The following is a 57,671-nucleotide window of genomic DNA, read 5'->3' on the forward strand; positions in this document are numbered from 1 at the left end:
TGAACGCCTGCCACAGGCAACCTCGGTTGAAGATTACGAAGCCTTGCTGCCTTGGAACTGCTCGCTCGCCTCGCCTCGCTAAGCGCGCCGCCTATTTTTGAATAGGTGGGGTTCATGGAGCGCTTACCTTGGTCACCAGATGCATGCAGGCGATGACCATGGTCAGCTGACCATCAGCAGTGAGAATGCAGGGGACAACCTGAAAGTTACCCGAGTGATTCTTCTTGCTCTTGAGTTCAAACAGTTTTAGCGCGTTCTCATTTTTTTCCAGTGCTTTGAATGCACCGGTCACCATACTCAAGAGCTGGAGCTTATCTGGCCCGGCGATAGCTGCGATGATCTGCAGGGCAGCCTCATCCATCGTGAACTTTATTTCACGACTTTGAAATTCAGAAAAAGCGTGGCTGGTGGTACCCCAGCCGGCCATTTCCAGCGCCCTGGCATATTCTTTAAACCATTCAGCGAGGTGTGTTTCCGGGTCGAATTGTCTGCCCGCTACAAGTTGCGCGAACAGGATACTGTCATCGACATCTTCCCGATTCTGCGGGGTCATCTTACGATCGTAGGCGACAACACTCTTGCCAATGACCGAGGCGCTATCCTGAGGATCAGCCTGTACTGCCAAGGTCCTCATGACAGAGCTCAATACGGCATGACGCTTGGTTCTTTTAGGAGCAGGCTCCAGTATTTGCAGACGATCAAAGTATTCAATTCGGGCGGCGAGCTCGGGAGCGCTCAGCTCATGAAATTCGTTATTCATATTTTATTCTTCCTTGACGTTATATAGACCCACACCCTGCGGACACATAAAAACTAATAGCGCAACGTTATCGAGTCATTCCTGCGCTCGCAAGATGAGACGACTGTTTTATGAAGGGACCCTAAAAATCAACTCGCTCTTTTTATCGTGGAGGGCACTTAGAATTTTTCCACGTATATTTTCTTTTTGGTACGCCTTCGTATCCAGCTCACGCCGTGCAAAGTACACGCTGATGCTGCCCACTATGTTTTCCCCAGAAAAATGTTGGCTGAAAACGTCTACCCCAATAACCTCCGAGGTACTAAAGTTAATAAATATCGAGTAAAGAACAGGCCCCGGCTCGACCAGACCGACCTGCAGGGCTATCGTTGAAACTGCAGGCTTTACGCCCTCTCTCGGAACGTCCGTTTCAGCCGGCACTGTGTTTATCACCTGCCCTCGAAATAGCGCATGAACCGTTTCTTCCTCGGGAAAACGCCCCCTACGCACCATCATACTGTCCACCTGAACCCCTTGCTGTTGGTTCACGTGATTACGCAGGCTCTTTTTAATCAGTTCTTGAAGTGTAACTATCGAATCTTTGGCCGGCTCAAAGCACATGAAATTTTTATCGATGCCGAGCCACTTCACCTGCGTCATGGCTTTAGCATCAGCCTTATACCATTCTCCAGGCGAAGCAAACTTAACCGCCTTGTTATTTGCAAACAGCTGAGAAAACAGCAGGGAGTTCAGTACGTCACCTTCCATAAAATCAGGCAGCTCGTCCGAGATCGACAATAGATTCCCTGCCACCAACATCACATGATAATCAGTCGTCATCGAAGCGCACTCTCACGTCCATTTTTCTTCAATTAAAGGGCTACTCTGGCGAGCACCCAAGCGGCTTATCATTTATGAAATCAACTTTTTCGCACCTTCGAAGAAGGCTTCCGAGTCCTTATCCAGCACGTCGTATATAAGATCCTGATTCCTGAGGTGAACCCGCCTATTCAGTTCAACCATGGTGGCGACTTTATTCAACTTGACCTGGGACCATTTCCATTTCCAAAACCAGGCACCGCCCTCACTCGACTTGAGTTTGCAGTCCACCGCCAGAAACAAAGTGATCGCCGTACCGGCACGCGATTGTAAACAAGGAACAATCCTGAACTCTCCCGTTTCACCGCCTTTGCTGGTGTTCTCAAAGAGCTGTATAAGCTTGTCATCAGCCTTTATGGTACTAAATACACTCCGCACCAGGTTCAGCATGGCTGACGCATTAGCCCCAGCAACCGCGTTGACAATATCTAACACGATGGCCTCCATCGTGACGTTCGTCTGGGAGGTGGTATGGCTGCCGTATTTATAGGCGGTCATCGTCCAGCCGCAGTGCCTCATCGCCTCACGATAATGAGCATGCCATTCTATCGGCGCTCTCTTTATGTCAGCTTTTAGATCAGCATATCGCTCGGAAAAATGAATACTGTCCTTTGCCGCTTGTCTGTTGTCTTCCGAAACGTTATCAGAAAATCCGAGTACCGCTGGAGTGTCTTTGCCAACAAGTACATCTGAATCATCACTCGTCGGCGATGACAATTCAGATTTCGCCGAGAGCATATTCAGCGACATTGTCCTAGGGCGTAAAGACTGCGGCGATATTTTTGCACCACGAAAAAACGCCTTGCTTTCCTCAAGACTGGGAGCGGCCATATCCATATCAAATGTCATATTTAAATACTCTTATCAAGTTTTGGTTTCAGCCGTTTAGCTGGTCTCCTTAAGCTAGCCACAGAACTTGATAATCGCCACGAAGCACACATGACATTTTATTACTGACCAACCCACACTAACCGACATACACAAAACACATAAAACCACACAGCAATAGATATGCCCAACCCCACTTAATCACAAAACCGCCTACTTCGGACCTGTCCAGCACCCCAAGACAACCGGCTATTATTTTTCTTACTTAAAATACAGTCAAAACCTCAATAAAACGCCACACCCAACAGCAAGTCTCACACATGAAAGTACATAACTACTTATAACAACCAAAGATAACTCTTACAGTTTTAACTCACTTTTCCAGCCGCCGAGCCCTAAAAAACCAGAGTTCAATGACCTGTCAGTTCGCATCGGCTTTACCGTTTGCGCCTGACAGGCATTCAAGCCGACCGATCATTGCCGCAGGCAACTCATGCCGACTAAGGCTTCACCCCATACCAGCGCGGCGTATACACCCACTCACCTCCCTCCGCACGCGGGAACACGCAGGTGGTAGACGAACCGATCAGCACCATCGTGCGCATGTCCACTTGATCAGGTGTCAGCTCGCCAAGGGTGGTGACTCGCAATGTTTGACCGGGGCGACCGATGTCACGCCCTAGCACCACTGGCGTTGCGCCCGTGCGGTGCTGCGCGACGATTTCCAGCGCTCGGCCCAGTTGCCATGGACGGGAACGAGAGATCGGGTTGTAGAACGCCAGCGCCAGGTCGGCTTGCGCGGCCAGGTCCAGTCGCTTCTCGATGATGTCCCAGGGTTTGAGGTTGTCTGACAGCGACAGCACGCAGAAGTCGTGGCCCAGCGGTGCACCGGCCTGAGCAGCAGTGGCCAGGGAGGCAGAAACGCCGGGCAGGATTTCCAGATCGACGTTGTGCCAGCCCGGTTCATTTGACTCATGCAGCGCTTCAAGCACCGCTGCGGCCATGGCGAACACCCCCGGGTCACCCGAGGAAACCACCACCACCGAACGCCCTTGGGCGGCCAGCTCGAAGGCATGTCGGGCACGCTGCATTTCTTCGCGGTTGTCGGTGCAGTGCAGCACTTGATCGGCACGGAACGGCCCAGCCATACGCACGTAGGTTTCGTAACCGAGTACATCATTGGCCTTGGCCAGCTCGGTTTTCACCGCAGGGACCATCAACTCAGCAGCGCCAGGGCCCAGACCGATGACCGCCAAACGGCCACGTGCGCGACCAATCTGCAAAGGATCCAGCGGCTGACTGGCGACCGCAATGGCGATCCCGTTGCCGACACTGAGGGGCGGCAGCCATTGCGGTACGGCATTTTTCGCCAGCTCACTGACGCTGGCTGCAGCGGCGGCGAAACGCAGTGGCACACCCAGTTCGAGAGCCGCTTCACGCAACTGAGGACTGGCCATTTCCGTGTCGGCAGCCAACAGGCATGCAACCGATTGAACGGCGATCTTCGCCTCGTGCAAGGCCGCGCGAATCGCTGGTGCAAGCTGCGCCACACCCGCGCTCACCGCCACCAACACACTGCGCGGGTAGATCAGCAGTTCATTGGCCGCAGGTTCACGCTCGGCACAACCGACGTGGATCGCCAGGCGGGCTTGTTGACTCTCCGGCAACTGCGCCTGAGCCAGCCAGGGTGCAGCGCCCTCGATACGCACGCTTTCGCCTGCGAGCAAGTCCGAGACAAAGCGCTTGCCCAGCTCCAGATCGCCCAAGGCATAGCCACTGGGTGGGTTGAGCAGACAGGTGCCGAAGCGTAATTCACCGCTGGTGGTGATGGCTGGGGCGACGCCCAGTCCGGCGGCAATTTCTCGCGCAAGGACATTCACCCCGCTTAAGCCCCCGAGTAACGGCACCACCGCGCTACCGTCTTCAGCGACGGCCAATACCGCGGGCTCAGCGCCTTTCTCCAATAGCAACGGCGCCAGCGTGCGGATCACGATCCCGGCAGCGCACAGCGCGATGATCGGCGTGTCTTGCTGATAGAGCTGACGCAGGTTCGCGCCGAACTCGTGATAGGTCCGGTCGGCGCCATTAACCCGTTCGGCCAGGCCGTGGATCAAAGCGTCCGGGTACAGCTGCTGGATCTTGCGCGCGGTGGCGAGACTGCCATTGCCCAGAATGACAATGGCCGGAGCAGAACGAGTCATCAGCCTTGCCACCTTTCGCCGGGAACAATGATCAACGAGAAGTACGGCGAGGACATCGGCTCGACTTGATCCAGCGGCACGATCTTCTGGTTGGCCATGGTCGCACGCTCGACATACAGCGCCCGATCCGCCAGCCCGAGCTCTTCCAGTACCTGGCGAACCTTGGGGAAGTTACGTCCCAGCTTCATGATGACCGCGGCGTCAGCATCGGCCAAACGGCGTTTGAGGTCTTCGGCTGGCAGCACACCGGACAATACCGACAAGCTCTGATTGCGATACACCAGCGGCGCACCGAGCACCGAGGCGCCGCCGAGCATCGAGCACACACCCGGTATCACTTCGGCTTCATAGCGCTCAGCCAGGCGGTCATGCAGGTACATGTAGGAGCCGTAGAAGAACGGGTCGCCCTCGCAGATCACCGCCACATCGCGGCCAGCATTCAGATGCCCGGCGATGTCCTCGCTGGCAGCGTCGTAGAAATCGCTGATGACTTGCTCGTAAGACAACGGCGCCGGCAGTGCTTCGGTGGTCACCGGGTAGACCAGCGGCAGCAAGGTCTGCGCATCTTGCAGATGGGCCTCGATGATGCCGAAGGCGTTGCCCTTTTTGCCCTTGGCGACGAAGTACGCCACCACCGGCGATTCGCGCAGCAGGCGCAGGGCTTTGACAGTAATCAGCTCCGGGTCACCCGGGCCCACGCCCAGGCCAATCAAACGTCCAGGTTGCTGCATCATTCGATCTCCGTAGCGAGGGCATTGACGGCGGCAGCGGCCATGGCGCTACCGCCCAACCGACCTTGCATGATCACAAACGGCACGCCACGGCTGTCGGCGGCGAGCATGGCCTTGGATTCAGCCGCGCCAACGAAGCCCACCGGGAAGCCAAGAATCAGCGCCGGTTTCGGCGCGCCGGCGTCGAGCATTTCCAGCAGATAGAACAACGCGGTCGGCGCGTTGCCGATCACCACCACACTGCCTTCCAGATGCGGACGCCAGAGTTCCAGTGCGGCGGCCGAACGGGTGTTGCCAAGCTCGCGCGCAAGGTCCGGCACGCTCTCGTCGCGCAGGGTACAGATCACCTGATTGTTGGCTGGCAAACGCGCGCGGGTCACACCCTCGGAAACCATTCGCGCATCGCAAAGTATCGGCGCGCCGGCGGCCAGCGCATCACGCCCGGCCTTGCCCGCACCCGGGGAGAATTGCAGACCATCGATCGCGTCGACCATGCCGCAAGCGTGGATCACCCGTACCGCGAGTTTTTCCAGATCGGCCGGAATCCGGTCGAGGCGGGCCTCGGCGCGAATGATCGCGAACGAGTTGCGATAGATCTCCTGACCGTCGCGGATGTAATCAAGCATCAAGGTGGCTCCGTGGGCGGGCATCGAGCAATGCGCCTGCCGCTTCAATAGTGAGGTTGCGCGCGTGCAGGGCGCCGAAACCCGGTTGCCCTGCATCGCGAAAATAGAGGTCGTAGTGGCCGGGGGCGACGGCCAACAAGGTGGCTGGTGCGCTGTGCGCGGCGGCGCAAGATCGCTGGCAGCCAGACAGGTGCACACTCAGTGCATTGCCGTGACGCTGCAGCATTGCAGCCAGTTGCAGCGCATCGCCCTTGGTGTCGGCCAGGCCTTTGCCACAGCCGCTTGAGCCGGTGCAGGCGATCAACTGCGCCAGGGCCTGATCGGGCGAACACAGCAAACCGAGTTGTTGCAGGCGTTGCGTCACGTGCGGCGCATCTTGCGTGCGGACAGTGGGCAGCAACAGACTTTGCCAAGGGGTAAACCGCAGGCTGGCGTCGCCATACTCGCTGGCCACCTGCGCGGCACCGCGCAGCATCGCTGGATCGAGTCGCCCCAAAGGAGTGACCGCACCGACATAGACGCGGTCAGTTTCGCGCTGTGGATAAGTGCCTATATGCAGCAGCGTCTGCGCGCGCGGCCGCGGCCAGTCAGTGATCGTGATCAAAGGCACGTGTTTGGCCAACGCCTGTAAAAAGTTATCCACCGGCAGTTCTGCCAGCAAATGACGCATACGTGTTTGATCAGGTCGGGCCAGATCAAGAAACAGTTCCAGCACCGCGACCACCAGTTCATGACCCAGGGCCAGCGGCACCGCCGCCAATGGCGTGTCTATCGGACAACCTGCCAGACCGAAGGCCAGCAGTAATTCACCGTTCAACTCAACGGCCGACAACCACAGATCATGGGGATGTTCGAGCATCGCCAGCGCTTCACCGCCATCGAGCTGCATGGCGAATTTCGCCGACAGATCGTGAAAACGCTTGTGGTTTTGCAGGGTGGCAAGGATCTGTTCGGCGAGCGGCCGGGTGTCGATCAACATCTGTCGGTCGATTCCGGCGCTGGGGCTGAGCATCAGATTGCGCACGTCATCGCCGGCCGCCGTGGTCGGGCCGAGTCCTGCGGCGAGCAATGTGTCGATCAATGTCGCCTGCTCACTGCCAATCCCGCGAATCTGCAGGTTGGCGCGGTTGGTCGCCTCAATCACGCCACCGGCAAAACGCTCGGCCGCATCCGCCACCGCACAGGCTTGCGCCGCGCTGATCGAACCGCCAGTCAGTTTGATCCGGCAGATGCCACCGTCCAGTGCCGGGACGATACGCAGCAACCCCGGACAGGCCGAGGGGCGCAAAGCTGTGGACATCTGGCGTTTGTTCAAAGGGGCAACCGGCTGAGAGGTAGAAGCGCTTCGCGGGCGAAGGCGCGGTATTATGCCTGCTTTGTCCGAAGGCATGAAAAGCCTGCCCGTCGGAACCTTCAGGTTTGAGGAATATAGATGCTGCCCTGGCTGACAGTAGTGGGAATCGGTGAAGACGGCTTCAGCGGTCTGGGCAAGAGCGCCCGACGTGCTCTGCTGGGCGCTTCACGGATTTTTGGCGGCCAGCGGCAACTGGATCTGCTGCCGGTGTGCATCCGGGGTGAGCGTCAACTGTGGCCCAGCCCATTCTCTCTGGATCCGGTGCTGGCGCAACGCGGCGAGCCGGTCTGCGTGCTGGCCAGCGGGGATCCGATGCTGTTCGGGGTCGGTGCGAGCCTGGCACGGCAGGTGGCAAGCGATGAGATGCAGGTGTTGTCCGCGCCGTCCTCCTATTCACTGGCGGCGGCTCGATTGGGCTGGCCGCTGCAAGAGGTGGTAACGCTCTCGGTGGTTGCCCGCCCGGTCGCAGCCTTGAGCGCACAACTGTTTAGCGGGGTCCGTCTGCTGGTACTTAGCAACGACGGCCAGAGCCCAGCCGCCATCGCCGCGCTGTTGCGTGAGCGGGGGTTCGGGCCAAGTCGGATCACCGTGCTGGAACACTTGGGTGGCCCCGCTGAACGACGCGTCGACGGCATTGCCAACCACTGGAGCGAGCCGACCATCGCCGATCTGAATCTGGTTGCCATCGACTGTCTCGCCGAAACCGACACGCCGCGTTTATCGCGACTCGCCGGGTTGCCGGATTCGGCCTTCAAGCACGATGGGCAACTGACCAAGCGTGACGTTCGCGCCATCACCCTCGCCCGTCTGGCCCCGGTGCCCGGCGAGCTGTTGTGGGATGTCGGCGCCGGCAGCGGCTCGATCGGCATTGAATGGATGCGCGCTCACCCCAGCTGTCGCGCCCTGGCCATCGAGGCCGATGACGGTCGTCAGCAGCTGATCGAACACAATAGAGACGCCCTTGGCGTGCCTGGATTGCACTTGATTCGCGGCAGTGCCCCGCAAGCGCTGGCGGGCCTGGAGCGACCGGATGCGATTTTCATTGGCGGCGGCGTCACCCGCGAGGGCGTGCTCGAGACCTGCTGGGATCAACTCAAACCCGGCGGCCGGTTGATTGCCAATGCCGTCACCCTGCAAAGCGAAATGACCTTGATGGCTTGGCGCGAACAGCACGGCGGTGAACTGACCCGCATCCATATCGCACAGGCGCAGCCCTTGGGGGATTTCGATACCTGGCGCCAAGCGTTGCCGATTACGCTATTAGAAGTGACGAAACCCTTCGATGCGTGACGAGACCGCCGAGCAACCCGCCCCACTGCGCAGCGGCTTGACCACGGGCAGTTGCGCGACTGCCACCAGCCTCGCGGCTGCGCGCTTGTTGCTCAGCGGGGTGAGCCACGACGCGGTGGAAATCATTCTGCCCAAAGGCAAGTCGGTACAGATGCGCCTGGAGTTTTGTCGCTTGGCCGAAGACGGCGCCGAAGCTGGAACGATCAAGGATGCCGGCGATGACCCGGACGTCACCCACGGTGCGTTGCTGTATTCCCATGTGCGTCTGAATCCCGAGCCGGGCATATGTTTCAAGGCAGGCAAAGGTGTTGGCACAGTCACTCGGCCGGGATTGGTGCTGGGCGTCGGCGAGCCTGCGATCAACCCGGTGCCGCGCAAGATGATCACCGATCACCTGCTGCAACTGGCGCAGGAGTGCAATTACGACGGCGGCTTCGAGGTCACGGTCAATGTCGAAGACGGTGAAGCCCTGGCGCTGAAAACCATGAACCCACGATTGGGTATCCTCGGCGGGCTGTCGATTCTTGGCACCAGCGGTATTGTCCGACCGTTTTCCTGCGCGGCCTATATCGCCTCGATCCACCAGGGCATCGACGTCGCCAAGACCAATGGTTTTCTGCACATCGCCGCCTGCACCGGCAATGCCAGCGAAGACACCATGCGCCGCGTCTATGACCTGCCGGAAATCGCCCTGATCGAAATGGGCGACTTCGTCGGCGCGGTGCTCAAGCACCTGCGCAAAGTGCCTGTGGATAAACTCAGCATTTGTGGCGGCTTCGGCAAGATCAGCAAACTCGCCGCCGGGCACATGGATTTACACAGCCGTCATTCGAGCATCGACCTGCCGCAACTGGCGCAATGGGCGGCAGACGTCGGTGCCGATAGCGCCTTGCAACAGGCCATCCGCGAAGCCAATACCAGTCAACAAGCCTTGGTCATGGCCGCCGCTGCTGGCATCGCCCTCGGCAATGCAGTCTGCCAACACGCTCTGGACTTCGCCCGCAGCGTGGTGCCGGCGCAGGTTCAGGTTGAGGTGTTTGCCATCGACCGCCAAGGTGGCATTGTCGGCCACGCCGGAGGTTTTCAGTGAAACGATTACTGCTGCTCGGCGGCGTTACCGAGGCCTTGGCGATTGCTCGCACCCTTGGCCCGCAACATATCTACAGCTTGGCGGGCGTCGGGCGGGTGCCAACGGACTTGACCTGCCAGGTCCGGGTCGGCGGCTATGGCGGCGCGGCCGGCCTGGCGCAGTTCATCCAGGACGAAGGCATCGACTTGCTGCTGGACGCCACCCACCCCTACGCCGCGCAAATCAGTCAGAACGCTGCGATCGCTGCGCAACTGAGCGGCATCCCGTGCTGGGCGCTACGACGCCCGGCGTGGCAAGCACAGGCCGGTGATGACTGGCGGGAAGTCAGCGATTGGGCCGAGCTGGTTGAAGCGCTCAAGCCCTTCAAACGCCCGCTGTTCACCCTTGGTCGCGAGCCGTTGCAGCATCTGGATGAAATTCCGGACGGGCAGTTCTGGACCTTGCGTGCGCTCGACAGTTATCCCGGCAACGAGCGCTGCGAAGTGATCGGTGTCCGTGGGCCGTTTCTGCTGGACGATGAACGGGAGCTGTTCGAGCGGCGGCAGATTGATGTGCTAATCAGCAAGAACAGCGGCAGCACTGCCACCGAGCCCAAGCTTGAAGTGGCGCGGGAACGTGGGGTGCCGGTGTTGATCTTGAAAAGGCCGGAGTTGGTGAGGGTTGAGCGGGAGTTTGGCGCCGTCTCGGAAGTTCTTGAAGCATTGGTCCGACAAGGATTGGTGTCCGCCAGTTAAGCTCCTGCGTGGCATAACCCCTTTACGACCGCTTCGCGCTCGATCGCAGGCAAGCCAGCTCCCACATTGGACCGAGTTGATCAAAGAATCCGTGCCAAACCACAAATCCCTGTGGGAGCGGGCTTGCCCGCGAAGACGGTCCTGTAGGCGACATCAATCCCGAAGTCTGCACAATCGGACGACCTCAACATAACCCAGCATTCGCCCAGGCATGACGAATCGAAGTCGCTACACTCTTTCAAAACGGCGAGCCGGAGGTCGCGCGCAGGCTTTTATACCTGTTGACCAAAGCGCTGCGACACCACACCGCAGGCGGTCTTTTTACTTATCGCCCTTGATCAGGCTAAATACCCAGCTGATCGTCCACCTCAACGGATCTGACTGATGTCCCGACAACGGCTTGCATTTGCCTGGATCGCCTGCTTCGCAGTGCTGTTCAACATGCTCGCCATGCCGATTTCCGGGACGATGGCCCAGGCGGCGAATCAGTCGCCTGCCGAGCAGTTGTTATGGGGCAGTTTCTGTTCCTCGAACGGCACCAAACTGGTGGCGATTTCCCTCGGCAAGCTTGAGCAAAAAGCGCCGCAAAACGACGATCACTCCAACATGCAGCATTGCTGGTGCTGTTCGGGCTCGGCGCCGTTGGTGGCGTTGCCGGGGCATGTGCCGCAGCTGTATTTCGCACGTTTCGAGTCCAATAGAAGCCTGCCGCCACCCACCTCCGAAACACCCACGCCACGCCAGCAATGGCCGAGCCTCAACCCCCGAGCCTCTCCTCTGGTCTGATTCCTTCTCGCAATTGATCTGCGTTTTGAATCGTTCTGGAGAACTGCCATGTTGAAACAATCCCTGGTGAAGCAATCACTGCTTCTGGCCGCGTTGCTGCTGCCTGCCTGTTTTGCCAATGCTCACGAGTACGCGGTCGGTGAGATCCACGTCGCTCATCCGTGGTCGCAGGAACTGCCACCCAATGCCCCAACCGTCGCGGCCTATTTCGTCATTCACAACAACGGCAAAACCGCTGACCGCCTGCTCAGCGTAGCCTCACCGATTGCCGGCCTCGCCGAGTTGCACGAGCACGTGAAGCAAGGCGACCTGATGAAGATGCAGCAAGTGCCGAGCGTGGAAATCCCTGCCGGCGGCAACATTACCTTCGCGCCGATGGCGTACCACGTGATGCTGCTGGAGCTCAAAGACCGCAGCCTACTGAGCGAAGGAAAGCGCTTCCCGTTGACCCTGCATTTTGAAAAATCAGGCGACGTAACCGTCGAGGTCGCGGTGCAGAAGCAAGCACCCGCAGGCACTGAAGAGCACATGCACGCCCAGTAATCACAGACCCAACATTTGTGAACGCCCTGCGCTCGCCAAGCGTCAGGCGATCAGTGCCGCGTCATGACTCGTTGAGGGTCAAACGCGGTAGCTGGATCAGCCTGTTCGCCATGCTGATGATCTTTATCGGTCCGCTGATTTCCCAAGCGATGCCAATGGATCACGCCATGCCAATGAACATGTCGATGGACATGCGCATGGACGAGCCCGGCTGCCACGGATCTTCGCAACACGATTCCAAACCCGCCAAGGCTCCCGCCGAGCATCAAATGCTCTGGGAGAAGTGCGGGTATTGCAGCCTGCTGTTCAACTGCCCGGCGCTGCCCGGTAGCCTGTCGTTCGCGGCATTCGACACACCGCCGCCGACGAGTTTCATCAGCCCTTACCCGCGCCTGGGTCATGCCCGGCAAGCGGTCTTCCCCGGTGCCCGCACCCGCGCCCCGCCCATCGTCACGTAGACACCCACACCCCACATCACCCGGCCGACTGTAGAAATGACAGCCGCAGGCTGCTGGCCGTGTTGTTTACGATTGATTGATGGAACCTTTATGTCCAGGTTTTCTGCTGACACTCGCTTGCGCTCTGCTCAGGCCCCTTCTCTTTTTGCTCTGAACGAGCCAGCTCTTCGTTTCAATCAGGCTATCGCCGTACTCTGCGGCGCGCTGCTGACACCGCTGGTGTTGGCCGCCGAACAAGCCGATGAACACGCCCAATCTACCAATGAACTGAGCCCGACGGTGATCACCGCCATTGCTCCCAGCTCGCCGTTGACCGTGGTCACCAACCCCAAAGACCCTCGTCAGCCCGTGCCGGCGAGCGACGGTGGCGATTACCTGAAGACCATTCCTGGCTTTGCCCTGGTGCGCAACGGCGGCACCAATGGCGACCCGGTGTTGCGCGGCATGTTTGGCTCGCGGCTGAACATCCTCACCAACGGCGGCATGATGCTCGGCGCCTGCCCTGGCCGGATGGACGCGCCCACCTCGTACATTTCACCGGAAACCTATGATCGTCTAACGGTGATCAAAGGACCGCAAACCGTGCTCTGGGGCCCGGGCGCTTCCGCAGGAACAGTCCTCTTCGATCGCGAGCCGGAAAGCTTCGGTGAGTTGGGCACTCGAGTGAATGCCAGCGTGCTGGCCGGCTCCAACGGGCGCTTCGACAAGGTCGTGGACGCGGCAGCCGGCGGCCCGCTGGGATATGTCCGGGTGATCGGCAACCAGGCGCATTCCGACGACTACAAGGATGGCAACAACGACACCGTGCCATCGCGCTATGACAAGTGGAACGGCGACGTTGCCGTCGGCTGGACCCCGGATACCGATACGCTGCTGGAGCTGACGGCCGGCAAGGGTGATGGCGAGGCGCGTTCTGCCGGTCGCGGCATGGACGGTTCGCAGTTCAAGCGCGAGAGCCTGGGGCTGCGTTTCGAGAAGTCGAACATCGGCGAGGTACTGGATAAGGTCGAAGCCCAGGTTTACTACAACTACGCCGACCACGTGATGGACAACTACACCCTGCGCACACCGTCCGGCACCGGGATGATGGCTGGGCCCATGGCCTCCAACGTCGACCGCCGGACCCTTGGCGCGAGGATCAAAGCCACCTGGCGCTGGGCCGATGTGCAGTTGATCAGCGGCCTCGATGCGCAGACCAACGAACACCGTCAGCGCGCCAGTATGGGCATCGACACCTTTAAGGATTTGCCGCGCAACAAGGACGCCGACTTCCACAACTACGGGGTCTTCAGCGAACTGACCTGGTACGCCGCCGACCGTGATCGACTGATCACCGGCGCGCGCCTGGACCGCGCCTCGGCCAAGGATTTGCGCCAGACCACCGGCTCCGGAATGATGACCCGGCCGAACCCGACCGCCGACGAAACCCGCGCCGACACACTGCCCAGTGGCTTCGTGCGCTACGAACACGATCTGGCCGACAGCCCGACCACGCTCTACGCCGGGTTAGGTCATGTGCAGCGCTTCCCGGATTACTGGGAGCTGTTTTCGCCCAAGTCCGGGCCCGCTGGTTCGGTGAATGCCTTCGACTCAATCAAACCGGAAAAGACCACCCAACTCGACGTCGGCCTGCAATACAAAACCGAAGATCTCCAAGCCTGGGCCTCAGGTTATGTCGGGCAAGTGCGTGATTACATCCTGTTCGACTACACCCCCGGGATGATGGGCACGACCTCCCAGGCCGAGAACATCGACGCGCGGATCATGGGCGGTGAGCTCGGTGCAGCGTACAACCTCACGTCCAACTGGAAAGCCGACGCCACCCTCGCCTATGCCTGGGGCAAGAACAGCAGCGATGGCAACGCCCTGCCGCAAATGCCGCCGCTGGATGCACGCTTCGGCCTGACTTACAGCCAGGACAACTGGAGTGCCGGCGCCTTGTGGCGGGTGGTCGCGGCGCAGAATCGTATCGATCAGAACAAGGGCAATGTGGTCGGCAAGGACTTCGATAAAAGCGCCGGCTTTGGTGTGTTCTCGCTTAACGGCGCGTACCGCATCAACAAAAACCTCAAGGTCAGCACTGGCGTCGACAACCTGTTCGGCAAGGCCTACGCCGAGCACTTGAACCTGGCCGGCAACGCCGGGTTCGGCTACCCGGCCAACGATCCGCAAGCCATCAACGAACCGGGGCGCACGCTCTGGACCAAGGTGGATATGAGTTTCTAAAAAGCTTCGCGGGCAAGCCCGCTCCCACAGGTACAGCAGCGCTCTTGTGGGAGCGGGCTTGCCCGCGAATGACTGCGAAGCAGTCAAAAAACATACAAACAGATCCACTGCCAAAGCGGAGCACTCTTGATGAGCCAACCTAAAGTGTCTTTCTATAACCTGGCCTGGCGCTGGCATTTCTATGCCGGGCTATTCGTTGCACCGTTCATGGTGATGCTGGCCCTGACCGGGATCATCTACCTGTTCAAACCCCAGCTCGACCCATTGATGTACGGCAACCTGCTGAACGTCCCGGCCGGGCATCACACGCTCAGCGCCGACGAGCAACTTCGACGTGTGCAGGTCGCTTATCCACAGGGGCGGATCAAGCAATACCTGCCGCCGGTCAACGTTGAGCGCAGCGCGCAGTTCGTGGTGCAAAACGAAGGTCATGAACTGAACGTGTTCATCGATCCCTATCGCGCAGAGATCCTCGGCGACCAGGACGCCAAGAGCAATCTGCAAGCCATCGCCCGCGCCATTCACGGTGAGTTGATGATCGGCACCATCGGCGATCGGCTGGTCGAGCTGTCCGCTGGCTGGGGCATCATGCTGGTAGTGTCCGGCCTCTACCTGTGGTGGCCGCGCGGCAAGTCTTCGGCCGGCGTGTTGTGGCCACGCTTGAGCAATCGCGGGCGTTTGTTCTGGCGCGACCTGCATGCGGTAACCGGTTTCTGGGGCGCGGCGTTTTTGCTGGTGATGCTGCTCAGCGGCATGACCTGGACCGGTTTCTGGGGCAAGCAGTACGCCGAACTCTGGAACCGCTTCCCGGCGGCGATGTGGAACGAGGTGCCCACGTCGGATCAAGAGGCTCGCAGCCTCAACACCGCGACGCGCCAGACCGTGCCATGGGCCATGGAAAACACGCCGATGCCGATGTCCGGCGACCATGCCGAACACATGGCCCATGGCGCCGCGACCACCGCTCCCGCTGCACCGACCATCGCCTTGCAAGACGTGCAGAACATCGCTGAACAACGCAAGGTCGAGCCGGGCTACAGCATCACCTTTCCAACCACCGCCAGCGGTGTGTTCACCATCGCGGTATTCGCCGACGACCCACGCAACGACGCGACGCTGCATGTCGATCAATACACCGGCAACGTGCTCGCCGATGTGCGTTGGCAGCACTACAGCAACGTCGCCCGCGCCACGGAACTGGGCGTGATGCTGCATGAAGGCAAGATGTTCGGAGCGTTCAATCAGATCGTGGTGCTGCTGGTGTGCCTGATGATTCTGCTCAGCGCGGTCAGCGGTGTGGTGATCTGGTGGAAGCGGCGTCCACAGGGGCGGCTCGGCGTACCGCCATTGCGTCATGACCTGCCAAAGTGGAAAACCGCGATGGTCATCATGTTCGCGCTGGCCGTGGCATTTCCGTTGGTGGGGGCTTCGTTGATTGTGGTGTGGGTCTTCGATCGGGTACTGCTGTCACGACTGACGGGGAAAACTGAGTCGGCTTCATCTTCAACCTGAAGACAGCGAGATACATGAAAAGGCTTTGAAGGCTCTACAATGCCGGCCCGCAATGAGTCGCTCGGCGAATGAGCTCTTGTGGCGAGGGAGCTTGCTCCCGCTGGGCCGCGGAGCGGTCCTAAAATCAGCTACCGCGAGTATTCAGATAGAACGCCGTTGCTGCTTTACGACTGTTTCACAGCCGAGCGGGAGCAAGCTCCCTCGCCACAGGTTTACGCACGACCTGAATAATAATGAGTATTGAATGACCTCGCTGAGCCTCACCAACCTGGCCTGGACCCCTCTGGGTCACGGTCATTGCCATCACCAGTTTCAGCTGCGTGAGGCCAACCTGCAGGTGGCGGCAGGTGAGTTCGTCGGTTTGATCGGGCCCAACGGCAGCGGCAAGACCAGCCTGCTGCGCTGTGCCTATCGCTTCAGCAAACCGCAAAGTGGCGAGGTCAGACTCGAACATCACAACGTCTGGAAACAGTCGCCTCGCTGGTGCGCGCAACGTATCGCGGTGGTGCTGCAAGAGTTCCCTGATGCCTTCGGCCTGACCGTCGATGAAGTGGTCGCCATGGGTCGTACACCACACAAAGGTCTGTTCGACGGGGACACCCTTGAAGACCGCCGCATCAGCCGGCAAGCATTGGAATCGGTCGGCCTGCTGGGCTTCGAGGACCACGCTTTCGCCACCCTCTCGGGCGGTGAAAAGCAGCGGGTGATCCTCGCCCGCGCTCTGGCTCAGCAACCGCAACTGCTGATCCTCGACGAGCCGACCAACCACCTCGACCCGCGCTATCAGCTGGAGCTGTTGCAACTGGTCAAACGTTTGCAGATCGGCACCCTCGCCAGCATCCACGACCTGAATCTCGCCGCGGCGTTTTGTGATCGGCTGTACGTCATCAACGGCGGTCGTATCGTCGCCTGCGGTACGCCGAGCGAAGTATTGACCGTCCCGTTGCTGCGCGAAGTGTTCGGTGTCGAGGCCCTGATCGATCAACATCCGCTGTCCGGCTACCCACGAATTACCTGGATAACCCAACCATGATATTGCGTTCCCTGCTGCGCACCAGCCTGTCCGTCGTCTTGCTGTCGGGCACTGCCCAGGCATTCGCCGAGGCGACCCATTACCCGCTGACAATCCAGAGCTGCAACCGGCAAGTGACCTTCAAACAGGCGCCGAAACACGCCCTCAGCCACGACATCAACATGACGCAAATGATGCTCGCCCTCGGCCTCAAACCGAGCATGGTCGGGTACAGCGGCATCAGTGGCTGGAAAGCGGTGACACCTGAAATGCAGACCATCCTCGAGGGCTTGCCGGAACTGGCGGCCAAGTACCCGTCGGTGGAAACCCTGCTCAATGCCAACGTCGATTTCCTCTTCGCCGGTTGGGATTACGGCATGCGCGTGGGCGGTGACCTGACGCCGCAGACCCTCGGCCCGCTGGGGATCAACGTCTACGAGCTGACCGAGTCCTGTGCCTTCGTGATGAAGCGGCCGCCGGCCACGCTGGAAGACACTTACAACGACCTGCGCAACCTCGGGAAGATTTTCGACGTGCAGAATCGCGCTAACCAATTGATCGCGCAGATGCAGGAACAGGTCGCCTATGTTCAAAAATACCTGCCCACCGAAAAGCCCCGAGTATTCCTCTACGACAGCGGCGAAGACCGCGCCATGACTTCCGGCCGCCTCGGCATGCCGCAAGCGCTGATCGACGCCGCCGGCGGGCGCAATATCCTCGATGACGTCGACGCCAGCTGGACCCGGGTCAACTGGGAAAACGTGGTCGAGCGCAATCCGCAGGTGATCGTGATCGTCGACTATGGCGAAGTCAGTGCCGAACAGAAGCAGCAGTTCCTGGAAAACAACCCGGCGCTGCAATCGGTCGACGCGATCAAAAATCAGCGGTTCATCGTTATCCCCTATGTCCAGGCCACGCCGGGTATCGATAACGTCGCGGCGATTGAAACCATGGCCAAGGGTTTCCACGGCGAATGATCAACCGTCGTTATGCCCTGCTACTAATCGGTCTCGGCGCACTGCTGTTGGCGTCCTGCGTGGTGTCGCTGGGTTTTGGTTCGGCGCGGGTGCCGGTGGACGTGGTCTGGCGGATTCTGCTGTACAAGGCGTTCGGCCTCGGCGAGGTGAACTGGAGCGCCGGGCAGGAACACATCGTCTGGCTGATTCGCGTGCCGCGCATGTTGCTCGGCACGCTGGTGGGCGCCGGCTTGGCATTGATTGGCGCGGTGCTGCAAGCGGTGACCCGCAACCCGCTGGCCGACCCTCACTTGCTGGGCGTGACCTCCGGCGCCACCCTGGGCGCCGTCATCGTGGTGCTGCATGTCGGAGAAATCGTTGGTCTACTGACCCTGCCCATCGCGGCATTTATCGGCGCATTACTGAGCATGCTGGTGGTGTTGGTCATCGCCAATCGCAACGGTCGGCTGGACAGTGATCGACTGCTGCTGTGCGGCGTCGCGGTGTCCTTCGTGATGATGGCAATCGCCAACCTGCTGTTGTTTCTCGGCGATCACCGGGCAAGCTCCGCGGTGATGTTCTGGATGCTCGGCGGCCTCGGGCTGGCACGCTGGGAACTGTTGGCGATTCCAGCCGTAAGCGTATTGCTCGGGCTGGTTCTGCTGCTGGGCATGGCGCGCCCGCTGAACGCCTTGATGGCCGGCGAACAGACCGCCGTGACCCTTGGCCTGAATGCTCGCACCGTGCGTTTGCGAGTGTTTTTGATCGCCTCGCTGATGACCGGTGTACTGGTGTCCATCAGCGGTTCAATCGGTTTTGTTGGACTGATGGTGCCGCACATCGCCCGCCGATTGGTCGGCGCTGAACATCGGCGATTGCTGCCGGTGTGCGTGTTGCTCGGCAGCGTTTTTCTGGTGTGGGTCGATGTGGCGGCACGGACATTGATCGCCCCGGAGGATTTGCCGATTGGTGTGGCTACCGCTGCGATTGGCGGTCTGTTCTTCATCGGTCTGATGCGCCAACGCTAAAATCCTGTGGGAGCGGGCTTGCCCGCGAAGACGTCATCACGGCCAACATTGATGCTGGGGCGACCTATGCATTCGCGGGCAAGCCCGCTCCCACAGGGGATGCAACCTTGCGCCCCAATCTGGCGCGCCCAGACGCACCAGTCTGCCGAGCTTGTTCGCTCATGGTGCGCCCCCGCCCTTTCCTCCCCCCGCCAATACGACATTTCCTTGCCTTTCACCGACTGGGCACAACCCTTGCTAACACCCCTTCAGCGCTGCCAATCAAAAAAACTCAAGTACATGGAGATCGCACAATGAAGCGTCGTAGCTTGATCAAGGCTTTCACTCTATCGGCATCGATTGCCGCGATGGGCATGACCTGGAGCATCCAGGCCGCCGAGACCATCAAGGTCGGGATCCTGCACTCGTTGTCAGGGACCATGGCGATCTCTGAAACCTCGCTTAAAGACATGGCGCTGATGACCATTGACGAGATCAACGCCAAGGGCGGCGTCAACGGCAAGATGCTGGAGCCGGTGGTCGTTGACCCGGCGTCGAACTGGCCGCTGTTCGCCGAAAAAGGCCGGCAGCTGCTGACCCAGGACAAGGTCGCCGTGGTGTTTGGCTGCTGGACCTCGGTGTCACGCAAATCGGTCTTGCCGGTGTTCGAAGAACTTAATGGCCTGCTGTTCTACCCGGTGCAATACGAAGGCGAAGAGATGTCGCCGAACGTCTTCTACACCGGCGCGGCACCCAACCAGCAGGCGATCCCGGCGGTGGAATACCTGATGAGCGAAGAAGGCGGCAGCGCCAAACGCTACTTCCTGCTGGGTACCGACTACGTCTACCCGCGCACCACCAACAAAATCCTGCGCTCGTTCCTGCACTCCAAAGGTGTCGCGGACAAGGACATCGAAGAGGTTTACACCCCGTTCGGCCACAGCGATTACCAGACCATCGTGGCGAACATCAAAAAATTCTCGGCCGGCGGCAAGACTGCGGTGATCTCCACTGTGAACGGCGACTCCAACGTGCCGTTCTATAAAGAGCTGGCCAACCAGGGCCTGAAAGCCACCGACGTTCCGGTCGTGGCGTTCTCGGTGGGCGAAGAAGAACTGCGCGGCATCGACACCAAACCGTTGGTGGGCAACCTCGCGGCGTGGAACTACTTCGAATCGGTGGAGAACCCGGTCAACAAAAAATTCGTCGCCGACTGGAAAGCCTACGCCAAGAAACACAACCTGCCGGGCGCGGATAAAGCCGTGACCAACGACCCGATGGAAGCCACTTACGTCGGCATCCACATGTGGGCGCAGGCGGCGGAGAAAGCCAAGTCCACCGACGTCACCAAAGTCCGTGAAGCCCTGGCCGGCCAGACCTTCGCCGCGCCGTCGGGTTACACCCTGACCATGGACAAGACCAACCACCACCTGCACAAGCCAGTGATGATTGGCGAGATTCAAGCTGACGGCCAGTTCTCGGTGGTCTGGCAGACCGAAGGCCCGATCCGCGCCGAACCGTGGAGCCCGTTCATTCCGGGTAACGACAAGAAGCCGGATTATGCGGTGAAGAGCAACTGAGTCACCGCAGCTGATCGTTCCCACGCTCCAGCGTGGGAATGCCGCCATGGACGCTCCGCGTCCGCTCTGACGCTGTGACGCGGAGCGTCACGGGATGCATTCCCACGCGGAGCGTGGGAACGATCAATCCGCGCCAGACGAAAGGACACCCCCTATGCCCACTGCCCTCTACCGCTTCATCCTCACCCTCGCGCTGCTATTGCCGTTGGCCGCTCACGCCGGCGACGCCGAAGACTTCGTCGCAGCCAATCCCGTGCAGCAAGCCAAACTGCTGGAAACCTGGGCCGCGCAGCCCGATCCGGCCCGTGTCGAACTGATCAACGCCTTGCAACAAGGCCAATTGATCATCGATGGCGAAGCCAAAACCCTGCGCCTGAACAACCGCCTTCGGGGTCTGATCGATACCACGCTGGCCAGTCATCAACTGCTTGCCGCTGACGCCAAGGTGCGTCTGGCCGCCGCGCAACAACTGCAAAAAAGCGCTAAACCAGCGCAGCTGAAATTCCTCGACCAGCAACTTGCCAGCGAAAAAGACCCCGTTGTTCACGCCGCGCTGAGCCTGGCCTTGGCCAACCTGCAACTGGTGGACAGCGATCCAGCCGTGCGTTTGGCAGCCGTGCGGCTGCTCGGCGAAACCGGTGACCCGCTGGCCCGCACCCGTCTCGAAGGCTTACTCGAACCAGGGGTTGAAGCCGACGCGAGCGTGCGCACCGCCGCCGAAACCAGCCTGGCTCAGGTCAAACGCAAACTGCTGGTCGGCGAGATACTCGGCGAGGCGTTCAGCGGCATGTCCCTGGGTTCGATCCTGCTGCTTGCGGCACTCGGTCTGGCGATTACGTTTGGCTTGCTCGGGGTCATCAACATGGCCCACGGCGAGATGCTGATGCTCGGCGCCTACGCAACTTATGTGGTGCAGCTTCTGTTCCAGCGTTTCCTCCCACAAGCCATCGAGTTCTATCCACTGGTGGCACTGCCGGTGGCGTTTTTCGTCACGGCCGGCATCGGCATGGCGCTAGAACGCACAGTGATTCGTCACCTCTACGGTCGCCCGCTGGAAACCCTGCTGGCGACCTGGGGCATCAGCCTGATGCTGATCCAGTTGGTGCGTCTGGTGTTCGGTGCGCAGAACGTTGAAGTCGCCAATCCGGCCTGGCTCTCTGGCGGTATTCAAGTGCTGCCGAACCTGGTGCTGCCGTACAACCGCATCGTGATCATCGCGTTCGCCTTGTTCGTCGTGGTGCTGACCTGGTTGTTGCTGAACAAAACCCGACTGGGCCTGAACGTACGCGCCGTGACCCAGAACCGCAACATGGCCGCCTGCTGCGGCGTGCCCACCGGGCGCGTGGACATGCTCGCCTTCGGCCTGGGCTCGGGCATCGCCGGCCTCGGCGGTGTCGCGTTGAGCCAGGTCGGCAACGTCGGCCCGGACCTGGGTCAGAGTTACATCATCGACTCGTTCCTGGTGGTGGTGCTTGGCGGTGTCGGCCAGTTGGCCGGTAGCGTGCTCGCAGCGTTCGGGCTGGGCATCGCCAACAAAATTCTCGAACCGCAGATCGGTGCCGTGCTCGGCAAAATTCTGATCCTCGCGCTGATCATTCTGTTTATCCAGAAACGCCCGCAAGGACTCTTCGCACTGAAAGGACGGGTGATCGACTGATGAACCAGCCTCTGATGCTCACGGCCACGCAAAAAGCCGGCCCCAAAGTCACCCTGATCGTTGGCAGTGTGGTGCTCGCGCTGCTGCTGGCGTTGCCGCTGCTTTCACTGTTGTCGGCGGACAATCCGCTGCATGTCTCGGCGTATACCCTGACGCTTATGGGCAAGATTCTGTGCTACGCGATTGTCGCGCTGGCGCTGGATCTGGTCTGGGGTTACGCCGGATTGCTGTCCTTGGGGCACGGCCTGTTCTTCGCCCTCGGCGGTTACGCCATGGGTATGTATTTGATGCGCCAGGTCTCGGGCGATGAGTTACCGGCGTTCATGACCTTTCTGTCGTGGACCGAATTGCCCTGGTACTGGACCGGCACCAGCAGTTTCCTTTGGGCGATGTGTCTGGTGGTGTTGGCGCCGGGCTTGCTGGCGTTGGTGTTCGGTTTCTTCGCCTTCCGCTCGCGGATCAAGGGCGTGTATTTCTCGATCATGACCCAGGCCCTGACCTTCGCCGGGATGCTGTTGTTCTTCCGCAATGAAACCGGCTTTGGCGGCAATAACGGCTTCACCAACTTCCGCAGCATTCTCGGTTTTGGCATCACCGAACCGAGTACCCGGGCGGTACTGTTTGTGGCCACGGTGCTGTTGCTGGTAGCCAGCCTGTTCATCGGCTGGCGGCTGGCGCAAAGCAAGTTTGGCCGGGTACTGACGGCCCTGCGCGACGCGGAAAACCGCCTGATGTTTTGTGGCTATGACCCGCGCGGTTTCAAGCTGTTCGTTTGGGTGTTGAGTGCCGTGTTATGCGGTTTGGCAGGTGCGTTGTACGTGCCGCAGGTGGGAATCATCAACCCCAGCGAAATGTCGCCCACCAACTCCATCGAAGCCGCCGTCTGGGTCGCCCTTGGTGGTCGCGGCACGTTGATCGGACCGTTGCTCGGTGCTGGTGTGGTCAACGGCATGAAGAGCTGGTTCACCGTGGCCTTCCCCGAGTACTGGCTGTTCTTCCTCGGCGCGCTGTTTATCGTCGTGACCCTGTATTTGCCTAAAGGCGTGATCGGCCTGCTGAAAAAGAGAGGTGAACAATGAGAGTCACTGCGACGGCTGAATTCATGCTTGAACCGGCCTTTTTTCCAGTGGAGCCCAACAAGGACGCCGGCAGCAGCCGCGATGCCATCGGCCTGGGGCAAAGTGTCGGCAAAGGCCTGAACACCCGCCACGGCACCATCCTGACCCTGGAAGACATCAGCGTCAGCTTCGATGGTTTCAAGGCGCTGAACGACTTGAACTTGTACATCGGCGTCGGCGAATTGCGCTGCATCATCGGCCCCAACGGCGCGGGTAAAACCACGCTGATGGACGTGATCACCGGCAAGACCCGGCCCAGCCACGGCACGGCCTGGTTCGGTGAAACCCTCGATTTGACGCAGATGAGCGAAGTGCAGATCGCCCAATCCGGGATCGGTCGCAAGTTCCAGAAACCAACAGTGTTCGAAGCCTTGAGCGTGTTCGAAAACCTCGAACTGGCGCAGAAAACCGACAAGTCGGTATGGGCCAGCCTGCGAGCCAAACTCAACGGCGAGCAAAAAGATCGTATTGCCGAGGTGCTGGAAACCATCCGCCTGAGCGCCTCGGTCAATCGCCCGGCAGGCTTGCTGTCCCATGGGCAGAAGCAGTTTCTGGAAATCGGCATGTTGTTGATGCAAGACCCGCAACTGTTGCTGCTCGACGAGCCGGTGGCCGGCATGACCGACGCCGAAACCGAATTCACCGCCGAGTTGTTCAAGAGCCTGGCCGGCAAGCATTCGCTGATGGTGGTGGAACACGACATGGGCTTCGTCGGCTCGATCGCCGATCACGTCACCGTGTTGCACCAAGGGAGCGTGCTGGCCGAAGGGTCGCTGGAGCAGGTGCAGGAGAATGAGCGCGTTATCGAGGTTTATCTCGGACGCTGACCCTGCGAACACCTATTCAATGTGGGAGCGGGCTTGCTCGCGAAGACGGCGGCACATCCAGCATCAATGTGACTGACAGACCGCTTTCGCGAGCAAGCCCGCTCCCACAGGGTTCTGTGTGGAACAGAAGGAATTTGAACATGCTACAAGTCGACAAGCTGCACCAGTACTACGGCGGTAGCCATATCCTGCGGGGACTATCGTTCGACGTAAAAGTTGGCGAAGTCACCTGCCTGCTCGGGCGTAACGGCGTCGGCAAGACCACCCTGCTCAAATGCCTGATGGGCCTGTTGCCCGCCAAAGAAGGCGCAGTGAATTGGGAAGGCAAAGCCATCACCGGTTACAAGCCACACCAGCGGGTTCACGCCGGGATCGCCTATGTGCCACAAGGCCGGGAAATCTTCGGCCGACTGACGGTGGAAGAAAACCTGCTGATGGGCCTGTCACGATTCCCGGGCTCAGAGGCCAAGGAAGTCCCGGCATTTATCTATGAGCTATTCCCGGTGCTGCTGCAGATGAAACAGCGCCGCGGCGGCGATTTGTCCGGTGGTCAGCAGCAACAGCTAGCCATCGGCCGCGCACTGGCCAGCCGCCCGCGACTGCTGATTCTCGACGAACCTACCGAAGGCATTCAGCCGTCGGTGATCAAGGAAATCGGCGCGGTGATCAAGAAGCTCGCGGCACGCGGCGACATGGCGATTCTGCTGGTGGAGCAGTTCTACGATTTCGCCGCCGAACTGGCCGATCAGTACCTGGTGATGTCCCGGGGAGAGATCGTCCAGCAAGGCCGTGGCGAAAATATGGAAGCCGAAGGTGTACGCGGGCTGGTAACGATCTAATCTGTAGCGTCCTAACGATAATTAGAAATCATGAATTTTCCTGCCCCCATTTCAATCACTGCAGCACTGTTCACCCCCAGCTGGCACGCCGAGCTGGAACTCGGCTACGCCCGGTTCGGCGACAGCACGCGCCCGGTCCAGCGCCGGCACAAAGGTCCGCTGCGGGTACAGAAACATCTGTATGCCGAAGGGCCTGAAGTCTGCCAACACATCATCGTTCATCCGCCGGGCGGGATTGCTGGCGGTGATCGGCTGGACATCAGTGCCCATGTCGGCGCCGATGCCTGGGCGCAACTGACCAGCCCTGGCGCGGCCAAGTGGTATCGCGCCGCAGGGCCCGCCTATCAGCAGCTCGATCTGAAGGTTGCACCGGGTGCGACACTGGAATGGCTGCCACAGGAAACCATCATTTTCAGCGCCGCCCAGGCCGAACTCAGTACTTCTGTTGAGCTTGAAGGCGACGCCCGGTTGTTTTACTGGGATGTGGTGGCGCTGGGTCGCCCGGCCAGCGGCGAGCGCTTTGATGCCGGGCACTTTCAATCGCAACTGGATATCCGCCGCGACGGCCAGTTGCTCTGGCATGAACGCCAGCGCATTGTCGGTGATGACGGTTTACTCGATTCGCCAATCGGCCTCGATGGTCAGCCGGTGTTTGCGACCTTGTTGGTGACCGGTGAAATCGACAGCGAACTGCTGCAAGCCTGCCGCTCGTTACCCAACCCGGTACGCGGTGATCTGACCCAGTTGCCGGGATTATTGGTCGCCCGTTGCCTGGCCAGTGAAGCCTTGCAGGCGCGGGGTTGGATGATTGATTTGTGGCGGTTGTTGCGGCCGGTATTGCTGGGGCGCGAGGCTGTGCCGCCCAGAATATGGAGCACCTGAAATGCGATCCAATGTGGGAGCGGGCTTGCTCGCGAAAGCGGTGTGTCAGGCGACACAGTTGTTGAATGAAAGTCCGCATTCGCGAGCAAGCCCGCTCCCACAGGGTTTGTGTTCACAGACCCGAATACCTTTTTATCTGCCCTGATGGATTCCAAACGATGGACCTGACCCCACGCGAAAAAGACAAGCTGCTGATCTTCACCGCCGGCCTCGTGGCCGAGCGACGGTTGGCCCGCGGCGTTAAACTCAACTACCCGGAAGCCATGGCCTATATCTCCGCGGCGCTGCTCGAAGGCGCCCGTGACGGCCAGACCGTGGCCGAACTGATGCACTTCGGCACCACCCTGCTCAGCCGCGAACAAGTGATGGAGGGCATCCCGGAAATGATCCCGGAAATTCAGGTCGAAGCGACCTTCCCCGACGGCACCAAACTGGTCACCGTTCACCAACCCATCGCCTGAGGCCGTGCCATGACGTACATCATTCGTGACGCGCAGCATGCCGATCTGCTGGCGATCCGCGACATCTACAACGATGCCGTGCTCAACACCACCGCGATCTGGAATGAACAAGCCGTTGACCTCGGTAACCGTCAGGCCTGGTTCAGTGCCCGGCAGTCGCAGGGGTATCCGATTCTGGTGATTGTCGACGGCGATAACAGCGTACTCGGCTACGCTTCGTTTGGTGACTGGCGGCCCTTCGACGGTTTCCGGCACACCGTCGAGCACTCGGTTTACGTGCGCAGCGACCAACGCGGCAACGGCCTCGGCCCACGGCTGATGGAAGAGCTGATCGAGCGTGCCAAAGGTTGCGACAAACACGTGATGGTCGCGGCCATCGAGAGCGGCAACGCGGCCTCGATTCGCCTGCACCAACGAGCCGGTTTCATCACCACCGGGCAGATGCCCCAAGTGGGCACCAAGTTCGGCCGCTGGCTCGACCTGACCTTTATGCAACTGACCCTCAACCCAGGCGCGGAGCCGCCGATCGCCAAAACGGAGTGACCCTCAATGAACACCGCCCAACTGCGTCGTGTCCATGCCGAAAGCTTTGCGCACTACCGCCAGGGTTTGATTGATCTACTGCTCGACTGCGTGAGCAACGGCGCGTCGATCGGCTTCATGGCGGATCTGGATGCCCGCCAGGCACGGGCCTATTACGATGAGGTCCAGGCAGAACTCGAACAAGGCAGTCGCCTGCTCTGGGTGGTGGTCCATGGAGAGCAGGTGATGGCCAGTGTGCAATTGAGCCTGTGCCAAAAGGCCAACGGTCTGAACCGCGCCGAAGTACAGAAACTGCAAGTGCGCAGTCACACCCGTCGCCGAGGCCTTGGCCTGCAGTTGATGCAGGCGCTGGAGCAGACAGCCGTGCAATACAAACGCGGCATGCTTTATCTCGACACCGAAGCCGGCTCTCCGGCCGAAGCCTTATACCAATCGATGGATTACATCCGTGTCGGTGAAATACCGGACTACGCCTGCCGACCGAACGGTCAATACCACCCCACCGCCATCTATTACAAAATCCTCCGCGGAGCGAACCTATGATCCCTGGCGAATACCAGATCCAGCCCGGTGAAATCGAGCTCAACGCCGGGCGCCGCACCCTGAGCCTGAGCGTCGCCAACAGTGGCGACCGGCCGATCCAGGTCGGCTCGCACTATCATTTTTTCGAAACCAATGACGCCCTGAGCTTTGATCGGGACAGTACGCGAGGTATGCGCCTGAACATCCCGGCCGGCACCGCCGTGCGCTTCGAGCCGGGACAGACCCGGGACATCGAGCTGGTGGATCTGGCCGGGTTGCGCCGGGTGTTCGGGTTTGCCGGGCGGGTCATGGGCGACCTCTAAGTAATGCGGCGTCTGTTCTGGCCCCTTTGCGGGCAAGCCCGCTCCCACAAGGGAATGCGATAGAAATGTGGGAGCGGGCTTGCCCGCGAAAGCGAGCTATGCGAGCGGTCTCAAACTCAATTGAATCTCAAGGCAACCCCATGAAAATCTCCCGTCAAGCCTACGCCGACATGTTCGGCCCCACCGTCGGTGACAAGGTCCGTCTGGCCGACACCGAACTCTGGATCGAAGTGGAAAAAGACTTCACCACTTACGGTGAAGAAGTGAAATTCGGCGGCGGCAAGGTGATCCGTGACGGCATGGGCCAGGGTCAACTACTGGCGGCGCAAGTGGTCGATACACTGATCACCAACGCGTTGATCATCGACCACTGGGGCATCGTCAAAGCCGACGTTGGCCTCAAAGACGGCCGAATTGCCGCCATCGGCAAGGCCGGCAACCCGGACATCCAGCCCGACGTGACCATTGCCGTCGGCGCCAGCACCGAAGTGATCGCCGGTGAAGGCATGATCCTCACCGCCGGCGGCATCGACACCCACATCCATTTCATCTGCCCGCAACAGATCGAAGAAGCGCTGATGAGCGGTGTAACCACCATGATCGGCGGCGGCACGGGCCCGGCCACCGGCACCAACGCCACCACCTGCACCTCCGGGCCGTGGCATCTGGCGCGCATGCTGCAGGCCGCCGACGCCTTCCCGATGAACATCGGGTTCACCGGCAAAGGCAACGCCAGCCTGCCGGAACCGCTGATCGAACAGGTCAAGGCCGGGGCCATTGGCCTCAAGCTGCATGAAGACTGGGGCACGACACCGGCTGCCATCGACAACTGCCTGAGCGTCGCCGATCAGTACGATGTGCAGGTGGCGATCCACACCGACACCCTGAACGAGTCCGGCTTCGTTGAAACCACCCTCGCCGCGTTCAAGGGCCGGACCATCCACACCTACCACACTGAAGGTGCCGGCGGCGGTCATGCGCCGGACATCATCAAGTCCTGCGGTTTCGCCAACGTGCTGCCGAGCTCGACCAACCCGACCCGGCCGTTCACCCGTAACACCATCGACGAACACCTGGACATGCTGATGGTCTGCCATCACCTGGATCCGAGCATCGCCGAAGATGTGGCCTTCGCCGAAAGCCGTATCCGCCGCGAGACGATTGCCGCCGAAGACATCCTTCACGACCTCGGCGCGTTTTCGATGATCAGCTCCGACAGCCAGGCCATGGGCCGTGTCGGTGAAGTCATCACCCGCACCTGGCAGACTGCCGACAAGATGAAAAAACAGCGCGGCCCGCTGCCAGGTGACGGCGAAGGCAATGATAATTTCCGCGCCAAACGCTACATCGCCAAGTACACCATCAACCCGGCAATCACCCACGGCATCAGCCATGAAGTGGGCTCGATCGAAGTCGGTAAATGGGCCGATCTGGTGCTCTGGCGCCCGGCGTTCTTCGGCGTCAAACCGACCCTGATCCTCAAGGGTGGGGCAATTGCCGCCAGCCTGATGGGCGATGCCAACGCTTCGATTCCGACACCGCAGCCGGTGCATTACCGGCCGATGTTCGCAAGTTTCGGCGGATCCCTGCACGCCACCAGCATGACCTTTATCAGCCAAGCGGCACTGGACGCCGGCATTCCCGAGTCATTGGGTTTGAAGAAGAGAATGGCTGTGGTCAAAGGCTGTCGCGAGGTGCAGAAAACCGATTTGATCCACAACGACTATCTGCCAAACATCGAGGTCGATCCACAGACTTATCAGGTCAAGGCTGATGGCGTGTTGCTCTGGTGCGAGCCGGCTGAAGTGTTGCCGATGGCTCAGCGGTATTTCCTGTTCTGATGAGTAAACCGCACAAACAAAGCCCCGAGTGCACAACGCTGCACTCGGGGCTTTTTGCCTCTTTGGGTTGACTCAGTGATTGATCAGAATGGCGTTTGCACCAGCTCTTGACGGGTCAGTTCCTCGACCAGCGCCGCTTCCTCGATCTGCAACTGTGCATCCAGATCCTCGGACTGCCCCTGATAAGCTGCTTGCGAGAGTTCTTGCGCCGAGCGCGCCTGATACAGACTGACCTGGCGAGCCTGGTAGGGCGCCTGCCGAGCCTCGAATTGCGACTGGTATTTTTGGGCCAGATAGCGCTTCCAAAAATCGCGTTCAACCAGCGCCTGGAATTCTTCGGGGGAGTTGTCCAGGGCCGAAACCTGAGCTTGCGCGCTATCGAGCATTTCGCTCGAAACATCGCCCAGACGGATAAACCGCACACGCTGGGGCTGACCGGGTAAGCCAAGACGATCCTTGAGGCCAAAGCGGTAGGCCAGCTTGATCTCGACCTCTTCCAGCTGTGCAATTCGCTCCGCTTTCTGAGCCGAAGTCAGGCCTTCTGTGGCATTGATTGCCGCTGTACGTCGGCTGATATCGGCAAGCGCGATCCTTTCAACGTTATCCAGACGAAACAGCCCTCTGGACAATTTCAGAAGCGCTGCGCCTTGCTGCCCCTCCTGTGCCACGCGCCCGGCTCGGTAGACCATGGCCATGACTTCCAGGTTGCTGAACGACAATGCGGCGCGATCGCAGCAGGCCGGTCTTGCCGCCCAATCGAACATGTCCTTGCGCAGTTGCTCGGACTCTGCGTTGGGTTCAGAGAGGGTATCGATCACCTCCCACACACGTTTCTGAAGGTCCATGTAGCCGGCACCGGCAGGCTCAAGGTCAGCCAGTACTCTAAAGAACTGCGTTGACTCTTCCAGGCTGAACAGACTGTCCCACTGAGTTTTCCTGAGCGCCGCTTGATCGGCCGGCAGGCCTGTGGTCCAACGCTCCAGAGCGGCTTGCCCGTCAGCCCCAACACCAGCCTGCGCACCTTGGCCACCACCTTGCGCGCCAAGCGCCCGGTATTCGAACACTTGTCCCCCCGGTTGTTGTCGCAATTCCTGCCACAAGTCGGGGTGTTCACGTAAAAGACGGGCCCAGTAGTCGTCCAGTTGCTGGCGGGTCTGCACCGACAGTGGATTGCCCTGAATGTGAGTGACGTTATTGAGGCGGGCTACCTGCTCCAGGCGTTCAGCGGGCGGTGCAATAACACTGTCCGGGATGGTGACGAGCCGATTGCGACTCAGATCAATGACGTCCAGCGCAGGTTGTTCAGCGAGCCCGGTTGGCCAGGTTTCAATACCGGTCGATCCGAGCGAGAGGCTGCGCAGATCCACCATCCGACTGAAGTCAGGGGTCATGCCCAAAGGATTCTCAAACAGACTCAAGGCTCGCAACGACGTTCTCTCTGCCAGTATCCGAGCCGTATCAGGGGTCAGTCGAATTCGATTACGTTGCAGAAACAAACGGGTCAACCCCTCCAGTTCACCCAATGCCCGGGGTATTTCTGTCAACTGGTTACCCGACAGATTCAACCAACGCACACCGCGGTTTCGCTGCAAGAAAGCCTCCGGCGTGACGATCAGCCCCATATCGCTCAAGTTGAGAGAGCCTACGTGACTGAAATCGGCATCAAGCTCAGGCAGGTTCGGCAAACTCAGGCCGCTGAGGTTCAGCTCATGGCCAATCGGGCTGCCGTCACGGGCGAGCACCTGGGGCGTGCGCCTCTGCCAGCACCTGACAATACGACTGGCGGCCAGGTAACGTTCATCCCTGAGGTTGCGGTTGGCCCGGTTGTTCAAATACACGTATCGTTGCGGCTGCTCGCCCGAATACGCCCACTCGGACAACTGGCTTTCCAGCCTGACCAGCTCCACCTCGCGTCCGCTCACCAGTGTTTCTATTTCAGCCTCGGATCCCAGACCGCGAAAATAGTCGTCGACCTGGCCAAACGTTGTATCGGGGTACAGTGCTCGATACCGGCGATACAAGGGCGGGTTAACTTCAAATGCGCCTTCCAGCGAGTCTTCCAATAGTTCAGGGCGGGTCTGCATCAACTGCTGCCGATAGTCCCTGAGCCGTCGCGCGCTCGCGTGAGAAAATGGATTGCCTTCCAGCAGCGTGACCCGATTCACCCTGGCGACCGCCTCGACCTGATCGTCAGGTGGGGATAGAAACGCCTCAGGCACCTTGCGTAACTGGTTGTCGCGCAAATCCACGGTGCGCAGCCCGGGTTGATCTCGCAAACCAACGGGCCATTGGGTGATTGCTGTCCCACTCAAGTCAACTTCCCTCAACCGGGGCATAGCACTGAAATCCGGTAATCGACCGAGCGGGTTGTAGTGCAACCAAAGCACTTCAAGCGCACTCAGCCCGCCCAGCATACCGGCGCTCTGTTCGGTCAGAACGATGGCGTTAGCGCTCAGGTTCAGATTGGTCAGGCCTGGCATCTGGCCGATAATGTCCGGCACGGAGGTGAGAGGCTCCCGACCACGGGTGATGGTCAACCACTTGAGGTTGTTAAACCCCTTGAGGAACGAATCAGCTGTCTCCTTGAACCACGGCCCGTTGATTATCAGCCTTTCGATATGACCGAAACTCGCGCTTAACGCTGGCAGTTCTACCCGGCTGTCGATTCTCAGGCCTACTGCGGTTTGCCGGCGCCAGCAGCGCTTTATCAGGTTGGCAACGTCGGTGTGCGCTGTTGTTCTCGTCTGCCCCGCTGGGGAGCGATGCTCATGAACCCAGGCCTTCAGCTCGCGTTTCAAGGTGGCATACTCGGCTTCGAGTCGGGTCAGTGAACCACGCGCATCAGCCCCCAGCGACTGCAAAAACTGCTCGATATCGGCGTCTTTGAAATCGGGATACAACTTGCGAACCCGTGCCCGGCCGGTTCGAAAAAAACTCACGACCTCCTGCCCGGTAGGCAAGGGGTAACCGCCACCGCCAAGCAGTTTGATGCCAGGCTCGAAGGAAGGTCTGAGTTCTCGATGTTCCAGCAATACAGCCCTGAACGCCTCGCGTGACAAGGGTGTCTGTTGCACGACCTGCTTGAGCCTTGCAGCCTCCTGCGCCGTGAACCCCAGCGACATGCGCTCGTCGGGCGACAGCGCTTGCAACACCGCCCAATAGAAGTCTGCAGAAGCCTCCTCTCCATAGAGACCGTTTTCACCTGACACCAATACTTTACGAACCGACCCATCCGGTGCACCGATCGAGTCCAGCAGCCGCCCTGTCGTCGAATATTCACGCAGTTCGACACGGATGCCCGCTGGCCAGCCAGGCAGATTTTCCAGGCTGCGAAGGGCCAGCCGTTCGCTGTCCAGGTTGGCGGATGCCTCAAGGTAGAACCCTTCATAGGCCCGTGCCACGCGCACCTCTTGCTGACACCAACGAGCCTGCTCATACAGGGTTTGCGGCAACGGCCCGGGCTTGCCGATTTCACTCAACTGCTCGGTGTTCATCCCCTCGGCGATTCGTCTTGCAACGACAGCGGGCAGCTGCGCAAAGAAATATTTGATCCGTTGTTCGGCGGGGCCGGTGGTGGTGTCCTGCGCTCGATAGAGGGACTCGAACAGCGTGGCCTTGCTGCGGTGCGCCGCATGGGCGATCTCCTTGCGCAGGGCCGTGGCTCGCGCGCCCAGCGAGGACCCCGACTCACCTGGCGCGTGGGTGAGATCGACACCTTGCGCCTCAAGCACATCCAGCAGCGACTCAAGCAACTTGCCCCTGGCCAGTTGCTGATCAGTCGCCACGATAACCAGTCGTCTGGGGGAAGCGCCGGCTGGCAGCGGGTCCTCCCAGAGAATGTTCGACTGACTGTCCATCACCCGCAGTGGCAGTGTATCCGGCAGCAGGTCTTGTGCGCGCATGATCTGAAACTGCAATCGCGTATCAGCCTTGGCAAAAACGGTCGGATCGTCGCTGCGGATCTGTGCCTTGAAGGTCTCGATGTCCTTATCGATCCGAAAGCGTGTGAGCGTATCGGTCAGCAGCGCCGATGGCGGTTCCTGTTCGACATGGGTGCGACGCAATTGATCATGCTCGACACCACTGGCCACGCGAATCTGTTCCAGCTGCGAATCGGTGAAGGTGTCCGTGCGATAACCCAGTCTGCGCATCAGCGTCGGGCCTTCCCAGGTCAGTGGTTCTTCGCCTTCATGAAGCCATGCGCCCGCACCATTGTGCTCGACAACAGGGGTGTAGGCGTCGGCACGCCCAGGGTGCTGGATTCGTCGGTCACCCGAAAGAGGGTCTTCCTTGACCACGTAGAGCTGATCACCCAGCGGCAACACTTCCTGATCTGCCACAGCGTGCAAGCCCAGTTCGTTCGGCATAGAGTCCACCGGCAGCCGGACTTTTGCCTGATACGGCGTCAGGTCGGGCTTCCACAGCCGGGTTGTGCCGTCCGGAAGCCGAACCGGCTTCAGACTGTCGACAAAAGGCGACGCCCTCACCCCTTTCAGAATTCGTCCCCCGGCGACCATCCCCCCCATCAGCGCAAGGTTCTCAGCCACGTCGCTCAGATGGGCCCAGGCTTCTTCGCGGTCGCCTTCGCCCCATTCGATGGCCCCCTCCAGCGTTTCATACATCAGTTGGCCCGCCATCACGGCGAGCATGACCTCGCCCAACACGGGCACAAACATCGATACCCCGTTGAGCACTGCCAGCCCGCCCTCGAGCAGATGCGCGATCCGGTCAGCACGGGTCTTGGCATCGGCATCGGCGGTCGGGACCGCCTGACTGCGGGCGTCGGAAAAGAGCTTGTCCCGCGACCGCTGATAAAGCTGTGCCCACGGGTCACCGTTCTCGGCCCAAAGCCCTTCCCTGCTGCCAAAGGTCACATGCATGTCCACCTCGGTCAGCGGTTCACGCGGCACCGGTTTTGCGGGGGGCAGTTCGTTGGGCAGTAACAGGGAGCCCAACGTTCCCGTTACTGCGGGCAGAACAAACCCGGACATGATGGGCGGACGAAACACCGCCAAAGGATCGGCAGGTGCGTCAGCGACTTTCTGTGTGAAACGATTGAAAAAGTAGGGGCGGTCCTTGTAGTCAAGGAACTGACTCAAAAACCGTTGATAGGGGGTTGGGCGGCCATCGGTGTTCCCAGCCGATGTGTCGGGTGCCAGCAACTGTCGGGTCAACTCTTTTTCAATCGATTGCCCTTCAGCGTATTTCTTCAAAGGATGTTCGGGGTCGTGAGGGATGTAAAGAATGACTTCCTTGAGTCCATACGTGTACTTTTCGATCGTCGAGAAGGCCAGACAGCCCGTGAGTACCCGGCGCATCACGACCGGCTCCCAGAACCAGACCGGGGTGTTGCCGTTCATGACTTTTTGTTCGCCGGCAATCACCGACAGGATGATGTTGTAATCATTCTGGTCAATATCCTTTTTAACCAACGCTATGTAGGCGGCTGATTTCAACGCGCCTTTCTGGCACCCGATGAACTTGCGGGACAGAAAAGCTTCAGCGACGGGTTCGCCAGACTTCAAGAAGGACGTGAGGTAGTCCTGGTATTTTTGACCGATATCCAGCGTGCGGCACAGAGCGGTAAAGTGCTCGACCGTCAGCGTGGTGGTGATGGGTTCAAACTGTGCGGCCGGGTTCGGTCTGGTCACAAAACCCGACGAAGCATCGAACGCCCCTCCTTTACATTCGAACGCTTCAAAGTTGTGTAAGGCCGCGTCCAGAAGCGACAGGGTCATCACCTCGAAGGTACTGACCTTGATACCCAGCGCCCCCACTGTCAGCGGCTTTTTCAGCCTCAGGAAAGTGGTATTGACGTCCAGGTGGACGTTGTATTGTTCGGACAAGGCCTTAATCAGCAGCGGCTCGGCAAACGCCGCAATACCTTCCATCCTGGACATGATGGTGTCCAGTGCGTTCTGCGATTTTAGGCTCGCCTCAGTCAGGCGCTTCATCTCTTTGTACTGTTCGGCCGAAGCGTTTTTGTACCAGAGCGGGATCTCCACAGAAGCGCCCCGCAAAGCCGCTCGTCGCTCGGGCGAGGCCAGGATCAGCCAGTCCGGGATGGCACTTTTTAAAATCTCGGTATTGGGTCCATATTCTTCAACGGCTAACGACTCCGAATGATCGGTGCCGTTGCTTCCTTGCAACGCAGTCATCACATAATCCTGTTTATTGATGAATTGCTTCGGCGCTCTCGATGCGAAGCACTACGTCTTCGCATCGAAGCCAAAACATTGAGTTATCAGCTATCCGACGCGACCGAAAACGGAATTTCAACGCGTTGGAGTTTTGCCCGGTCCATAGCTTCCTGGGTCAGTTGCAGCAGCAAGCTTTCACGCTCGCTTTTAATCAGAGCCAGCTCTTGTGCATAAGCCTCGTCTGTCATGACCTGACCGGGAGCGAAAGCACTTTCCGGCTGGCCGAGTTCGGCGGCCAGCACGCGGATTTGCTCCTTCAAACGGGCCCGTTCCTCCAGTGACAGGTTCGCGCTGTCGGCTCGTTCATCCAGGGCTGTCTTGAACTCGGTCGTGGCGACCGTCTTGCGATCAATCGCCCTGAAGCGTGCCCGGTTCGAACGCTCTACAAAGGACTTCCAGAAGGGTTGCTCGGCAATCGAGTTACGCAGCAGATCGCCCTCCTCCAGCCCCAGAACCCGTTGATAGGCATCCTCGATCATTTCACTGGTGACGCCTGCGATCTTGCGAAACTGCATGCCGCGCGCCTGCCACGGCAGGTCCAGCCGTTCCGCCAGATCCGTCATGAAGGCCAGGTGAACCTCGACCTCATCAATGGTACCTGTGACATTGCGCGCGGCGTCCTCACGTCGAAACCGCTCACCCGCCGCCTCGCGCGCCACGATGTGGCGTTTAGCGATTCGCTCGATTTCATCCAGCCGTGACTTGCCCTTTGCCAGGCTCACCAGCTCAGCCTCGATCAAACCGTTGTTACCTAGCGCCAACGCTTCGTGAACCAGCACCTCCACACCCATGACGTTGAAAAGCTGTGTCGCACCGTCGACGCAGTTGGATCGTACGTTGGCCTCCCTGAAAAACTGTTCTCTTAACGGGGTGTTCTCAGCCATGGTGTCCAGCATTCGCCAGACCTTGGCCGTCAAATCGGCGCGATAGGCCTTGCTGGCGGTGAAGTCGGCGGACAGGGTCAGGGCGTCGAGTTCTTCGAAAAAATCTTTCGAGTTGAGTTCATCCTCAACCTCGTTCCAAACCTTTTGCTTGTTTACCCACTCAGGCCGGGTCAAGCCTTCCTCCCAGTGGATACTGGTGAGCACGCCTGTGGGCGGGTAAGGACGTTCAGGGTCCATGCCCACCGACCGAACGTAGTCTTTGAGAATTTCCAGATTTTCAGCTGACATCCATGCGGGCTCACGATTGAGCCACGTACGCCCCAACAGCTCGGCATGCCACGTGCCCGGAGCTACCTGCGGAATGTCCGTCAACACGTTGTGGCGTAGATCCAGGAAAAAGTGCCGAAACCGTGGCCGATCAAAAAGCCCGGGCGGCCACGTACTGGCCCCTGTGTTAGTCAGCACCAGGGTATGCAGGTCAGGCATGCGACTGATGTTCGGCAACAACCCCAACGGGTTTTCACCCAGGCGTAAACGGATCAGTCGCGTACGGTTTTTGAGCATCTGGTGATCGATGATGTTAAGCACGATCCGGTTGTTCGTGAGATCCAGGTCTGTCAGGTGCGGCATCTCGGCGATGCTCGATGGCACCGCCGTCAGCCTGTTCCGAGACAGGTCCAGCACGCGCACTTTGCGAAAGGACTGAAAGAAAGGTTTCTCGATATTCGATAACCCTGTGTTGCTTAACCACAGACACGTGACGTGATCGAAGCTGGCTGCCAGTTTGGGCATACCGTCAATGTGCAGGTACACATTGAAGTTGCTCAGGTCCAGTGTCTGCCCAAGAACGTTCCCGTACGCATCCAGGTGCCTGGGGCCGGTTCGCTGCCAGCACTGTCTGATCTTTTGGGCGAGGGTATTCCTGGCCTTCCACTCGGAAACGCCACTGGGGCTAAAACGAAAATCCCGGGTCGGCCCGTTCACCCAGCGGGTCAGCGTTGAAACCATCTGGTTGAATTCGATCTCAAGCGCTTGGATCTGTAGCCCCACCGGCACGTTTTGCTGGCGCAAGGTCTCTATAAAGGTATCGAGCTCTATGTCCGTGAGTGACGGATAAAGGCTGCGCACCCGAAGCCGTGTCGTCATGTCCCTGGACACGCGTCGATAGCCGTCCATGCCCCCGAGCAACTTCATGGTTTGCGGATCGTAAGTCGGTTTGCGAATCGGATGTTCAAGCAACGTCGGCGCAAACTGATCATGGCTCAGGGGTGAGCGCTGGACATCAAGCTTGAGCCGAGCCCCCTCCGAAATGCCATACCCCAACGCATTGCGCTGTGCATCAGGCAGGGCATGCAAGACTGAAGTGTAGAACTCATCGACACCGTGCAGATGCTGATCATCCGCATCCCGCGTCTGGTAGCGCCCGTCCTCCTCGAGAATCAGCACCCTGCGGATGGGCGCACTTTCCGGGCCCACGCTGGCGTGCAGTTTCCCGTTGAACCCCAGTTCGCGAATTTCGATACGAACCTCGTCGGACCAGCCTGGCAGGCGGGCCAACGAGCCCAGTTCGAGCCTGCGCGAGTCGGCACTGGCCAGCTCCTCGAGATAGAGGCCCTCATAAGCACGGTTCAATCGCACACGGTCGCGCACTTGTCGGGCCTGTTGACGCAAGCGCAGCGAGAGGCGCTGTTTCTCGGCCAGGTGTTGCAGATCCACAGGCTCGGCATGGTCGAGCAATTCCTGTGCGGCGCTGGCGGGCAGCTCTGGAAAATCACCGAGGAGCAACCGTACCCGTGGGTCGCTGGAAACATCGCGTTTTTTGTACAGCGCTTCGAACAGACGTTTTTTTTGCTTCCCGGCCTGCATGGCCAACCGCCTGTGCAGGGCATCGATGCGCGTCGGTGTATCAAGTGCGATCCCATTGCCCAGCAGATCGCGAATCTCGGCTTCGTCCAACGACTCAATCACCCGCTCAGGCAGTTTCCCGGCCGCCAGCTCGGAACGGTTGATCTTGATCGTCATAGAGCCAGAGGCCATTGCATTGCCGTGTTTGACCGAGGCCCCGGTACGATCCTGTGCCTCAAAAACCTCAACAGCCCGGTTCTCAAGCCAGCGCGGTAGTTCGACCATGGCCGCAGCCTCAAAGCCGATCATCTCGTCTGGAACCTGATTCGCCAGGATGTGCTGCGGGAATCGTTCCGCATCGGCGTAGGTATTGAAGCGCATGACGGTATCGCGCAGTAGCGCGGGCGGGGTTTCATGCTCGACGTGCAACCGGCGCAGCAGGTTCTCGTTTATCCCGCTCACTCGCTGGATCCTGCCCAGTGTCTGCGCAGAGTATCCGTCCAGTGTGGTGTCCATGCGCTGCATCAACCGTTTCGCTTCCCACTCCAGCGGCCGCTCGCTCTCGACCTTCCAGGCGCCGGCGTTGTTGTGCTCCACCAGCGGTTTGTAGGCCGTGCGGCGCTGCGTATGTTCCAGTCGATGCTGACCCGTCGCCGGGTCCTGGCTCACCTGATAGTTTTTTTCCTCCAGCCGCAGCCACTGCTTGCCGCCTTGTTCATACAGGCCGATGTCGTTGGGTACGGCATTGGCGGGCAGTGACGCCGGGTGCGCATAAGGTCCGAGGTCGGGTTTCCACAGGCGGGTCTTGGCGCCGGGCACTTCCACCGGTTTCAAGCTGTCGACCAGGGCGCTGGGTTTTACCGCCGCCGCGGCCCCCCGAGGCAGTACGTGCCCGGCCCCCATCAGCGCCAACTGGGCAAAGTTGATCAGCACCCCGTTGATGTGGGACGCCGCCTCTTCCCGGTCGCCCTTGCTCCAGTCTTCGAGTCCCTCCACCAGTTCGTCGGCGATCTGCGCAACCATCAGCCCCAACATGACTTCACCCAGCACGGGCACCAACATCGCAACAAAATTGAAAACGTTCCAGCCAATGTCTAGATAGCTGGTCAGGCGCTTCCAGCGTGTCGTTGCATCTTCATCGCCGGTCGGCACCGCGATGACGCGCGCATCGGCGATGGCTTTATCGCGTTTGTCGACATACAGCCATTGCCACAAATCCCCGGCAATCAGGTTGGTGATGGGCTCTGCGGTGGGATTTTCGACTGCGGTTTCCCGCCACCAGGGGCCCATGTCCAACGGCTCGCGTTGCTGCCAGACAACGCGCGACAGCCGCTCTGTGACCCGGGCGAAGAATTTGCCCTTGTCCTTTTGCCTCACGAAGCGGCTGAAAAACGCCTGATACTGCGTATCGCGAAGCTGACTAAGCAGCTCTTTCATGAAGTCGGCGAGCGAGTTGTACTCTTTCAGCGGATGCAGGGGATCGTCCGGCACGTAGGCAATCACCTGTCCATCCAGGTGACTTTGCTGATAGATATCTTCGCGGCGCAGCATGTCCTCGCGGACACCGGCAGGACCGTTGGCCAAAAACGACTGCAACAGTTTGTACTGGTCGTATTCACTGCCCGGCAACACCGGTATGCGTCGCGACCAGTCACTCCAGAACTTCAGACCGTCGGGCGTCAATGCATCGACCAACGGCTTGAGCCTGGACGGCTGACTCACCGCACTGAACAACACGATGCCGTGCAACGGGAAGCCCATCAGTGATAGCCGATGCCTGTGCAGCGGCTGATCATGAAACGTGATATCGCTCTTGTCATCGCGCACGTGTTGAAGTTTACCGTACGCATATTCGCTGATATCTTTTTTCAAGTAAGCCATCAACGCAGCCAGGTTAAAAGTGGCCTTCTCCGCAGCCACCGCATTTTGTTCCAATAACTGCCTGGCCTTCGGGTCGGGCGGCATCAGGATGCTTTTTATATGGGTCTGATACTGCGCACCCAGGTCCAGATTCCGACACAGCGTGGCGACTTTCGCGGTGGTCATCGCTCTTTCAAGTTTTAACTCCCCTTCGACAGCCATCGAATACACACCGGAACCGGTCCTGAAATGATCTTCAGAAGTTTCCGGTTCTTCGAAGTTATGCAACGCCGCCTCCAACAGCGTGGATTCGCGCAGATAACTAACGCCACGGTCGATCACCAAGAGAATCTTGTCCGGCACATACAGCTTCAGCGTCAGCTCGCTGACGTCGACACTGGTGTTGAAATTCGACCTGATAAGCGCCGAAAGCAGGGGTTTGGCAAATGCCTGGATGTCCTGTTGCAGATTTTCCAGAGGGCCGTCCACCTTCGCTTGTGAGCGCCAGCGCTCTTCAACCAGTTCCTTGAGGTAGTGCCGATTGAGGCTGGACGCATTCATGTACCAATCGGGAAAGTATGTTGCACTTGCAGTGTCGAGTGATACCAGCCGGCTTATGGGCGCTTCTTTTATTGCGCGGGGAAGTGCCTGGATAATACGTTCGTAGTGAATACCTTTATTTGTTACTGGATTAATCAACTCTTGTTCAACGCCTTCCAACTCTTTTAATTCAGACATTATGTGACAACCAAAGATAACGATAGGAGTTATCAGCTTAAACGGTGTCGCCTAAAACAAAAGTCTAAAAAACTGCTGCGTCCCTCGCAAAAAAAGGCCGAAAGGCTTCGAATGAATCGTCGTAAAAAATAACTAAATACCACCTCAGCCACACAACTTGACTACCCCCCGAAAATACCCGACGCACAAACTAAATATAAAAACTTTTTGAGCTCGCTCTGCGTCTCTGCGTCGATTGATTCAAGTTCTGCGTTGTACTGCGCCTCGGTCATCACCTTGTCAACACATCGAGGCAGGCACTTTCCCTGTGCTTGCAGGTGGGGAACGACAAAGGCGCCAGGATGCGCCACACTTTATGACTATCACTGCCCAGCAAGGTCATCGGCCATGCGCCTATCCGAATTCATCGTGCAACACGTGAATCGCATCGTTGATGAGTGGGAGCAATTCGCCAAAGCCATCGCACCTGACATCGACTTAATGAGTCGGGCGATCCTGCGCGACCATGCAAAGTCGATTCTTCTGGCCGCATCACGTGACATGACGACCGCCCAGACCGCCAGCGAACAAGCCGCCAAGGCCATGGGCGAAGGCCCGGAGAAAACCCCGAGCCTGGATGAAGCCGCGGCCAGCCACGGTGAGCTCAGGCACACCGTTGGATTTGATCTGGTGCAGATGACCTCCGAATTCCGCCATCTGCGCGCCTGCGTGATTCGCCTGTGGGTCAACGGCCTGGAGTCGCCCGACCTGGCCTATTTCCAGGACATGATTCGCTTCAACGAGGCCATCGACGAAGCCCTGGCCGAGTCCACCGCGGCCTACGCCGAGCAGGTCAATCGTTCGCGGGATATCTTTCTGGCCATTCTCGGCCATGACCTGCGCGCACCGTTGCAGGCCGTGAGCATGTCCACCGAGATGCTGCTGCGCAAAACCAAACTGGATGCTGATGCGCTAACCTACGTTTCGCTCATCACGAGCGGTGCGCGGCATATGGCCGTGATGGTCAGTGATTTGCTGGCGTTCGTGCGCAGTCGTCTGGGCACCAGTCTGCCCATTGAGCCTGCGCCCATGGATCTGGCCAGCGCCGCACAGGCCGCCATCGATGAAGCCTGCGCCGGACAGCCCGACTGCACTGCAACCTTGAATGTTCGAGGGGATACTCAAGGGGAATGGGATCGTGGGCGGCTCGATCAGTTGCTGCAAAACCTGATCGGCAACGCATTGCAGCATGGCGCCAATAAACGCCCGGTCACCTTGAGTATCACGGGCGGCGAAGAGCAGGTGATCTTGACCATGCACAACTATGGCGAACCGATTCCCGAAGCCGCGATCAGCACCATTTTCGATCCGTTGGTACGCAGCTCCAGCGAGGAACTGGGTGGCCCCTCGACCAGCCTTGGTCTGGGCTTGTTTATTGTCAAGGAAGTGGTCATTGCCCATCAGGGAACCATCGAAGTCAGTTCCAACGAGGCAGACGGCACGACGTTTACGGTGGTGTTGCCCAAGCGCTCGCGGCCTACGCAATCCCTGTAGGACGGTTGGTTTTTTCTGACAGGTATTGAGGGTTGCGTTGGTTGAGGGGCGTGGATAATCTTCGCGGGTCGCTGCCAATTCAGCGACCGGTTTTGACAGACCGAATAGAATCAAGGCATGCAAGTGCCGCTATGTGAACAGTTGGCACTTTTTTTGTGTCCGCCGTTCCGTATTATGGCGGCTGTGCGTGGGGCACCTTCGGGTGCGCCGGGTTCCTTGATCCTCGGTCTGTCAACCCGCGTACAGCTGCCACCCATTCTTGTTTGACAGCAGGTAGTGGCAGCTCCATTTGATCAAGGAGCTTCACTATGAAAAAGATCACCCCCGATCCCCCTGAAACCCCAATCGTTTCCCCCTACGAATCACTCGATTCCAAAAAGCTCCACGAGGCTGCTGAACGGGCCCTCGATCATCACTTGAAGCCGTCACTCGACAACCTCCGCAGCTCCGATACCCCTACGACGAATCTCTTCACCGTCTCCACCCACATCGACACCGAAAGCCTGCTGGCCAACGCCTCCGAGACGCTGGCGTCGGCCAATGCTATCGCCTGCAACCTGGCCTTCGACCTTGAAGGCGCGCACCGCAGCGTGGCGTTGGGGATTTATCAGATGATCGAGTTGGGCAAATTGCTGGTGGATCAGGCGTTGGAGCAGGTGGATCAGCGGGGATGTTCGGGCAAGGGGTAGAGCGTGGGCTTGTCAGGTAAACCATCGTTGAATTGAAGACCATCGCGAGCAAGCTCGCTCCCACATGAGTTCTATGCTGTTCACATTATCGCGGACTCACTTAGATCCCCTGTGGGAGCGAGCTTGCTCGCGATAGCGGCCTCAAGGTCAACAATGGTCTCGGATCACTCCACCACCAAACGCCCCAACCGCTGTTTGAGCATCTGATTCTCGGCCCGCAGTTGCTGGACCTCCTCGAGCAGGTTCAGGGCCAGGGCGACCCCTTCCCATTCGAGTTCCAGGTCCCGACGCAGCTTGACCGCGCGCTTGGCCACGGCCAGTTCGTAGTCGGTAAAACGCCAATCCTTGGGCGCCTTGCCCTGAGGTTCGAGGATGCCGTGTTCGACGATTTCGATTACGTAGGCAGCCGACAAGTCAGTCACCTCACAGAATTCTTCCATGTCCAGCAGCTGAACGATCAGGGTACTGCTCATGATCAGTTACTCCTTCTCTCTAATCAAAAGTGCTCTCTTGGGTTAAACGCGGCTTTCTCCGCCAGTTCCTGCCACAACGCCTTGATCTCGTCGTTGCTGTGTTTAGGCATGACCGCTTTCAATTGCACAAACAGAAAACCACGGTGGCCAGCCTTGTGCTGCAGACCGTGGCCTTTGACGCGCATGCGCTGGCCGTTCTGGCTGCCTGCCGGAACTTTCAGATGGATCTTGCCGGTCAGGGTCGGCACCGCCACTTCAGCGCCCAGCGCCAGCTCCCAAGGGGCCAACGGCAGGGTGACGATCAGGTTTTCACCTTCGACATCGAACTTCGGATGCGGTGCGAAACGGATGGTCAGGTACAGGTCGCCATTGGCCCCTCCGCCCACGCCCGGTGCACCCTGGCCTTTGAGGCGGATACGTTCGCCGTCGGTCACGCCGGCCGGAATCTTCACATTCAGGCTTTTACTGGTATTGCTGACGTGCTGGCCGGCGGCGTTGTACTGCGGCACCTGGAAGCTGACCTTTTTTGACTCGGCCGACAGGGTTTCCTCAAGAAAAACCGGTAATTCCATTTCCACGTCTTGTCCTCGACGACCGGTACTACGGCCTGATTGTCCACCACTGAAACCACCGCCGCGCGAGCCAAAGATCGAACTGAAGAAGTCCGAAAAGTCGCCGCCGTCCTGACCGCCGAAACCACCCGCGCCGCCACGCCCCTGCCAGCCCGGCGGGCCCTGGAACGGCTGACCATGCTGGCCGTATTTGCGCAGGTCGTCGTATTCGGCGCGCTTGTCGGCACTTTTCAGCGCCTCATAGGCTTCGGACGCGTCCTTGAATTTGGACTCGGCGTCCTTTTCCTTGCTGACGTCGGGGTGATACTTGCGCGCCAGCTTGCGGTACGCAGCTTTGATCGTTTTGTCATCCGCGGTCGGTTCTACACCGAGAATCTTGTAATAGTCTTTGAAGTCCATCGAGGGAATCACCATCCGTTATCGATATCGCGCAGCCAGGCACAGCATGCTCTCTTTGGCAGCGTTTGGATTGACCGATCTCAATCGTGTGACCGAGCGGCCCATCGGAAATTCATCGGCAGCCAGCACCGGCTTTTTTGATCGCGCGGGGGCTACCAGGCCCATGCCTGCAAGTTTGGGGTCCAAGGATAGTCTTTCAAGGCACTTATCGCTGCGATTTAGCGGATAGTCGGCCTACGATTCTTCGCCGCACTGACATACACTGCGCGGCCGTTTTTTAACCGGAACTCGAAAGACATGAAAGACGCATCTCCAGCTCGTGCCTGCGGCATCGACTTCGGCACGTCCAACTCCACTGTCGGCTGGCTGCGCCCGGGCATGGAAACGCTTATCGCGCTGGAGGACGACAAGATCACTCTGCCATCGGTGGTCTTCTTCAATATCGAGGAACGCCGCCCGGTCTATGGCCGGCTGGCGCTGCACGAGTACCTGGAAGGCTACGAAGGCCGGCTGATGCGCTCGCTCAAGAGCCTGTTGGGCTCCAAGCTGATCAAGCACGACACCAGCGTGCTCGGCACGGCCATGCCGTTCAAGGATCTGCTGGGGTTGTTCATCGGCCAGCTAAAGAAACGCGCCGAGGCGACCGCCGGTCATGAATTCGAAGAAGTGGTGCTCGGCCGCCCGGTGTTTTTTGTCGACGATGATCCGATGGCCGACCAGGAAGCGGAAAACACCCTGGTGGACGTGGCACGGGCTATCGGCTTCAAGGATGTGTCCTTCCAGTACGAACCGATTGCCGCTGCCTTCGACTATGAGTCGACCATCGAACGCGAAGAGCTGGTGCTGATCGTCGACATCGGCGGTGGTACTTCGGACTTCTCGCTGGTGCGCTTGTCCCCGGAGCGCCGCGCCATAGACCACCGCCAAGACGACATCCTCGCCACCGGCGGTGTGCATGTGGGCGGGACTGACTTCGACAAGCAGCTAAGCCTGCAAGGCGTGATGCCGCTGTTTGGTTACGGTAGCCGGATGAAGAGCGGCGCCTACATGCCCACCAGCCAGCACATGAACCTGGCGACCTGGCACACCATCAACTCGGTCTACTCGCAGAAATCCCAGATCGCCTTGGGCAGCATGCGCTACGACATCGAAGACACCGGCGGTATCGACCGTCTGTTCAAGTTGATAGAGCAGCGCGCCGGGCACTGGCTGGCGATGGAAGTGGAAGAAACCAAGATCCAGCTGACCCATGCCGAAAGCCGCCATTTGCCGCTTGATCGCATCGAGCCAGGTTTGAGTGTGGAGTTGAGCCGGGCGCTGTTCGAGTCGTCCATCGATAACCAGCTGGAGCGCATTCGCAACAGCGTCACCCGGTTGCTCAACGATGCCGATGTACGCGTCGATCAGGTCGATACGGTGTTCTTCACCGGCGGTTCGAGCGGCATCCCGGCCCTGCGCCAGAGCGTCTCGGCGATGCTGCCAAACGCGCGGCATGTTGAAGGGAATATCTTCGGTAGCATCGGCAGCGGTCTGGCGATCGAAGCGAAGAAGCGTTACGGCTGATTTAGCGCAGATCGTTCCCACGCTCTGCGTGGGAATGCATCCTGTGACGCTCTGCGTCACGACTGCAAAGGGACGCGGAGCGTCCCGGGCGGCATTCCCACGCGGAGCGTGGGAACGATCAAACGATCAGCCTCCGCGTTAAACCAACTCCAACTGCTTCAACTCACTCTTCAGATACGCGTAATAAATCGGCCCAGCCACCACTCCCGGCAGGCCGAACGCGGCTTCGAACACCAGCATCGCCAGCAGCAACTCCCAGGATTTGGCACTGATCTGCCCGCCGACGATCCGCGCGTTGAGAAAGTATTCCAGCTTGTGGATAAAGATCAGGTAGCCCAACGCTGCCACCGCCACCCAGATCGACAGCGACAAACCGACGATGGTGATCAAGGTGTTCGACATCAGGTTACCGATGACCGGTAGCAGGCCGAGCAGGAAGGTCAGCACGATCAAGGTTTTGGTCAACGGCAATTTGATCCCGAACATCGGCAGGATCAGTGCGAGAAAGATCGCAGTGAACGTCGTGTTGAGCAGGGAAATCTTGATCTGTGCGAAGACGATATTGCGAAACGCCTGTACCAACAGGTGCAACCGATCAAACAACGCCGCCGCCAGCGGTTTGCGCTTGGTGAGGTCCGGCGCCCGCTGCAAGGCAATGATCGCACCGAGCACCATGCCGATCAGCAGTGTCACGAACATGTGCGCCGCGTCCTTGCCAACCAATTGCAGATCGCTCAGATGCTTGGTCACCCATTCGCCGATGGCCACGCGAAATTCCGCCGCGCTGGCCGGTAGATAAGCATCGATAAACGGCGGCAACTGGCCGCGCGCCCTGTCCACTACGCCCATGAATTTGTCCAGGGAAGCCCCAGGATTTTCCGCTTCATGTAGTAGAAAACTGATGGCCCCGGCAAAAATCAGCGTCAGTACGCTGACCACCAAGGTGCCGAGCAATGCCACCGCCAACCAGCGCGCCCGACGCCCTTCGATGAGCCGTTGCAGTTGCGGGGTGAGCATGTTGACCAGCTCGAACACCAACAAACCAGCGAGCAGGCTCGGCAACAGCCGTAGTGGCAAGACCAGTAACAAGCCGCCAAAAATGATCACCCAACTGAAGTACAACAGATGACGCTGAGAAAACGTTGGCATACAGCCTCAAAAACGAACGGCGTTAAAGGGTTGGCAGTCTGCCAGCGTTCTGGCGCCAACACTAGGGATTGAGGGTTTCCACCAAACATAGAATCTCCCACATCCGACCGCGTATTGGCGTCGACATGTGGAAGCCCTTTAATGCCCGGTTATTTTTTCTTCAGGCAATCGCTCATGAAGGTTTTGCGCGCATCGCCTTTAAGCGCCTGAGTGGTGGCCGTGGCGTTGCAGGTTTTCATCTTCTCTTGTTGAGGGGTCATGGGTTTGGCTGCTTCTGCTGCCGGTGCGGCTTTGAGACAGGTGCTCATGAAGGCTTTGCGCTCGTCGCCCTTGAGGGTTTTCGCGGTGGCTTCAGCGTTGCAGGTGGTCATCTTGTTCTGTTGGGCAGTCGCCGCAAAACCTTGAGAACAGATCAGCACACCCATCATCAACAAAGGGATACGCAACATCTTCATGGAGTCTTCTCCTTGTTACCGCACCGAGGGGCACGGCCTCTGTCGCAGTGTAGACAACGCTCGTTACACCTTCACCTGTTCTGCAAGCTGGTACGCCGATACTGCTCGGGGGTGCAACCGGCCTGGCGCTCGAACATCGCAATAAACGCCGAGGCGGTGCTATACCCCATGTCGAACGCAACCTCCTGAATACTGCGCTGACTGTCCAGTGCTTCGATGGATGCCACAAAGCGCAGACGCTGACGCCACTCGCCAAAGCTCATGCCCAACTCGCGGACGAATTGCCGGGCCAGGGTGCGCTCGCTGACATGCACCTGGTCGGCCCAATGCGCCAGCGGCCGGTTATCGCCGGGCTCGGCCTGCAAGGCTTCGAGCACGCCGAGCAGACCGGGGCTGCTGGCATAAGGCAGATAGCAGGTATGGACCGGCGCCTGCTGCAATTGGTCGACCAGCACCTGGGCCAGGCGAACGTCGGCCTGATGTTCCGGAATCTTCACGTCGCGAGCGGCGAAGTCCTTGAGGATCGCCTTGAGAATGTCGCTGATGGCCAGTGTGCAGGCTTGCTGCGGCAAGTCGCGGCACAGATTCGGCGCCAGACAAACCGCGCGATAAATGATCGGCTGTGCGCTATAGAAACTGTGTTCGGTATCCGGTGGCACCCACACTGCATATTGCGGCGGCGACATGAAGCGGCGCCCGGCAATCTCCATGTGCATCACCCCAAACGCCGAATACTCGAGAGTGCCCCAAGGATGTCGATGAGCCAACGCATGGCTATGGGCGTCGAAATCGGCGTAGCGGAAGTACACCGGTGTCGGCAAACCGCTGAAATCCAAAAGGTCGATGTGCTTTTTGTTCATGCTGTCTGGATTCAAAGGCGGGTTGTCTGGATCGAAGTATAGGCATTGATCCGGACAGGTGGATAATCACCCCTCATCAACGTTCTGGTTTTTCCCTCATGCAATACGCTTATCCACTGCTGGCCATTTTTATCTGGGCCGGTAATACCGTGATCAACAAACTGGCGGTCGGGGCGATTTTCCCGGCCGAGATCGGTTTCTACCGCTGGCTGCTGGCGGGCATTCTGTTCACACCCTTCATGCTCAAACCGGTGATCACCCATTGGCCGCTGATCCGCCCGAACCTGGGCAAGATCTTTATCCTTGGCGTGCTCGGCATGGCGGTCTATCAAAGCCTGGCCTACTTCGCCGCGACGCTGACCTCGGCCACCAACATGGGGATTATTCTGTCATTGATGCCGTTGATGTCGCTGGCCATGGCGATTGCCAGTCTCGGCCAGCGCCTGACCGCCGGCGCCCTGGCCGGTGCGGTGCTGTCGTTTGCCGGTGTGTTGGTGGTGGTGTCCTCCGGCAGCCTCGGCGCGCTGCTGGAACACGGCGTGAACCTGGGCGATGCGATGATGCTGATCGCCACTCTGGCCTATGCGATCTACAGCACGCTGCTGAAAAAATGGCAGCTGCAGTTGCCGCCGCTGGTGCTGCTCTATCTGCAAGTGCTGGTGGCCGTCGTGGTGCTGTTTCCGCTATTTCTCGCCTCACCGAAAGTCGGTCCGACTCTGCAAAATATTCCGCTGGTGCTGTATGCGTGCCTGCTGGCGTCGATGCTCGCGCCGCTGGCCTGGATGCAAGCGGTGGTGCGGCTGGGGCCGAGTCGTACCACGTTGTTTTTCAACTTGCTGCCGCTGATCACCGCGCTGATTGCCGCCGCGGTGCTCAATGAGCAACTGGCGCTGTATCACCTGGTCGGTGGTGCGTTGACGCTGGGAGGGGTGATTCTTTCGGAGCGTTGGAGGACGGTGTTGGGGCGCAAGGTTAGTGTCGCCTGACAGACCGCTATCGCGAGCAAGCCCGCTCCCACACTAGATCTGCTTTGAGCACCTATTGCGTGCACACCGAAGATTTAATGTGGGAGCGGGCTTGCTCGCGATGAACGATAACGCGGTTAATCTGAAGAAACGCAACTACAAACCCGCCATCTTCAACCGCTGCGCATGCTCGACAAACAACCGGATCGGCTCGGCGCCCTTGCCCACCAGCCCTAGCGATTGGTTGACGATGTCGAAATGATCGAGCGGATACTCATCGCCGATCACCGTGCCCAGATGGGAGCTGTAGCGTCCGACCATCCCATCGCAGTGCCCGGATTCGTGGACGAAGGTTTTGGCAAACAGCCGGCAAGTGCGGTGGGTGCCATCGAACAGGTTACGCCCGCGATCGGTCTTGCCCGGTTGCAAGGTCCCGGACCAGGAGTAATAGCGCACACCGTTAACCACTTCGGCGCCGTGCCCGCCCCAGGTGTCGGGCAAGCCTTGCGGGTATTGACGGTTGAACAGCGCCACACCCACGCTGGTGAGCGATTGGTGTGAAGCGTGGATATCCACAGGCAATTTCGGCCCGCGATAACCGGTTTCCAGGAAGCTCATCAGCGCCCCGATCATTCGCACCACAACGGTCAGCACCCTCCCGAGCGGGGTGTTGCCGGGGTAATGGGTGTGCAGGTAATCCGCCAGCTCCGACCCATGATTGGGCCCCGCCACCGAGGTCACTGAAGCCACCCAGTCCGGGCGCTTCGCGGCAGCATAACGAGCCGTCAGCGCCCCTTGGCTGTGGCCGATCAAATTGACTTTGGCGGCGCCGGTTTCGCGCAGAATCTCTTCGATGCGTATCAACAACTGCTCACCGCGCACCTCACAGGAGTTGAGTGGAGAGACCTGCACTGCAATCACCGTCGCCCCACCACGGCGCAAGGCTGAAACAATCCCGTACCAGTATGGGTAGAGCAGCAAGCGGATAAACCCCAACATCCCCGGGACCAACACCAATGGATAACGCGTGGCGGATTCTTGCGACATAGGCGTGCGTCCCTGAACTGAGCTGAGCTCCCCATCCTAGACGTAATGGCAGGGGAATGAGCCAGCATCGGCAACCAACATGACAAGCCCATGACGCTACTTCTACCCCGACCGTCCATTGAGTCAGGCCCACAGGTAGTCTCCGCCAGGCCATCAATCACCGGGTTGGTTTAACCGTCACCGGGGCCTTGCCCGCCTTCATTTGCTCCAACAACGGCGCGCACTGATTCGGCTCCCCACCGCTCGGCGCTACCAAGGCCAACAAGCCTGCTGCAGGTCCGGCAATCACGCCCAGCGCCACCATTCCCGCGCCGCGCAACATCAACGGCACCCCTTTCACACCGGTATTTGGCTTGATGAATGGCCCGCGCACATACAGCGGCGAACGCAGCGAGAGCAGGCGCATGCCCTTGGACTCAGGGGTGATTGTCAAATCAAGCTGTTCGCTGGCCATGTTGGCCGTGCCGTCGATATAGACGATCGCGTTTTCTGTATCGAAGACGAACAAGCGGGTCGTGGCCAACCCGGTCTTGATGTCAAAGTCCGCCGCAGCACAGTTGATCTTCACTTCCTTATCGCCAAATATTTTCCCGACCACGTAGTTACCGACGTTAAGCCCAGCGAGCTCCATCAGTTCCCGGCTGATGGCGCCATCGTTGATCAGCATTTTCAGATCACCATTGGCGGTCCCCAGCAACGCTGCCACCGAGTTGCCGCGCCCCGTGATATCCGCATCACCGTTGAGCGCGCCAAAGCTGGTTTTCATCGGTTCGAACGTCGGGAACAGTTGCTTGAGTTTGAAGTTGCGCGCCGTCAGTTTCGCCCGTCCTTCCAGTGGTGCCGCACGTCCGTCAAGACGAATCTGCGCATCCAGCGTGCCGTCGGCCACGCCAAAACGCAGTGGCTCAAGGTTCAGTTGGCCATTATTGAGAATCAGGTGAGTGTAGAGATCGGTGAACGGCAGCTTCTCACTGTGGACAATACGTTTACCGGTGAACTCGACATCCGCATCCATATCGCGCCAGCGCTCGGTACGAAACTCTTCGACCGGCAGCACTTTGGTCGCCGGTTGCTTGCTTTCGCCACCACGGGCTTGTTGCTTGGCGTTCGAGTCGGCGCCAATCAGCGGCGCGAGGTCAGCGAACAGCAACTGATCGGAGACCAGCGCACCGCTGAGTTTGGGTCGCGGTTTACTGGCGACATAGGTCAGATTGCCGTGAATGTCGCTGCTGCCAATCTTGCCGTTGAATTCTTCATAACGAAATGACGCGCCATCGGGCTCGCGCAGGCTGGCGATCAGGTGACCGTCGGTGGCATAGGCCGGTGAGTCCGGCAGTGTCACGCCAGTCAGCGGATAAAGGTGACTCAGGCTGGCGCCGGCCAGTTTCAGACGCAGATCCAGCGCGCCGAGATTGAGCGGGTCTGTCAGGGTGCCCGCCAGTTCGACGCTGGTGTCAGCGATCCTGGCCTGGGCGTGCAGCGGGAATGGCTTGGTGGCGTCCTGCAAAGCCAGCAACCCCCCGATCTTGCCGGTACCGGCAAGATTCTGACCGTGGTATTGGCCTTTAACCTTTAAGGCAAACGCGTAATCCTGCGGCGCGGAACCCTTCTCGAGTGCCTTTTTCGCTGCCTTGTCGCCGACGATATCGCTGAACGGAATCGGCTTGCCCAAGGGGTCGATCAGTAGGTCCAGCTCAGTCTTCAGACGTTGATCGTTGAGGGTGACATGGCCTTTGTCGAAACCGATGGCACCTATGTCCATCACCCAACGGGAAGGCTCGGCGTTTGGATCCTTTGGGTCGAACTGGAAGGTCCAGTTGGCGCGACCATCGGCCAGACGCTCCAGAGTGGCATTGGGCTCTGTGAGATCTATACGCGGGATCACCACCCTGCGGGCCAGCAATGCCAGCGGCGAAATGCGCAATTCGACGCGTTTGAGGCTGGCCATTTGCGGGCTCTTCGACCAGTCCGGGTTGCCCAGGCTCAGGTCTTCTGCCGCCACATGCGGCCACGGCACCCAGGCCCGCCACCCGCCTTCGGCAGGCTCGCGCTGCCAAATCACCGCCAGGTTTCCGTTGATGGCAAAGGGGCGGTGCAGCTCTTCAGAGACCTTGGCATTGAGCGGCGGTTTGATCCGGTTCCAATCGAAGAACGCGATGATCAGAACCAGTAGGGCTAGCAGAACAACCAGACTGGCGACAGTCCAGACGAGAGTTTTACGCGTGCGCGTCATTGCACAGGGCTCCTGATTACGGCTGAGCGCCCGAACTGCGACGCACGTATGAAACGGCAGGCCTGGAATCGACCCACTATGGAAACTACGACTGGCAAATGGCCCGTAGGTTTAACACCGAGGCCAATTCAAACCCAAACATCGACGGCTTTCTGACCAATCAGACAGATTTCTGTTACCGCCCCGCACTTTTGCGAAGCGCGAGCGGGTCGAAAATACCCACCTCGATGCAAAAACGCTCGACGAAAACGCCCGTTCTAGAGCGTTTTCGCAGAACCATCAATTCTGTTGATTATTACCATTGTCCTTATGAACTTTTATATCGATTTAGCGCGAGTAACATTAGCTTCGTACCCACTTTATCGCCCTCCCAAGGAGCAACCCATTATGAAACGCCATGTACTGCTTAGCCTGACCCTCTCGATACTGGCCGCCAATGCTTTCGCATTGCCAGCAGCCGAGCAAGCCACTCCTCAAGTGAAAGCCAGCTATTCAGTGTTCCCTCAAACCCTGGCCGAAGGTGGCAGTGACCGCACTCCACAGGGTCAAACCCTCGCCGAAGGTGGCAGCGACCGTACCCCACAAGGTCAAACCCTTGCCGAAGGTGGCAGTGACCGCACTCCACAAGGTCAAACCCTAGCCGAAGGTGGCAGTGACCGCACTCCACAAGGTCAAACCCTAGCCGAAGGTGGCAGTGACCGCACTCCACAAGGTCAAACCCTCGCCGAAGGTGGCCGTGAACGCCTTGAAGAGAAAGGCCTGGTACAAGATGGCTACGATCGCACCCCACAAGGTCAAGCCCTTGCCGAAGGTGGTGGTGATCGTGTAATCGAACGCAACAGCGCCGTGAGCTAAGCCCATGGCGGCCCGGAAAAGAGCCCGATCCCTGGATCGGGCTTTGACTTTGTATAAGTAGCACTTTCGCGTTCCACCCTCCGTTTTATCTGCTTATCTGCGCTACTCAAGTTCGACGTCGGCAAAGTTGATTTGCTAGAGTGCACCGCTGTCCTTGATCAGAAATCAGCCACCCGATGCTGCCCCGCGCCGAACAGAAACAACAGACCCGCAACGCCCTGATGGACGCTGCTCGCCATTTGATGGAATGCGGCCGAGGATTCGGCAGCCTGAGCCTGCGCGAAGTGGCGAAAACTGCCGGGATCGTTCCCACAGGCTTCTACCGACACTTTGCCGATATGGATCAGCTTGGCCTTGTGTTGGTGAGCGAAGTCGGCCAGACCTTCCGTGCAACCATCCGCCTGGTACGACATAACGAGTTCGTTATGGGCGGCATCATCGATGCCTCGGTGCGGATCTTTCTCGATGTGGTTGCAGCCAATCGCTCGCAATTCTTGTTTCTCGCCCGCGAACAATATGGCGGCTCTCTGCCAGTACGTCAGGCGATCGCCGCCCTGCGGGAAAACATCAGCTGCGACTTGGCAGCGGATCTGACCCTGATGCCAAAACTGCAACACCTCGACATCGCCGGCCTGACGGTCATGGCCGATTTGATCGTCAAAAGCGTGTTCGCCACCCTGCCGGACATCATCGATCCTCCTGCCGAAGCGCTGCCCGAACACCTCACGCCACAGGCGAAAATCACCCAGCAACTGCGCTTTATATTTATCGGGTTGAAGCATTGGCAGGGGCTGGGAAGCACAGAATAGCTGTTAGCTAACAACACGGTACCTGTGGGAGCCGGGCCTGCCCGCGAAGCAGGCGCTGCGGTGTACCAGACAGATCGCGTCAGTCGGGCGCGACCCCGGCGTCTTCGCGGGCAAGCCCGGCTCCCACAGGACATCACACCGCTTCAAAATGGTGCATGAACTCTTTCTTCGCACCAAATACACCCCTCAACTTCCAAATCCTGCGCACCTTTTTCTAGCGCACGCTACGCTCCGACAGGAATTTCCTACATCCAGCCCGATTGGCAAGCCCCTTGCTCTAGCCTGAGCATTGTCCTTTGCTGGAAGCCTTCCAATGCTGGTGATTCATCGCAGAATCGACCCTCAACCCCTCTGGGCCGCCGAGCTGCACCTGAATTTCGAGGCGCGCAGCAAAAGCCGTCTGCGCTGTTTCAGTGCCGACGGTGAAGACGTCGGGCTGTTTTTGGAGCGCGGTCAGCCACCCTTGCATGACGGTGAGTGCCTGCAAGCCGAAGACGGGCGCATCGTTCGCGTCTGCGCTCGCCCCGAACAACTGCTGCATGTCACCTGCGCCAATGCGTTTGAACTGACCCGCGCCGCCTATCACCTGGGTAATCGGCATGTTGCGCTGCAAGTCGGCGATGGCTGGCTGCGTCTGCTCGATGACTACGTGCTCAAAGCCATGCTTGAACAGCTTGGCGCCCACACCGAAACCCTCGAGGCGCCGTTCCAGCCGGAACACGGTGCCTATGGCGGTGGTCATCACCATTCACGGCACGGCGATGAGGATTTCAACTACCCGCCGCGCCTGCACCAGTTCGGCGTACGGACGTGAACCCAGCCTGGGCCTTGTTGCGCCTGGCCAGCCCGCAACTGCCGATTGGTGGCTACAGCTATTCCCAAGGCCTGGAAATGGCCGTAGAGCAAACGCGGGTGATCGACCCGCCAACGGCCCGACGCTGGATCAGCGATCAGTTGCTGCTCAATCTGGCGCGTTTCGAAGCACCGCTATTGCTCGCCCATTGCACCGCCGCGGCTAACGACGATTGGGCAGCATTGCTGCAGCTCTGCGAACAACACCGCGCCAGCCGCGAGACCCGCGAATTACACCAGGAAAGCCGGCAAATGGGCTATTCCCTGCAACAACTGCTCAATGGCTTACCGGAACTCGACGGCCCCGCCCGGGACTTTCTCGCACAGCGTCCCGAACCGCATCTGGCGCTCGGCTGGGCGCTGGCCGCCCGCGCCTGGCAGATCAGCCCGCAGGATGCGCTGGCCGCCTGGCTGTGGAGCTGGCTGGAAAACCAATTGGCCGTGCTGATGAAGACCATGCCCCTCGGCCAGCAAGCCGCTCAACGTCTCACCAGCGAACTGCTGCCGTTGCTGCAACAGGCTCAGCAAAACGCTTCGAACATCGCTCCCCACCATTACGGCAGCGCCACTTTCGGCCTGTCCCTGGCGTGTATGGCCCATGAGCGCCAGTACAGCCGTTTATTCCGCTCTTAGGAGAAACACATGAACGCACAACCGTTGCGCGTTGGTATCGGCGGCCCGGTCGGCTCCGGCAAGACCGCCCTGACTCTGGCCCTGTGTCTGGCCCTGCGCGAGCGCTACAACCTGGCGGTGGTCACCAACGACATCTACACCCGCGAAGACGCTGACTTTCTGGTGCGCAACGAGGCGCTGGCGCCGGAGCGGATCATCGGCGTGGAAACCGGCGGTTGTCCGCACACGGCGATTCGTGAAGATGCTTCGATCAACCTGGAAGCGGTCGATCAACTCAACCGGCGTTTCCCAGGCCTGGACCTGATTCTGGTGGAGTCCGGTGGCGACAACCTATCCGCAACCTTCAGCCCCGAATTGTCCGACCTGACGATCTATGTGATCGACGTCTCGGCCGGCGACAAGCTGCCACGCAAGGGCGGCCCGGGGATCTGTAAATCCGACCTGCTGGTGATCAACAAAGTCGACCTGGCGCCGCTGGTGGGCGCGTCCCTGGAGCTGATGGACAGCGACACCAAACGTATGCGCGGGGATAAGCCGTTCGTCTTCAGCAACCAGAAAACCGGCCTCGGGCTCGAGGCGATCATTGCCTTTATTGAACGCCAGGGGCTGCTGATCGCAGCCTGATGATGCCTTTATTAACAAAGAGCATTAACAAAGAACATCAACAAGGAAGCCTATTCATGACTCTCAAACGCCTTCTCGGTGCCGTCGCCCTATTCCTCACCCCAACCCTCGCCTTCGCCCACCCCGGCCATGGCGACAACGGTTTGATCGCGGGTATCAGCCACCCGCTTGGTGGCCTCGATCATTTGCTGGCGATGCTCGCGGTCGGTCTGTGGGCCGCGCAACAACAAGGCACTGCGCGCTGGGCACTGCCGTGCACCTTTGTCGGCACGATGTTGATCGGCGGCATGTTGGGTTTTGAAGGACTTAACTTGCCGGCACTGGAAAGCGGGATCGCCGCTTCGGTGCTGGCGTTGGGTCTGGCCGTGGCATTGGCGGTACGTCCGCCGTTGAGCCTGGCGATGGGTGCGACGGCGCTGTTCGCACTGTTTCATGGCGTGGCGCATGGTCTGGAGCTGCCGGATATGTCCAGCCCTTGGGCTTATGCGGCGGGTTTCGTTGCTGCTACCGCTGTGTTGCATGCGGCCGGTTACGCGGTAGTGCGTGTATTGCCGCAAGCGGCGGCGCCACTGGTTCGGCTGGCCGGGGCAGCGTCGGCGGCGACTGGGGTTTGGTTGTTGGCGGGTTGAATCTTTAGTGTTTGCTCTGGCCTCATCGCGAGCAAGCGAACGTCGCCCGGCCCTTCCCACATTTGATTTGTGTTGGTCGAAAGTCTAGCGGCTGAACCGGGTCTAGTGTGGGAGCGGGCTTGCTCGCGATTGGCGGTCTGAAAGACACAGCCGCTCTCAAGGCAACCTCTCTGCTACCATGTCGCGCAAACACCCCCGCCGTGACGACGCCAGCCGATGCCCGATGTTTCCAGCTCCGC

General features: G+C 59.3%; 49 protein-coding genes (1 of these 49 running past the window's edge). 33 read left to right on the plus strand and 16 right to left on the minus strand.

Translation table 11 applies throughout. The annotated features are described in order from the left end of the window. Nucleotides 1–112: 112 nt before the first annotated feature. From ACN1C3_RS17165 to cobG, 7 genes are all read right to left on the minus strand, one after another. Nucleotides 113–760 carry a hypothetical protein gene (locus ACN1C3_RS17165; protein ID WP_419116961.1) on the minus strand — a complete coding sequence of 216 codons (648 nt, stop codon included), beginning with the start codon at nt 758–760 and terminating at the stop codon, nt 113–115. 108 nt (nt 761–868) lie between these two features. Continuing rightward, complete coding sequence (locus ACN1C3_RS17170; protein WP_419116962.1) at nt 869–1,579, minus strand: hypothetical protein; 711 nt, start codon at nt 1,577–1,579, stop codon at nt 869–871. Nucleotides 1,580–1,651: 72 nt separating this feature from the next. Beyond that, nucleotides 1,652–2,467, minus strand: coding sequence for a hypothetical protein (locus ACN1C3_RS17175; protein ID WP_419116963.1), 816 nt, complete (start codon nt 2,465–2,467; stop codon nt 1,652–1,654). A 479-nt stretch (nt 2,468–2,946) separates the two neighbouring features. Continuing rightward, on the minus strand, nt 2,947–4,647 hold the full coding sequence (gene cobJ / locus ACN1C3_RS17180; protein WP_419116964.1) for a precorrin-3B C(17)-methyltransferase: 1,701 nt from the start codon (nt 4,645–4,647) through the stop codon (nt 2,947–2,949). Then, a complete protein-coding gene (locus ACN1C3_RS17185) occupies nt 4,647–5,378 on the minus strand; it encodes a precorrin-2 C(20)-methyltransferase (RefSeq protein WP_419117146.1) in 732 nt (243 codons plus the stop codon). Before ACN1C3_RS17185 ends, cobJ begins: the two co-directional genes overlap by 1 nt. Next, nucleotides 5,378–6,004 carry a precorrin-8X methylmutase gene (locus ACN1C3_RS17190; RefSeq protein WP_419116965.1) on the minus strand — a complete coding sequence of 209 codons (627 nt, stop codon included), beginning with the start codon at nt 6,002–6,004 and terminating at the stop codon, nt 5,378–5,380. Before ACN1C3_RS17190 ends, ACN1C3_RS17185 begins: the two co-directional genes overlap by 1 nt. After that, complete coding sequence (gene cobG / locus ACN1C3_RS17195) at nt 5,997–7,304, minus strand: precorrin-3B synthase (RefSeq protein WP_419116966.1); 1,308 nt, start codon at nt 7,302–7,304, stop codon at nt 5,997–5,999. Before cobG ends, ACN1C3_RS17190 begins: the two co-directional genes overlap by 8 nt. Before the next feature lie 132 nt (nt 7,305–7,436). Here cobG and cbiE point away from each other — a divergent pair, with 132 nt between their 5' ends. The 22 genes from cbiE (at nt 7,437) to ureC (ending at nt 29,565) form a co-directional block, all read left to right on the plus strand. Beyond that, nucleotides 7,437–8,648: a precorrin-6y C5,15-methyltransferase (decarboxylating) subunit CbiE gene (cbiE, locus tag ACN1C3_RS17200; protein WP_419116967.1), complete on the plus strand. Its 1,212-nt coding sequence runs from the start codon at nt 7,437–7,439 to the stop codon at nt 8,646–8,648. Then, nucleotides 8,641–9,738, plus strand: a complete 1,098-nt coding sequence (locus ACN1C3_RS17205; RefSeq protein WP_419116968.1) for a cobalt-precorrin-5B (C(1))-methyltransferase — start codon at nt 8,641–8,643, stop codon at nt 9,736–9,738. The genes cbiE and ACN1C3_RS17205 overlap by 8 nt, the downstream gene beginning before the upstream one ends. Beyond that, a complete protein-coding gene (locus ACN1C3_RS17210; RefSeq protein ID WP_419116969.1) occupies nt 9,735–10,472 on the plus strand; it encodes a cobalt-precorrin-6A reductase in 738 nt (245 codons plus the stop codon). Before ACN1C3_RS17205 ends, ACN1C3_RS17210 begins: the two co-directional genes overlap by 4 nt. A 384-nt stretch (nt 10,473–10,856) precedes the next feature. Beyond that, complete coding sequence (locus ACN1C3_RS17215; protein ID WP_419116970.1) at nt 10,857–11,258, plus strand: DUF2946 domain-containing protein; 402 nt, start codon at nt 10,857–10,859, stop codon at nt 11,256–11,258. 48 nt (nt 11,259–11,306) lie between these two features. Continuing rightward, on the plus strand, nt 11,307–11,801 hold the full coding sequence (locus ACN1C3_RS17220) for a copper chaperone PCu(A)C (RefSeq protein ID WP_419116971.1): 495 nt from the start codon (nt 11,307–11,309) through the stop codon (nt 11,799–11,801). A 53-nt stretch (nt 11,802–11,854) separates the two neighbouring features. Then, nucleotides 11,855–12,259: a DUF2946 domain-containing protein gene (locus ACN1C3_RS17225; RefSeq protein WP_419116972.1), complete on the plus strand. Its 405-nt coding sequence runs from the start codon at nt 11,855–11,857 to the stop codon at nt 12,257–12,259. A 90-nt stretch (nt 12,260–12,349) separates the two neighbouring features. Then, nucleotides 12,350–14,485, plus strand: coding sequence for a TonB-dependent copper receptor (locus ACN1C3_RS17230; RefSeq protein WP_419116973.1), 2,136 nt, complete (start codon nt 12,350–12,352; stop codon nt 14,483–14,485). Between the two features lie 129 nt (nt 14,486–14,614). Further along, nucleotides 14,615–15,997, plus strand: coding sequence for a PepSY-associated TM helix domain-containing protein (locus ACN1C3_RS17235; RefSeq protein ID WP_419116974.1), 1,383 nt, complete (start codon nt 14,615–14,617; stop codon nt 15,995–15,997). 244 nt (nt 15,998–16,241) lie between these two features. After that, complete coding sequence (locus ACN1C3_RS17240) at nt 16,242–17,030, plus strand: ABC transporter ATP-binding protein (protein WP_419116975.1); 789 nt, start codon at nt 16,242–16,244, stop codon at nt 17,028–17,030. Beyond that, nucleotides 17,027–17,986, plus strand: coding sequence for an ABC transporter substrate-binding protein (locus tag ACN1C3_RS17245; protein WP_419116976.1), 960 nt, complete (start codon nt 17,027–17,029; stop codon nt 17,984–17,986). The genes ACN1C3_RS17240 and ACN1C3_RS17245 overlap by 4 nt, the downstream gene beginning before the upstream one ends. Next, the gene (locus tag ACN1C3_RS17250) at nt 17,983–18,993 is read left to right on the plus strand and encodes a FecCD family ABC transporter permease (RefSeq protein ID WP_419116977.1); all 1,011 of its coding nucleotides are present in this window, start codon (nt 17,983–17,985) and stop codon (nt 18,991–18,993) included. Before ACN1C3_RS17245 ends, ACN1C3_RS17250 begins: the two co-directional genes overlap by 4 nt. 293 nt (nt 18,994–19,286) lie before the next feature. Beyond that, on the plus strand, nt 19,287–20,552 hold the full coding sequence (gene urtA / locus ACN1C3_RS17255) for an urea ABC transporter substrate-binding protein (protein ID WP_419116978.1): 1,266 nt from the start codon (nt 19,287–19,289) through the stop codon (nt 20,550–20,552). A 154-nt stretch (nt 20,553–20,706) separates the two neighbouring features. Next, nucleotides 20,707–22,209, plus strand: a complete 1,503-nt coding sequence (gene urtB / locus ACN1C3_RS17260) for an urea ABC transporter permease subunit UrtB (RefSeq protein WP_419116979.1) — start codon at nt 20,707–20,709, stop codon at nt 22,207–22,209. Continuing rightward, complete coding sequence (urtC, locus tag ACN1C3_RS17265) at nt 22,209–23,288, plus strand: urea ABC transporter permease subunit UrtC (RefSeq protein ID WP_419116980.1); 1,080 nt, start codon at nt 22,209–22,211, stop codon at nt 23,286–23,288. The genes urtB and urtC overlap by 1 nt, the downstream gene beginning before the upstream one ends. Then, nucleotides 23,285–24,154 carry an urea ABC transporter ATP-binding protein UrtD gene (urtD, locus tag ACN1C3_RS17270; protein ID WP_419116981.1) on the plus strand — a complete coding sequence of 290 codons (870 nt, stop codon included), beginning with the start codon at nt 23,285–23,287 and terminating at the stop codon, nt 24,152–24,154. Before urtC ends, urtD begins: the two co-directional genes overlap by 4 nt. Nucleotides 24,155–24,294: 140 nt before the next feature. Continuing rightward, nucleotides 24,295–24,993, plus strand: a complete 699-nt coding sequence (urtE, locus tag ACN1C3_RS17275) for an urea ABC transporter ATP-binding subunit UrtE (protein WP_419116982.1) — start codon at nt 24,295–24,297, stop codon at nt 24,991–24,993. 54 nt (nt 24,994–25,047) lie between these two features. Next, the gene (locus ACN1C3_RS17280) at nt 25,048–25,875 is read left to right on the plus strand and encodes an urease accessory protein UreD (protein ID WP_419117147.1); all 828 of its coding nucleotides are present in this window, start codon (nt 25,048–25,050) and stop codon (nt 25,873–25,875) included. Between the two features lie 158 nt (nt 25,876–26,033). Further along, complete coding sequence (gene ureA, locus ACN1C3_RS17285) at nt 26,034–26,336, plus strand: urease subunit gamma (RefSeq protein WP_007907366.1); 303 nt, start codon at nt 26,034–26,036, stop codon at nt 26,334–26,336. Between the two features lie 9 nt (nt 26,337–26,345). After that, nucleotides 26,346–26,879, plus strand: a complete 534-nt coding sequence (locus ACN1C3_RS17290) for an N-acetyltransferase family protein (protein WP_419116983.1) — start codon at nt 26,346–26,348, stop codon at nt 26,877–26,879. Nucleotides 26,880–26,885: 6 nt separating this feature from the next. Further along, nucleotides 26,886–27,422, plus strand: a complete 537-nt coding sequence (locus ACN1C3_RS17295; RefSeq protein WP_419116984.1) for an N-acetyltransferase family protein — start codon at nt 26,886–26,888, stop codon at nt 27,420–27,422. Further along, nucleotides 27,419–27,724, plus strand: a complete 306-nt coding sequence (locus ACN1C3_RS17300; protein ID WP_419116985.1) for an urease subunit beta — start codon at nt 27,419–27,421, stop codon at nt 27,722–27,724. Before ACN1C3_RS17295 ends, ACN1C3_RS17300 begins: the two co-directional genes overlap by 4 nt. 140 nt (nt 27,725–27,864) lie before the next feature. Beyond that, nucleotides 27,865–29,565, plus strand: coding sequence for an urease subunit alpha (gene ureC / locus ACN1C3_RS17305; RefSeq protein WP_419116986.1), 1,701 nt, complete (start codon nt 27,865–27,867; stop codon nt 29,563–29,565). Between the two features lie 83 nt (nt 29,566–29,648). Here the strand turns inward: ureC and ACN1C3_RS17310 are convergent, their stop codons facing one another. Both ACN1C3_RS17310 and ACN1C3_RS17315 read right to left on the minus strand, forming a co-directional pair. Beyond that, nucleotides 29,649–35,723 (minus strand): NEL-type E3 ubiquitin ligase domain-containing protein, encoded by a 6,075-nt coding sequence (locus tag ACN1C3_RS17310; protein WP_419116987.1) that lies wholly within the window; start codon nt 35,721–35,723, stop codon nt 29,649–29,651. A gap of 86 nt (nt 35,724–35,809) precedes the next feature. Beyond that, on the minus strand, nt 35,810–40,915 hold the full coding sequence (locus ACN1C3_RS17315; protein WP_419116988.1) for an NEL-type E3 ubiquitin ligase domain-containing protein: 5,106 nt from the start codon (nt 40,913–40,915) through the stop codon (nt 35,810–35,812). A 564-nt stretch (nt 40,916–41,479) separates the two neighbouring features. On the opposite strand from ACN1C3_RS17315, the gene ACN1C3_RS17320 reads away from it, so the two are divergent. After that, nucleotides 41,480–42,625 (plus strand): sensor histidine kinase, encoded by a 1,146-nt coding sequence (locus ACN1C3_RS17320; RefSeq protein ID WP_419116990.1) that lies wholly within the window; start codon nt 41,480–41,482, stop codon nt 42,623–42,625. Between the two features lie 308 nt (nt 42,626–42,933). Further along, nucleotides 42,934–43,314: a DUF6124 family protein gene (locus tag ACN1C3_RS17325; RefSeq protein WP_419116991.1), complete on the plus strand. Its 381-nt coding sequence runs from the start codon at nt 42,934–42,936 to the stop codon at nt 43,312–43,314. Nucleotides 43,315–43,478: 164 nt separating this feature from the next. Here the strand turns inward: ACN1C3_RS17325 and ACN1C3_RS17330 are convergent, their stop codons facing one another. Both ACN1C3_RS17330 and ACN1C3_RS17335 read right to left on the minus strand, forming a co-directional pair. Further along, nucleotides 43,479–43,787 (minus strand): chaperone modulator CbpM, encoded by a 309-nt coding sequence (locus tag ACN1C3_RS17330; protein WP_419116992.1) that lies wholly within the window; start codon nt 43,785–43,787, stop codon nt 43,479–43,481. A gap of 23 nt (nt 43,788–43,810) precedes the next feature. Further along, a complete protein-coding gene (locus tag ACN1C3_RS17335; protein ID WP_419116993.1) occupies nt 43,811–44,758 on the minus strand; it encodes a DnaJ C-terminal domain-containing protein in 948 nt (315 codons plus the stop codon). 297 nt (nt 44,759–45,055) lie between these two features. On the opposite strand from ACN1C3_RS17335, the gene ACN1C3_RS17340 reads away from it, so the two are divergent. Further along, the gene (locus tag ACN1C3_RS17340; RefSeq protein WP_419116994.1) at nt 45,056–46,321 is read left to right on the plus strand and encodes an Hsp70 family protein; all 1,266 of its coding nucleotides are present in this window, start codon (nt 45,056–45,058) and stop codon (nt 46,319–46,321) included. 138 nt (nt 46,322–46,459) lie between these two features. Here ACN1C3_RS17340 and ACN1C3_RS17345 read toward each other — a convergent pair whose 3' ends face one another. The 3 genes from ACN1C3_RS17345 to ACN1C3_RS17355 all read right to left on the minus strand — a co-directional run bounded on the left by ACN1C3_RS17345 (nt 46,460) and on the right by ACN1C3_RS17355 (nt 48,785). After that, nucleotides 46,460–47,470, minus strand: a complete 1,011-nt coding sequence (locus ACN1C3_RS17345; protein ID WP_419116995.1) for an AI-2E family transporter — start codon at nt 47,468–47,470, stop codon at nt 46,460–46,462. 149 nt (nt 47,471–47,619) lie between these two features. Beyond that, complete coding sequence (locus tag ACN1C3_RS17350) at nt 47,620–47,925, minus strand: PsiF family protein (protein WP_419116996.1); 306 nt, start codon at nt 47,923–47,925, stop codon at nt 47,620–47,622. A gap of 71 nt (nt 47,926–47,996) precedes the next feature. Then, nucleotides 47,997–48,785: an AraC family transcriptional regulator gene (locus ACN1C3_RS17355; protein WP_419116997.1), complete on the minus strand. Its 789-nt coding sequence runs from the start codon at nt 48,783–48,785 to the stop codon at nt 47,997–47,999. Between the two features lie 98 nt (nt 48,786–48,883). Here ACN1C3_RS17355 and ACN1C3_RS17360 point away from each other — a divergent pair, with 98 nt between their 5' ends. Further along, on the plus strand, nt 48,884–49,771 hold the full coding sequence (locus ACN1C3_RS17360) for a DMT family transporter (RefSeq protein WP_419116998.1): 888 nt from the start codon (nt 48,884–48,886) through the stop codon (nt 49,769–49,771). Between the two features lie 135 nt (nt 49,772–49,906). Here the strand turns inward: ACN1C3_RS17360 and ACN1C3_RS17365 are convergent, their stop codons facing one another. Together ACN1C3_RS17365 and ACN1C3_RS17370 are read right to left on the minus strand one after the other, a co-directional pair. Continuing rightward, nucleotides 49,907–50,797 carry an esterase/lipase family protein gene (locus tag ACN1C3_RS17365; protein WP_419116999.1) on the minus strand — a complete coding sequence of 297 codons (891 nt, stop codon included), beginning with the start codon at nt 50,795–50,797 and terminating at the stop codon, nt 49,907–49,909. A gap of 157 nt (nt 50,798–50,954) precedes the next feature. Next, nucleotides 50,955–53,030 carry an AsmA family protein gene (locus ACN1C3_RS17370; protein ID WP_419117000.1) on the minus strand — a complete coding sequence of 692 codons (2,076 nt, stop codon included), beginning with the start codon at nt 53,028–53,030 and terminating at the stop codon, nt 50,955–50,957. 387 nt (nt 53,031–53,417) lie between these two features. On the opposite strand from ACN1C3_RS17370, the gene ACN1C3_RS17375 reads away from it, so the two are divergent. From ACN1C3_RS17375 to ACN1C3_RS17405, 7 genes are all read left to right on the plus strand, one after another. Next, on the plus strand, nt 53,418–53,885 hold the full coding sequence (locus tag ACN1C3_RS17375; protein ID WP_419117001.1) for a hypothetical protein: 468 nt from the start codon (nt 53,418–53,420) through the stop codon (nt 53,883–53,885). A 176-nt stretch (nt 53,886–54,061) separates the two neighbouring features. Next, the gene (locus ACN1C3_RS17380; protein WP_419117002.1) at nt 54,062–54,694 is read left to right on the plus strand and encodes a TetR family transcriptional regulator; all 633 of its coding nucleotides are present in this window, start codon (nt 54,062–54,064) and stop codon (nt 54,692–54,694) included. Nucleotides 54,695–55,007: 313 nt separating this feature from the next. Continuing rightward, a complete protein-coding gene (gene ureE / locus ACN1C3_RS17385) occupies nt 55,008–55,508 on the plus strand; it encodes an urease accessory protein UreE (RefSeq protein ID WP_419117003.1) in 501 nt (166 codons plus the stop codon). Continuing rightward, nucleotides 55,505–56,179, plus strand: coding sequence for an urease accessory protein UreF (locus ACN1C3_RS17390; protein ID WP_419117005.1), 675 nt, complete (start codon nt 55,505–55,507; stop codon nt 56,177–56,179). The genes ureE and ACN1C3_RS17390 overlap by 4 nt, the downstream gene beginning before the upstream one ends. 9 nt (nt 56,180–56,188) lie before the next feature. Then, a complete protein-coding gene (ureG, locus tag ACN1C3_RS17395; RefSeq protein WP_419117006.1) occupies nt 56,189–56,803 on the plus strand; it encodes an urease accessory protein UreG in 615 nt (204 codons plus the stop codon). 56 nt (nt 56,804–56,859) lie between these two features. After that, the gene (locus tag ACN1C3_RS17400; protein ID WP_419117007.1) at nt 56,860–57,432 is read left to right on the plus strand and encodes a HupE/UreJ family protein; all 573 of its coding nucleotides are present in this window, start codon (nt 56,860–56,862) and stop codon (nt 57,430–57,432) included. Between the two features lie 216 nt (nt 57,433–57,648). Further along, a protein-coding gene (locus ACN1C3_RS17405) for an AGE family epimerase/isomerase (RefSeq protein ID WP_419117008.1) crosses the window boundary here: on the plus strand, nt 57,649–57,671 show its start. Its footprint extends 1,111 nt past the window's final position; only the first 23 of its 1,134 coding nucleotides appear in the window; it begins with the start codon at nt 57,649–57,651; the stop codon falls past the right edge of the window.

The sequence above is a fragment of the Pseudomonas sp. H11T01 genome, from assembly GCF_048515765.1.
Classification (GTDB): Bacteria; Pseudomonadota; Gammaproteobacteria; order Pseudomonadales; family Pseudomonadaceae; genus Aquipseudomonas.

Coding starts and splice junctions, on each gene's coding strand:
- ACN1C3_RS17345 (WP_419116995.1), bottom strand. CDS start 47,470: ATGCCAACGTTTTCTCAGCGTCATCTGTTGTACTTCAGTTGGGTGATC.
- ureE (WP_419117003.1), top strand. CDS start 55,008: ATGCTGGTGATTCATCGCAGAATCGACCCTCAACCCCTCTGGGCCGCC.
- ACN1C3_RS17290 (WP_419116983.1), top strand. CDS start 26,346: ATGACGTACATCATTCGTGACGCGCAGCATGCCGATCTGCTGGCGATC.
- urtD (WP_419116981.1), top strand. CDS start 23,285: ATGAGAGTCACTGCGACGGCTGAATTCATGCTTGAACCGGCCTTTTTT.
- ACN1C3_RS17315 (WP_419116988.1), bottom strand. CDS start 40,915: ATGAATGCGTCCAGCCTCAATCGGCACTACCTCAAGGAACTGGTTGAA.
- ACN1C3_RS17310 (WP_419116987.1), bottom strand. CDS start 35,723: ATGACTGCGTTGCAAGGAAGCAACGGCACCGATCATTCGGAGTCGTTA.
- urtB (WP_419116979.1), top strand. CDS start 20,707: ATGCCCACTGCCCTCTACCGCTTCATCCTCACCCTCGCGCTGCTATTG.
- ureC (WP_419116986.1), top strand. CDS start 27,865: ATGAAAATCTCCCGTCAAGCCTACGCCGACATGTTCGGCCCCACCGTC.
- ACN1C3_RS17360 (WP_419116998.1), top strand. CDS start 48,884: ATGCAATACGCTTATCCACTGCTGGCCATTTTTATCTGGGCCGGTAAT.
- ACN1C3_RS17380 (WP_419117002.1), top strand. CDS start 54,062: ATGCTGCCCCGCGCCGAACAGAAACAACAGACCCGCAACGCCCTGATG.
- ACN1C3_RS17170 (WP_419116962.1), bottom strand. CDS start 1,579: ATGACGACTGATTATCATGTGATGTTGGTGGCAGGGAATCTATTGTCG.
- ACN1C3_RS17365 (WP_419116999.1), bottom strand. CDS start 50,797: ATGTCGCAAGAATCCGCCACGCGTTATCCATTGGTGTTGGTCCCGGGG.
- ACN1C3_RS17340 (WP_419116994.1), top strand. CDS start 45,056: ATGAAAGACGCATCTCCAGCTCGTGCCTGCGGCATCGACTTCGGCACG.
- ACN1C3_RS17355 (WP_419116997.1), bottom strand. CDS start 48,785: ATGAACAAAAAGCACATCGACCTTTTGGATTTCAGCGGTTTGCCGACA.
- cobG (WP_419116966.1), bottom strand. CDS start 7,304: ATGTCCACAGCTTTGCGCCCCTCGGCCTGTCCGGGGTTGCTGCGTATC.
- ACN1C3_RS17350 (WP_419116996.1), bottom strand. CDS start 47,925: ATGAAGATGTTGCGTATCCCTTTGTTGATGATGGGTGTGCTGATCTGT.
- ACN1C3_RS17295 (WP_419116984.1), top strand. CDS start 26,886: ATGAACACCGCCCAACTGCGTCGTGTCCATGCCGAAAGCTTTGCGCAC.
- ACN1C3_RS17245 (WP_419116976.1), top strand. CDS start 17,027: ATGATATTGCGTTCCCTGCTGCGCACCAGCCTGTCCGTCGTCTTGCTG.
- ACN1C3_RS17330 (WP_419116992.1), bottom strand. CDS start 43,787: ATGAGCAGTACCCTGATCGTTCAGCTGCTGGACATGGAAGAATTCTGT.
- ACN1C3_RS17320 (WP_419116990.1), top strand. CDS start 41,480: ATGCGCCTATCCGAATTCATCGTGCAACACGTGAATCGCATCGTTGAT.
- urtE (WP_419116982.1), top strand. CDS start 24,295: ATGCTACAAGTCGACAAGCTGCACCAGTACTACGGCGGTAGCCATATC.
- ACN1C3_RS17325 (WP_419116991.1), top strand. CDS start 42,934: ATGAAAAAGATCACCCCCGATCCCCCTGAAACCCCAATCGTTTCCCCC.
- ACN1C3_RS17370 (WP_419117000.1), bottom strand. CDS start 53,030: ATGACGCGCACGCGTAAAACTCTCGTCTGGACTGTCGCCAGTCTGGTT.
- ACN1C3_RS17235 (WP_419116974.1), top strand. CDS start 14,615: ATGAGCCAACCTAAAGTGTCTTTCTATAACCTGGCCTGGCGCTGGCAT.
- ureA (WP_007907366.1), top strand. CDS start 26,034: ATGGACCTGACCCCACGCGAAAAAGACAAGCTGCTGATCTTCACCGCC.
- ACN1C3_RS17240 (WP_419116975.1), top strand. CDS start 16,242: ATGACCTCGCTGAGCCTCACCAACCTGGCCTGGACCCCTCTGGGTCAC.
- ACN1C3_RS17185 (WP_419117146.1), bottom strand. CDS start 5,378: ATGCAGCAACCTGGACGTTTGATTGGCCTGGGCGTGGGCCCGGGTGAC.
- ACN1C3_RS17230 (WP_419116973.1), top strand. CDS start 12,350: ATGTCCAGGTTTTCTGCTGACACTCGCTTGCGCTCTGCTCAGGCCCCT.
- urtC (WP_419116980.1), top strand. CDS start 22,209: ATGAACCAGCCTCTGATGCTCACGGCCACGCAAAAAGCCGGCCCCAAA.
- ACN1C3_RS17190 (WP_419116965.1), bottom strand. CDS start 6,004: ATGCTTGATTACATCCGCGACGGTCAGGAGATCTATCGCAACTCGTTC.
- cbiE (WP_419116967.1), top strand. CDS start 7,437: ATGCTGCCCTGGCTGACAGTAGTGGGAATCGGTGAAGACGGCTTCAGC.
- ACN1C3_RS17220 (WP_419116971.1), top strand. CDS start 11,307: ATGTTGAAACAATCCCTGGTGAAGCAATCACTGCTTCTGGCCGCGTTG.
- ureG (WP_419117006.1), top strand. CDS start 56,189: ATGAACGCACAACCGTTGCGCGTTGGTATCGGCGGCCCGGTCGGCTCC.
- ACN1C3_RS17165 (WP_419116961.1), bottom strand. CDS start 760: ATGAATAACGAATTTCATGAGCTGAGCGCTCCCGAGCTCGCCGCCCGA.
- ACN1C3_RS17375 (WP_419117001.1), top strand. CDS start 53,418: ATGAAACGCCATGTACTGCTTAGCCTGACCCTCTCGATACTGGCCGCC.
- ACN1C3_RS17205 (WP_419116968.1), top strand. CDS start 8,641: ATGCGTGACGAGACCGCCGAGCAACCCGCCCCACTGCGCAGCGGCTTG.
- urtA (WP_419116978.1), top strand. CDS start 19,287: ATGAAGCGTCGTAGCTTGATCAAGGCTTTCACTCTATCGGCATCGATT.
- cobJ (WP_419116964.1), bottom strand. CDS start 4,647: ATGACTCGTTCTGCTCCGGCCATTGTCATTCTGGGCAATGGCAGTCTC.
- ACN1C3_RS17215 (WP_419116970.1), top strand. CDS start 10,857: ATGTCCCGACAACGGCTTGCATTTGCCTGGATCGCCTGCTTCGCAGTG.
- ACN1C3_RS17335 (WP_419116993.1), bottom strand. CDS start 44,758: ATGGACTTCAAAGACTATTACAAGATTCTCGGTGTAGAACCGACCGCG.
- ACN1C3_RS17250 (WP_419116977.1), top strand. CDS start 17,983: ATGATCAACCGTCGTTATGCCCTGCTACTAATCGGTCTCGGCGCACTG.
- ACN1C3_RS17300 (WP_419116985.1), top strand. CDS start 27,419: ATGATCCCTGGCGAATACCAGATCCAGCCCGGTGAAATCGAGCTCAAC.
- ACN1C3_RS17400 (WP_419117007.1), top strand. CDS start 56,860: ATGACTCTCAAACGCCTTCTCGGTGCCGTCGCCCTATTCCTCACCCCA.
- ACN1C3_RS17175 (WP_419116963.1), bottom strand. CDS start 2,467: ATGACATTTGATATGGATATGGCCGCTCCCAGTCTTGAGGAAAGCAAG.